Below are 55774 nucleotides of genomic sequence, written 5' to 3' on the forward strand. Positions count from 1 at the left end.
CTTGAACTCGCCGAAATACTTCGTGATCGCCGCCGTCAGCGTCGTCTTGCCATGGTCAACATGGCCAATCGTGCCAATGTTGACATGCGGTTTCGTCCGTTCAAACTTTGCCTTTGCCATCTGGGCCTCCTGATCGCGGGGCATGGCGAGACGGCCCCGAATTTTGACGTGCGCCGCGATGTAAAAGCCGGTGGGGGAAAAATCAAGTGCGGGCAGACGCCGCCGGCCGACACCCTCGGTCATTGCAGCGGCTGCCGGAACCAAGGGCCATATAGGGGTGTTCGACGTGCAGCCGGGGCAATCCCATGCCCTGTTCTTCGATTCACAGGAGGATCGTCATGAGTCTCATGAAAACCCTGGGCCGCGTTGCTGCCGGGGTCGTTCTGGCCAAGGGTATCGGCGCCGCCATGCAGCAGCACCAGCGCAATCAGCCCGGGGGGCAGGTATCTGACCGGAACCGTCCCAGCGGCGGGCTGCTGGGCGATCTGTTCGGCAGCAACACGGGCAGCGGATCGGGCGGAAACCTGAACGACATGCTGGGCCAGGTGCTGGGCGGTCGCACCGGGGGCGGGCGGCCTTATGGCGGTCCCACCTCGCGGGGGGCGTCGGGCGGGCTTGGCGGGCTTCTGGACAGCCTGACCAACAGGGCCGGTTCAGGCGGCGGCAGCGCGGGCGGGCTTGGCGATTTGCTGGGACAACTGACGGGCGGCACCAAGACCCGCAGCGCCGGAACCGGCGGCGGGCTTGGCGATCTTCTGGGCGGGCTTCTGGGGGGCGCCGCGGCAGGCGGCCTGGCGGGTCAGCTTGCGCGCAAGGATTCCCAGCCCACGAACGACGCGAGTTTTGGCGAACTGTTCAACGACGCCGTCGCCAAGCAGGACGAGCCCGATGTGGCCCCCACCCCTGAACAGAACGCCGTGGCGGGGCTTATGCTGCGCGCCATGATCCAGGCCGCCAAATCCGACGGCAAGATCGACGAGGCGGAAAAACAGCGGCTGCTGGGCAAGCTGGGCGACGATCTGGATGACGATGAACGGCAGTTCATCCGCGACCAGATGGCCGCCCCGGTGGATGCCGAGGCCTTGGCGCGCGATGTGCCCAAAGGACTGGAATCGCAGGTTTATCTGATGTCCCTTCTGGCCATTGACCTGGATCACGACGACGAGGCCCGATATCTGGACCGCCTTGCCCAGGCGCTGAAGCTGGACCGTCCTGCGGTCAACGACATCCATGACCAGTTGGGCACGACCCGTCTTTATACCTGAAGCGGAACAAGCCGGACGCGCGGCAGTTGATTCGCGCGTCCAGATTTGCCAACATTCCCCTGATTGACCCCTCAACCCCTCCCGGAGCCAGCCATGACCGCCGTCAAAGCCATTGCCCTTGCTGCAAGCCTTTTCGTACCGTCCCTCGCGGCGGCACAGGACACCGATGCCATCCTCGAGGCGCGCCAGGGATTCATGTCCTTGCTGAGCTTCAACATGGGAAAGCTGTCTGGCATGGCCAAGGGCGAGATCGAATACGACGCCGAGGCCGCCTCGGTTGCGGCCAGCAATATCGTGGCCCTAACGAATTACGACATATGGCCTTTGTTTGTCGAAGGAACCTCGTCCGAGGATCTGGACAATTCCGACGCCCTGCCCGCGATCTGGGAAAATCCCGATGATTTCCGCGCCAAGTTCGCGGCCCTGCGCGAAGCAGCCGCAGGGGCCCCCGCAACAGTAGGCGGCGGTCAGGAAGCCTTGGGACCGGCGTTGCAGCAACTGGGCGGCGCCTGCAAGTCCTGCCACGACGATTACCGCAAGGACGACTGATGGCGACACAGGACGCACGCCGGGAACGCATCTGGGACCCGGCGCTGCGTGCCTATCATTGGGCATTGGCGGTGCTGGTGATCGCCAACTGGCTGCTTGGAAAGCTGGGCCCTTCCGACATGACGCTGCATTTTTGGCTGGGCTATGGGGTGATCGGGCTGCTTGTGTTCCGGCTGGTCTGGGGCCTGGCCGGACCGGCCACGGCGCGGTTCACGCAGTTCGTTCGCGGTCCCCGCGCCGTGCTGGCCTATCTGCCCGAGATGGCACGGCCCCGGCCAAGTCAATGGCCCGGTCACAGCCCCGTGGGCGCATTGGCGGTTGTGGCCATGCTGGCCGTCCTGATCCTGCAGGTCACGACCGGGCTGTTCGCGGACCCCGACGATTACATCAACGTGGGACCGCTAGCCTCGACAGTCAGTTCGGAAACATCGCGCAGCGCCCTGCGCTGGCACAACCGGGGTGCGGACCTGATCCTGATCCTGGTCCTGCTGCACTGGGCAGCGATTCTCTTTTATCGGCTGTGGAAGCACGAAGATCTGGTGCGGCCGATGATCACCGGCTGGAAATGGGTACGTCGCCGCTAGTGGCCGGGAACCCCCGCCCGCGCGGCATGTTGGGCAAGGCAATCCAAAAGGAACACCCATGTCCACCGACCAGCCTTTTCGCAGCGGCGCGATCCGCGACCCTCGTCTGCCCGAACCCGATTTTCCCAAACAGGAGCAACCCTTTCCCGGTCTGGCCAGCCGCATGGACCCTCTGCCCGACCATGGCGAAACCAGCTATCGCGGCAGCGGGCGCCTGGCAGGCAAGCGTGCGCTGATCACCGGCGGTGACAGTGGCATCGGCGCGGCCGCTGCCATCGCCTACGCGCGCGAAGGCGCCGACATCGCCATCAACTACCTGCCGGAAGAACAGGAAGACGCAGACAGGATCATTGCGTTGATCAAGGCCGAAGGCCGCAAGGCCATCGCCATTCCCGGCGACCTGCAGGACGAGGACTTCTGCAAATCGCTGGTCGCCCAAACGGTCGAGGCGCTTGGCGGGCTGGATATCCTGGTCAACAATGCCGGTCGCCAGCAGTTCTGCGAAAAGCTCGAGGATCTCACGACCGAGGATTTCGACGCGACCATGAAGACCAATGTCTATGCCCCGTTCTGGATCACCCGCGCAGCCCTGCCGCACATGGAGGCGGGCGCGTCGATCATCATCACCTCGTCGGTGCAGGCCTTCTCGGCTTCGGAACTGCTGTTCGACTATGCCCAGACCAAAGCCGCCAATGTCGCCTTTGCGCAGTCCCTGGCCAAGCAACTTGCCCCGCGCGGCATCCGGGTGAACGCCGTCTGCCCCGGCCCCTACTGGACCGCGCTGCAGGTCTCGGGCGGCCAGCCGCCTAAGAAGGCCGCCGAACACGGCAAGAACCAGCCTCTTGGCCGCCCCGGCCAGCCGGTCGAGATCGCACCCATATATGTGCTGCTGGCCTCGGACGAGGCGAGTTATATCACCGGGGAATACTTCGGATCGGTCGGCGGCGGGGGTCTGTGAAGCCTTTCGCCTCGATGGGCCATCCCGGGGAGACGGAGGGCGCGGGGCGCAACCCCCGCACCTGACGGTGCCAAGGGCGCCAACCCTTCCGTCAGGTAAACCTGTTGTTGCGGGGAAAGCCGCGCGGGGCCATGCGCCCGGCGCTGGCGCGCTTGCCCAGCCATTCGGTCAGATCCGGTTCGGTCCGGGTGCGGCCACCGCTTTCCTGCCAGCGCAACCCTTCGGCCAGGGTGACAAAGGCTGCGTCAGACAGCGTGTCCCCCGCCACCAGGCCGCCTCCGCTGCCGTATTTCTGAAGCTTGACCCCCTTGCCGCGCGACATTTCTGGCAGTTCGGCCAGGGAAAAAACCAGCATCTTGCGGTTTGTGCCGACCACGGCGACATGATCGCCGCTGACCGGACGGCACAACATTGCGTCACCGTTCAGCACCTGCTTGCCGGCCTTGGTCTGGGCCAGGATATCGCCCGCCCCGACGATGAAGCCATCCCCGGATTTCGATGCCACCAGATATTTCTGGTCTGCGCGCCAGGGAAACATGGCGATCACTTCGGCCTCGTTCGGCAAGTCGATCATCAGCCGCAGCGGCTCGCCCATGCCGCGCCCGCCGGGCAGGGCGTTGGCGGGCAGCGTGTAGAACCGGCCGTTCGAGGCAAAGACCACCAGCTTGTCGGTCGTCTCGGCATGGAGGGCAAGACCAGGGCCGTCGCCGTCCTTGAACTTGATCTCGGCCTCCAGCGGCTGATGGCCCCTGAGGGCGCGAATCCAGCCCATCCTGGACAGGATCACCGTCAGCGGCTCGCGCTCGATCATCGAATCCAGATCGATGGGGGCGATCTCCTGCGCCTCGGCGATCTGGGTGCGGCGCTGGCCCTGCGGCTTGGACTTGCCGAACAGGTTGCGGACTTCCTTCAACTGACCGGCGATGCGGGACCATTGCGCGCCTTCGTCGGCCAGCATGGCCTGCAAGCCCTGCCGTTCCTCCAGCAGCGCATCGCGTTCGGTGCGCAGTTCGATTTCCTCTAGCTTGCGCAGGGCGCGCAGGCGCATGTTCAGGATCGCCTCGACCTGCACGTCGGTCAGCGCGAATTCGGCGATCATCACCGCCTTGGGGTCGTCTTCGTGACGGATGATGGCGATCACGCGATCCAGGTTCAGATAGGCGATCAGATAGCCTTCCAGAACCTCGAGCCGGGTGGCGATGCGATCCAGACGATAGGTCGCGCGGCGCAACAGCACGTCGCGACGGTGGTCCAGAAAGGCGCGCAGCACCTCCTTGAGCGAACAGACCCTGGGCACGCGCCCGTCGATCAGCACGTTCATGTTCATGCTGAAACGGATTTCCAGATCGCTGGCGCGGAACAGCGCGCCCATCAACTGATCGGGATCGACAGTGCGCGCCTTGGGCTCCAGCACGATGCGGATGTCCTCGGCGGATTCGTCGCGCACATCGGCCAGGATCGGGATCTTGCGGGTCTGGATCAGGTCGGCCAGCCGCTCGATCAGTTTGGATTTCTGGACCTGATAGGGGATCTCGGTCACGACGATCTGCCACAGGCCCCGGCCCAGATCCTCGACGGCCCAGCGGGCGCGCACGCGAAAGGCACCGCGTCCGGTGCGATAGGCCTCGGCGATGGCGTCGCGGTTTTCCACGATCACGCCGCCGGTGGGAAAATCCGGACCCCCGATGATGCCGGCCAGCGTATCGTCGCGGGCATCCGGCGTCTTGATCAGGTGCAGGCAGGCGTCGATCACCTCGTGCAGGTTGTGGGGCGGAATATTGGTGGCCATGCCCACGGCGATGCCCGACGCGCCATTGGCCAGCAGGTTCGGAAAGGCCGCCGGCAGAACGATCGGTTCCTGCAAGGTGCCGTCATAGTTCGGGCGGAAATCCACTGCATCCTCGGCCAGCCCTTCCATCAGGCTTTCCGAGGCCTGCGCCAGCCGCGCCTCGGTGTATCGGGCCGCGGCCGGGTTGTCGCCGTCGATATTGCCGAAGTTCCCCTGACCGTCCACCAGCGGATAGCGCATGGCGAAATCCTGCGCCAGGCGCGCCATCGCGTCATAAATCGCCGCATCCCCATGAGGGTGATAGTTGCCCATCACGTCGCCGGTGATCTTGGCCGACTTGCGGAACGCCCCGTTCGGCGCCAGCCGCAGTTCGCGCATTGCATAAAGAATGCGCCGATGCACCGGCTTCAGCCCGTCGCGCGCGTCCGGCAAGGCCCGGTGCATGATCGTGGACAGTGCATAGGTCAGATACCGTTCGCCGATCGCGCGGCTCAGCGGTTCAGTCTGGGTGGCGTCGCCGGGGTCGATGGGCAGGCTGGACATGCGCATCAGATAGGATGTGGCGGGCACGCGGTCCAGCAGGAATCGCGGAACGGCCGCCGGGCCGTTGGCGTTGCGCCCATACGACAGATAAACAAGACCCGAAAGGGTCTGCTGGGGGCATGGATGATCAGACTGGGCGCGCTTGTTCTTGGCACGCTTGCCGGACTGTTCCTGCTCCTTGGCGTGCTGGGCGATAAAGACCTGCGCGCCGAACGCCGGCCCATGCCGCAGGTTCAGCCCGCGGCCGAGGAAGCCGAGGCGCCCGAGGCCGCGCCAGATCAGATTGTGCAGCCATCGCCCCCTGCGGTGGTCCAGGCCGCAGCGCAGACCCCCGCGCAGGTGCAGCGCTTTCCCGGCCCGGCTCTCAGGCCGTCCCCCGAACATGCGGATGCCGATCGGGCCGATGCCCCGGCCTCGAACGGGCCGGTCCTGTATGTCACCGGCAACCGGGTGAACGTCCGGGCCGGCCCCTCGACCGGCGACGGGGTGGTGACAGCGCTGGATCGCGGCGCCGCCGTTCAGCCCCTGGGGCCCACGGATGGGGAATGGGTCAATATCCGCGTCGCGAACGGCAACGCCGGCTATGTGGCGGGCCGGTTCCTGTCGGCCACCGCTCCGTGAGCCGGCGCGTCCTGATCACCGGCTGCTCGTCGGGCATCGGGCTGGATGCCGCGTGGCGGATGCAGTCGCTGGGCTGGCGGGTGGTGGCCACCTGCCGCAAGGACAGCGACATCGCCGCCCGCCGGGCCGAGGGGATGGAGTGTCATCATCTGGATCTGGCGGACGAAAACAGCGTGGCCCAACTGACCGACCGGGTTCTGTCGGGCGGCCCGCTGGACGCGCTTGTCAACAATGCGGCCTTTGCCCTGCCCGGCGCGGTCGAGGACATGCCGCGCGGCGCCCTGCGCGCGATCTTCGAGACCAATCTTTTCGGCGCCCACGACCTGACCGTCAGGCTGATCCCGCATTTCCGCAGGAACGGCGGGAGGATCGTCAACATCAGTTCGGTCCTGGGTCTGATCGGCATCCGCTGGCGCGGCCCCTATGTGGCAACAAAGTTCGCGATGGAGGGGCTGACCGACGTTCTGCGGCTGGAAATGGCGGGCACGCCCGTGCGGGTGATCCTGATCGAACCCGGTCCCATCACCAGCCGCATCCGCGAAAATGCCATCCCCCATTTCGAACGATGGGTCGATTGGCAGAACAGCGCCCGCGCCGACGAATACCGTGACAGCCTGCTGAAACGCCTCTACCGGCCTTCGGGCAAGGACCGGTTCGAACTTCCGCCCTCGGCCGTCAGCGACCGGATCGTCCATGCGCTGACTGCGGCGCGGCCCCAGGCGCGCTATTATGTCACAACGCCCACATGGATCTCGGGGACGGCGCGCAGGCTTTTACCCACGCGTGCACTGGACTGGTTCGCGCGCCACGGCTAGGGTCCGGCAGCGAAGGCGCCGGGGAAAGGCAGCATCCATGACCGACGAACCCCTGTTTTACGTGATCGTTCTGGCGATGCTGGCCGTTCTGGCGGTGCTGGCGACCGGCATCGGCGGCTTTGCCAAGGGCGGCGAATTCAATCGCAAGCACGGCAACCGGATGATGCGCTGGCGGCTGATCGCCCAGGCGGTGGCGGTGGCGCTGATTATGCTGTTCGTCTGGCTGGGGGGACGGTGATGGTTGTCCTGAGCCGCATCTATACGCGCACCGGTGACGGGGGCGACACCGCCCTGTCCGATGGAACCCGCGTTCCCAAGCACGACCCGCGGGTCGAGGCTTATGGCACGGTGGACGAACTGAACGCCACGCTGGGCCTGTGCAGGCTTCACGCAGCGGGCGAACTGGCGGACTGGCTGGCCGTGATCCAGAATGACTTGTTCGACTTGGGGGCCGATCTGTCGCGCCCGGACATGACGGCGGACGACCGGGCGGGTTATCCGGTCCTGCGCATGATCGACGGGCAGGTCGAGCGTCTAGAATCCGAGATCAATGCGATGAACGCCCGTCTTGCCCCGCTGCGCAGCTTTGTGTTGCCGGGCGGATCGGCGCTGGCTGCGCATCTTCATCTGGCACGTACCGTGGCCCGCCGGGCGGAACGCCGCACGACCGATCTGGCGGCGGGGGGCGATGTGAACGGGGCCGCTGTAAGGTATCTGAACCGGCTGTCCGACTGGCTGTTCGTGGCCAGCCGCATTGCCAATGACAACGGGGCAGACGACATCCTGTGGGTGCCGGGAGCCGGCCGCTAGCCGCGACGGTCCGACGCAAACGCAACGTCGCAGGACGCTTTTGTGTTGGAAACCGCGACTATCCGCCGGTAACACTGCGCCAGAATTCGAGATAAAGGGGAGCACGACCCATGAAGATACTTGTGCCCGTGAAGCGGGTTATTGACTACAACGTGAAGGTCCGGGTTCGGGCGGACGGGTCGGGTGTGGATCTGTCGAACGTAAAGATGTCGATGAACCCCTTTGACGAGATCGCGGTCGAGGAGGCGATCCGCCTGAAGGAGAAGGGGCAGGCCGAGGAGGTCGTCGTTGTCAGCATCGGCGTGCGTCAGGCGCAGGAAACGCTGCGCACCGCGCTGGCGATGGGGGCGGACCGGGCGATCCTGGTGGTGGCGGCCGAGGACGTGCACCAGGACATCGAGCCTCTGGCGGTGGCCAGGATTCTCAAGGCGGTGGTCGATGCCGAACAGCCCAGGCTGGTGATCGCCGGCAAGCAGGCCATCGACAACGACATGAACGCCACCGGCCAGATGCTGGCGGCGCTCCTGGGCTGGGGCCAGGCGGCCTTTGCCAGCCGGATCGAGATCGCGGGCGACAGCGCGCGCGTCACGCGCGAGGTGGACGGCGGGTTGCAGACGATCAGCGTGGCGCTGCCTGCGATCGTGACCGCCGACCTGCGGCTGAACGAGCCGCGCTATGCGAGCCTGCCCAACATCATGAAGGCCAAGAAGAAGCCGCTCGAGGAAAAGACGGCGGCCGACTACGGCGTGGACGTGACGCCGCGGCTGGAGGTGGTTTCGACCCGCGAGCCCGAGGGGCGTCAGGCGGGGATCAAGGTCGGCTCGGTGGACGAGCTGGTCGGCAAGCTGAAAGAAGCGGGGGTGATCTGATGGCTGTTCTGTTGCTGGGCGAGGTCAACCACGGCGCGCTGAACCGCGACGCCACCGCCAAGGCGGTCCAGGCGCTGCAGTCCCTGGGCGCGGTAACGGTGCTCTGCGCCGGCGCCAGGGCGCGCGATGCGGCCACGGATGCCGCGGCCATCGCCGGGGTGGCCCGCGTGCTGGTGGCCGAGGATGCGCGCTATGGCCACCGGCTGGCCGAGCCCACGGCGGCGCTGATCGTGTCGCTGGCCGGGGACTATGACCACATCGCCGCCCCCGCCACCACCGACGCCAAGAACGTCATGCCGCGGGTGGCGGCGCTGCTGGACGTGATGGTGATCCCCGACGTGTCCAAGGTCATCGACGCCTCGACCTTCGAGCGTCCGGTCTATGCCGGCAACGCCATTCAGACGGTGCGCTCGCGCGATGCGAAAAAGGTGATGACGATCCGCGTGGCCAGCTTCGAGGCAGCGGGCACGGGCAGCGGTGCGCCCATCGCGGACGCCACGCCGGCCGACGATCCCGGCCTGTCGTCCTGGGTGGGCGACGAGGTCGCGGCCAGCGACCGGCCCGAACTGACCTCGGCGGGGCGGGTGGTCTCGGGCGGGCGGGCGGTCGGCTCGAAGGAGAATTTCGCCATGATCGAGGCCCTGGCCGACAAGCTGGGCGCGGCGGTGGGCGCCAGCCGGGCGGCGGTCGATTCCGGCTATGCCCCGAACGACTGGCAGGTCGGCCAGACCGGCAAGGTGGTCGCCCCCGACCTTTATGTGGCGGTGGGCATCTCGGGCGCGATCCAGCACCTTGCGGGCATGAAGGACAGCAAGGTCATCGTCGCCATCAACAAGGACGAGGAAGCCCCCATCTTCCAGATCGCCGACTACGGCCTCGTCGGAGACCTGTTCCAGATCGTCCCGGAACTCACAGAAAAACTGTGACCGGGAAAGGGGGGGCGAATATCCCATAGGCAGGAGGGGGACAAAACGCCCCGTCTGAACCAGAAGAACCGCCCCGAAAGGGGCGGTTTTCGCATTGCGGCAACCGCCCGCCCGCCCTATCGTCCCGACCGTCAGATAGGGGGGCAATATGGCAGTCCAGTCGGTTGGAATCGTGGGCGCGGGTCAGATGGGCAACGGCATCGCCCATGTCTTTGCCCTGGCGGGATACGATGTGCTGATGACCGATATCAGCCAGGACGCCCTGGACAAGGCGCTGTCGCTGATCGACCGCAACCTTGAACGCCAGGCCAGCAAGAACAGGATCGCCGAGGATGACCGCAGGGCCGCGATGGGCCGGATCCGCACCACGCTGCGGCTGGCCGACCTGGGCCAGACCGACCTGGTGATCGAAGCCGCGACCGAGCGCGAGACCGTCAAGCAGGCGATCTTCGAGGATCTGGTGCCGCATCTCAAGCCCGACACCATCCTGACCTCAAACACGTCCTCGATCTCGATCACCCGGCTGGCCAGCCGCACCGACCGGCCGGAAAAGTTCATGGGCTTTCACTTCATGAACCCGGTCCCGGTGATGCAACTGGTCGAGCTGATCCGCGGCATCGCGACTGATCAGCCCACCTATGACACGCTGCTCGCGGTGGTGGAAAAGCTGGGCAAGACGGCAGCCACGGCCGAGGATTTCCCGGCCTTTATCGTCAACCGGATCCTCATGCCGATGATCAACGAGGCGGTCTATACGCTTTATGAAGGCGTCGGGAATGTCCGGTCCATCGACGAATCGCTCAAGCTGGGTGCCAATCATCCGATGGGGCCGCTGGAACTGGCCGATTTCATCGGGCTGGACACCTGCCTGGCGATCATGAACGTGCTGCATGACGGATTGGCCGATACGAAATACCGCCCCTGCCCCTTGCTGACCAAGTATGTCGAGGCCGGCTGGCTGGGACGCAAGACCGGACGCGGCTTTTACGACTATCGCGGCGGCACCCCCGTGCCGACGCGGTGACACCCCCGGCCCTGCCCGACGGACCCGCGGTCCGGGGCAAGCCCTGACAGGAGGATGACCATGAAGGCCCTTACAACCCTGACGGCCCTGATGCTGGCGGCATCGGCTCTGCCCGCCTTGGCCGAGGATGCGGCGGCCTGTGGCACGGTGCGCCTTTCCGATCCCGGCTGGACGGACATCACCGCCACAAACGGCGTGGCGGCGGTTCTGCTGGAAGCCCTGGGCTATGAGCCCGACATCGCCACCCTGTCGGTTCCGGTCGGATACGAGGCGCTGAAGAACGGGCAGACGGACGTGTTCCTGGGCAACTGGATGCCCGCGCAGCAGACGTTCCGCGACGATCTGGACGCTTCCGGCACGGTGGTCGAACTGGTGCAGAACCTGGAAGGCGCCAAGTTCACCCTGGCGGTCAACAAGGCCGGCGCCGACGCCGGGGTCAAGGATTTCGGCGATCTGGACGCGCAAAAGGATGCCTTCGGCGGCAAGATCTATGGGATCGAGCCGGGCGCCCCCGCAAACCAGTCGATTCAGGCGATGATCGAGGCGGACGAATTCGGCCTGGGTGATTGGGAACTGGTGGAATCGGGCGAACAGGCGATGCTGGCACAGGTCGGGCGCAGCGGCGACACACCGGTCGTCTTTCTTGCCTGGGCGCCTCATCCCATGAACGAGGCGATCGACATCACCTATCTGTCGGGCGGCGACGCCCAGTTCGGCCCCGATTATGGCGGCGCGACGGTGCATACGCTGGCCCGGAAGGAATGGGTCGCCGCCTGCCCGAATGCGGCCCGGCTGTTCAGCCAACTGGTCTTCGACGTGCCAATGGAAAACGTCCTGATGGGCAAGATCCTAGACGATGGCGCCGATCCCAAGGAGGCCGCGGTGGAATGGCTGGCCGAAAATCCGCAGGCCATCGATGCCTGGCTGGACGGCGTCACCACGCTGGACGGCCAGCCGGGCACCGAGGCGGTCAAGGCTGCGGTGGCCGGGTAATCCCTTGCAGCCGAACGTCCTGATCCTGATGGTGGACCAACTGTCGGGGGTGCTTTTCCCCGACGGCCCCGCCCCGTTCCTGCACGCGCCCCACCTGAAACGACTGGCGGAACGGTCCACGCGGTTCGCCAACACCTATACCGGCAGCCCGCTCTGCGCGCCCGCACGGGCCAGCTTCATGTCGGGCCAATTGCCGCACCGGACGCGGGTTTACGACAATGCGGCGGAATTCGCGTCCGACATCCCGACCTATGCCCATCACCTGAGGCGCGCGGGATACCAGACCAGCCTGTCGGGCAAGATGCATTTCGTCGGTCCCGACCAGTTGCACGGGTTCGAGGAACGTCTGACTACCGACATCTATCCCGCCGATTTCGGCTGGACCCCGGATTACCGCCGCCCCGGCGAACGGATCGACTGGTGGTATCACAACCTGGGTTCGGTCACTGGCGCCGGCGTGGCCGAGATCACCAACCAGTACGACTACGACGACGAGGTGGCCTTCAACGCCTGCCGCAAGCTGTATGACCTGGCCCGCGCCAAGGACGACCGGCCCTGGTGCCTGACGGTCAGCTTTACCCATCCGCACGACCCGTTCGTGGCCCGCCGCAAGTATTGGGATCTGTACACCGGCATCCCAGAACTGGAACCGCCCGAGGCCATTTCCTATGATGACATGGACCCCCATTCCCGGCGACTGATGGACGCCTGCGACTGGCGGGCCTTCGACATCACGCCCGACCAGATCCGCCGGGCGCGGCAGGGATATTTTGCCAACATCACCTATGTGGACGACAAGATCGGTGAAATCCTGGACGTGCTGGACCGCACGCGGCAGGCCGCCATCGTCCTGTTCCTGTCAGACCACGGTGAAATGCTGGGCGAGAGAGGTCTGTGGTTCAAGATGAACTTCTTTGAACCCTCGGCCCGCGTGCCCCTGATGATCGCGGCGCCCGGCATGGCGCCGGGGCGGGTGGACCAGCCGGTCAGCACCATCGACGTGCTGCCGACGCTGTGCGAACTGGCAGGCCTGCCGATGGACGAGATCGCGCCCTGGACCGATGGCCGGTCGTTGGCCGGCGGAGCGGCGCGCGGCCCTGTGCCCATGGAATATGCAGCCGAAGGCACGGTGACGCCGATGGTCGCCCTGCGCGACGGGCACTGGAAATACATCGCCTGCAAGGCCGACCCGGACATGCTGTTCGATCTGGACCGAGACCCGGGCGAACGGGTGAACCTGGCAGGCGATCCCGACCATGCCGTAGTGATGGGCCACTTGCGGGCGATGGCGATGGAATGCTGGGATCTGGACATCTATGACGCCGAGGTGCGGCAGTCCCAGGCCCGCCGCTGGATCGTCTATGAGGCGCTGCGCAACGGTGCCTATTATCCGTGGGACTATCAGCCGCTGCAACAGGCGTCCGAGCGGTACATGCGCAATCACATGGACCTGAACGTGCTGGAGGAGAACCAGCGGTTCCCGCGCGGCGAATAGGAAAAGGGCCGGTGATGCCGGCCCTTGGGTCTTATGCGCTTGGGTAGGCAGGGGTATCGCTCTTGTCACCGCGCTGTTCCATGAACTGGTCGAACTCGGCCTTGTCCTTGGCTTCGCGCAGCTTCTGCAGGAAATCCACGAACTCGCGATGCTCATCCTCCAGCCGCTTCAGCGTTTCCTCGCGATAGGCATCAAAGGCGCTGTTGCCGGTTGATGACGCGTAATACCGCACTTGCGTGCCGCGTTTGCTGCAACTGAACATGCGTTTGCTCCAGATCATGTAGGCCAGAAGGGCCAGGCCCACGGGCCAGAAAACCACAAAACCCAGGATCATGGCGATGATCCAGGCAGCCCTGCCGCGCGCATCCAGCCAGTCCCGAGCGCGCATCAGCGGACCTTGGACTTGAGAGGGCAAGGAATAGGCAGGCATTCGGTACGATTCACCATACATAAGGGAAACCTCCCATGTTAATGTTAATAACATTTACATATGTAGAGGCCGCGGATCGCTCGTCAAGCGGGTGGGACAAATTATTCGCCGATCAGGCCAAGCCCGCGCAGATAGATGATGACCGCGCTTTCCAGCATCTCGGTCGGCTCGACCGGACTGCGGCTGCCCGGCTTGCCCCGCGAAAACAATTCGACCACCCCATGGCTCATGGCCCAGACATGGTTGGCAACCATGCGGGCCGGCGGACGGCGGTCGGACGGCAGGCGTTCCGCCAAGCGTTCGGCCGCGTCGATCAACACATGCTGCGCCCTGTCGGACGCCGCAGCCAGATCGGCATTGCTGGCGATGGATACCCCAGATTCGAACATCGCCATGTAGTGACCCGGACGTTCCGCGGCGAAATCCAGATAGGCTTGGCCCATCCGCATGAAGGCCGTCAGTGGTCGGGGCGAACCGTTGTCGAAAGCCTGTTCCAGACGATCGGTGAAATCCACGAAGCCTTGCCGGGCGACCTCCTCCAGCAGATCGTCGCGGCCCTTGAAATGGCGATAGGGGGCCGCAGGGGACACGCCCGCGCGACGCGCGGCCTCGGTCAGGGTAAAGGCCAGTGGCCCGGTTTCCTGGATCAGGGTCGCAGTCGCGTCCACCAGGGCCTGACGCAGGTTTCCGTGGTGATAGGTCCTGCGATCAGGCACCTACATGCCTTCGCCAAAGTAATCCGACACCAAGGCTTCCAAGGCATCGGCCAGGGCGGCGGCGTCGGGACCGCTGGTCGTGACGGTGATCTGGCTGCCGCGCGGGGCTGTCAGCATCAGAAGACCCATGATGGAATCCCCCGACACCGAGATGCCGTCCTTTTCCACCTGCGCCTGGGCGTCGAAGCGTTCGACCAAATCGACGAACTTGGCGCTTGCCCGGGCGTGAAGGCCCTTTTCGTTGATGATCGCCAGACGGCGCGTGACCTGCCCCGTCATCAGAACCGTGACCCGGTGTTCAATGCAGCTTCGGCCGGGACGTTATAGGAGTTGATGTATTTCCGCCCCGCCTCCTTGGCAAAGGCCACCGCGTCCGTCACCGGCAGATGGCGCGACTTGGCCAGCTTGACCAGCATGGGCAAATTGGCGCCATACAGGATCACGCGGTCGCGCATCGCGCAGGCCGGCAGCGACAGGTTGGACGGCGACCCGCCGAACAGGTCGGTGACAACCACCACACCGTCGCCCCGATCCACCGCATTGGCGGCCGCCTGGATTTCGGCCGTCTTGGCGGTCCGGTCGTGATCGTCCTCGATCGCGACGGCAACGATGCCCAGTTGCGGACCAACCACATGTTCGACCGCCAGAAGATATTCCCTGGCCAGTCCGCCATGCGCCACGATCACAATTCCAATCAACGCGTTCCACCACGTTCAACGGCCTGCAGCCGGCCAGCCTGCCAAGGAGCGACGGAAAGATCGCCCGCAACAGGTGGCGCCGGTGCGCGACGCTCGAGTTCCCTGTGCCTTATTGACACCGGCCAGCCTGCCTTCGCAAGCACATGGCCCACCTTTTCGGTCATTGTGACGGAACGATGTTGTCCGCCGGTGCATCCAAACCCGACCGCCAGATGCGACTTGCCCTCTTGGACATAGGCTGGAAGCAGAAAAAGGATCATCCCGCACACGCGGTCCATGAATTCCGCAAAGCGCGGATCGCCTTCCACATGGTTCTGAACCGCCTGATCACGTCCGGTCAACGGTCGCAGGTCGGACTCCCAATGCGGATTCGTCAGGAATCGGCAATCGAACATGATGTCGATGCCCCGCGGTACCCCGCGCTTGTAGCTGAAGGAATGCAGCGACAGGCTGAGCATCCGATTGGGCCGGGTATCGAACCATCGCGACAGTTCGGCCTTGAGGTCATGGGGCGACAGGTCCGAGGTATCGACCAACACGTCGGCCCGCACGCGAATCGGCGCCAGAAGGTCCAGTTCTGCCATCACTCCGGCCGCCGGTGCGCTGTCGGGCGACAGGGGGTGGCGGCGGCGGGTTTCGTTGTAACGCCGTTCCAACACCTCGGGCGCGCAGTCCAGAAACAGCACTTCGGGGGCATAGCGGGGATCGCGCGTCAGCCGGTCGATCAATTCGATCACGTTGCTGGCAGAAAAATCGCGGTTGCGGACATCCAGTCCCAAGGCCAACGGTTCGGGCCGCGTCGGACCGTCCAGAAGGCGGGGGATCAGCGACAGGGGCAGATTGTCGATCGCTTCGAACCCCAGATCCTCCAGCACGTTGATCGCAGTTGACCGGCCAGCACCCGACGGACCCGTAACAAGAACAAGCCGCTGCACCCCCTCATCCGTTGATCGGGGATCGGCAGCAGAAACCGAGGTGGAATCGTCGGTCGTGTTGACCATCTTTCCTGCCGATGAAACATGCTGTTTCCGTGTCATGCGATGCGGCCGTTCAGCACAAGCTGCCGCAGCGCAGCATAAAGATGCGGGCGATAGGGGGTCGTGACAAGGGGCAAGGCGATTCCCAGCACATCAAGGCTTTGCGACTGTGGCAATCGGCCTGCACACCCCGCCCCCAGATCGACAACCTGGACGATCCTGACCGGCCTGGCGGGATCGGCCGCCAGAATGCCGATGCCTCGCGCCTCGATCCGTCCCAGCAAGGGCGGTGGGCAGCTTGCCATGATCGCCGGTCCTTCACGATGCAGATCGGTCCGGTCATCGGCCACCAGCAAGGCCCCGGCTGCCATCAATTGGAGGGCGAGTGTCGATTTTCCGGTCCCCGAAGGACCAAGAATCAACAATCCCGCATCTTCGAAGGAAATTGACGTAGCATGAAGCTGCATCTGCGAATCACCTCTCGCCTTTGATGCTGGGCTAAAATGGATAACAACGGGTTGAAATCGGATCGCCGAGCAGGCCGTTTGCGATAACATCTACTGTTTACGCTAACTGTTCGCGCCAACGTCTTTTTTGTACTTCGGCCCATGCTATAGGCGCCACATACTTCCGCAGGAAGCCTTCAAGTCATTCATCAGGAGCGTCGATACCATGACCACACGCGTGAACCCGAACTGCATGCTCGAGGATCAGGGAATCGAGGGGCTTGGACAGGTTTACTACAATCTGCTGGAACCGGCCCTGATGACCGAGGCGGTTGCGCGCGGTGAAGGCAGAATGGGTCTGGGGGGGACGTTCCTGGCAACCACCGGCGCCCATACCGGCCGTTCCCCCAAGGACAAGTTCGTGGTCCGCACTCCCGAGGTCGAAAACGCGATCTGGTGGGATAACAACAAGCCCATGGCACCCGAGGCCTTTGACCGTCTGCATTCGGACATGCTGGCCCATATGAAGGGCCGCGACTATTTCGTGCAGGATCTGTTCGGCGGCGCGGATGCCGAAAATCGTCTGGATGTGCGCGTGATTACCGAACTGGCGTGGCACGGCCTGTTCATCCGCCATCTGCTCCGCCGCCCCAAGGCCGAGGAACTGGCGACTTTTACCCCGGAATTCACTATCATCAACTGCCCCGGCTTCAAGGCCGATCCGGAACGCCATGGCTGCCGCAGCGAGACGGTGATCGCCCTGAATTTCGCCAAGAAGCTGATCCTGATCGCCAACACGGCCTATGCGGGGGAAAACAAGAAGTCGGTCTTTACGTTGCTGAACTATTTGCTGCCTGAAAAGGGCATCATGCCGATGCATTGCAGCGCCAACCACGCGATCGGCAATCCGGATGACAGCGCGGTATTCTTTGGTCTGTCGGGCACCGGCAAGACCACGCTGTCGGCGGACCCTTCGCGCGTGCTGATCGGCGACGATGAACACGGCTGGTCAGACAAGGGCATCTTCAACTTTGAGGGCGGCTGTTACGCCAAGACCATCAACCTGTCGCCCAAGGCCGAGCCCGAAATCTATGCGACCTGCTCGCGCTTCGGCACCGTGATCGAGAACATGGTCTTCGATCCCGACACGCTGGAGCTGGATTTCGACGACAATTCGATCACCGACAACATGCGCTGCGCCTATCCGCTGGAGGCGATCGGCAACGCGTCGCCGACTAGCCTGGGCGGACATCCCAAGAATGTGATCATGCTGACCTGCGATGCCTTCGGCGTGCTGCCGCCGATCGCGCGGCTGACGCCCGCGCAGGCAATGTACCATTTTCTGTCGGGCTTCACGTCAAAGACGCCGGGAACCGAGGTCGGCGTGACCGAGCCGACCCCGACCTTCTCGACCTGCTTCGGCGCGCCTTTCATGCCGCGCCGCCCCGAGGTTTATGGCAAGCTGCTGCAGGAAAAAATCGCCCAGCATGGGGCAAGCTGTTGGTTGGTAAACACTGGCTGGACAGGCGGCGCCTTCGGCACCGGTCGGCGGATGCCCATTGCAGCAACTCGCGCCCTGCTGGCAGCGGCCCTTGACGGCAGCCTGAACGACGTTCAGTTCCGCCGCGACTCGAACTTCGGATTCGAGGTTCCGGTCACGGTGCCGGGGGTCGATGACATTCTGCTGGACCCGCGCCGGACCTGGAACGATCCCGCCGCCTATGACCGGCAGGCCGCCAAGCTGGTGCAGATGTTCAGCGACAATTTCGCGCAATATCTGGAGGCGATCGACGACGAGGTGCGCGCGGCCGCCATCGGCTGATGCTGGCTGAGACGAACGAAAAAGGCCGCGCACCCTGCGCGGCCTTTCTTTTTGATGATGACGGGATCAGCCGATCCGGCCGCCGTCCTGCTTGGTAATCGCCACGACGGCGGGGCGCACCGGCATCGCATCGTCGAAATCCGGCCAGCGGGTTGACAGATCCTCGTAATAGGACGGACGGCCATGGCCTTCCCAGTCATCGCCGCCATCGGCGGGGTGCTGGACCGCGACAAAGAAGGTGGTCATGTCATCGGTCATGCAGGGGCCGCAAAGTTCCGCGCCCACCGGCACGCGATAGAACAGGCGCGAGGTGCCGCGCGCCGACCCCTCGGTATCGACCGCCCACAAACCATCGGTGCGGCCGGTATCAGACGGCGAATTGCCGTCGGTCGAAACCCACAGCCGGCCATCGGTATCGACCGCGCAGTTGTCGGGCATCCCGAACCAGCCGTTCGCGGTTGTTTCCGTAGAAAACGTGGCCCCGACCTCGGCGATGCTGGGATCGCCGCACTTCACCAGGATTTCCCAGGTGCCGGTGGTGGCGGTGAAATCGCCCTCGCCTTCGATGATCTCGATGATGTGGCCGAAGGCATTGTCCACGCGAGGATTGGCGGCGTTGGCTTCCTCGCGGCGGGTGTTGTTCGTCAGCATGACATAGGCACGCCCGGTGGTGGGGTTCGGCTGAATGTCTTCGGGCCGGTCCATGGGCGTCGCCTCCAGAAGATCGGCGGCGCGGCGGGTTTCGATCAGCACGTCGGCCTGGGATTGGAACCCGTTCTCGGCGGTCAACGGGCCTTCGCCATGGACCAGCGGCAGCCATTCGATGCGGCCATCGTCATGGAAGCGGGCGACATACAGGGTGCCCTCGTCCAGCAGGTCCATGTTGGCGGCGCGGTCATCGGGGTTATAGGCGCCGGCCGTCACGAACTTGTAGACGTAATCGAAGCGTTCGTCGTCCCCCAGATAAAAGACCACGCGGCCATCCTTGGCGACCACGCTTTCGGCCCCCTCATGCTTGAAACGGCCAAGGGCAGTGCGCTTCCGGGGCGCCGAGGCGGGATCCATCACGTCCACCTCGACGATCCAGCCAAAGCGGTTCGGCTCGTTCGGGTCTTTCGAGACATCGAAACGGTCATGAAAGTTGCCCCAGGCATAGGTCGCATCGGGAACGCCCAGGCGTTCGTAATTTGCGGCCTCGGCGTGGCCTTCGGGCAGGGTGCCGATGAAATACCCGTGGAAATTTTCCTCGGCCATGATGTAGGTGCCCCAGGGGGTCACACCGCCCGCGCAGTTGTTGACGGTGCCCAGCACCTTGCGGCCCGAGGGATCGGCCACGGTTTGCAGGCGCGCATGACCTGCGGCGGGGCCGGTGATTTCCATTTCCGTCTTTGCCGTGATGCGGCGGTTCAGCGCGCCGTCCAGCACCGGCTGCCATTTGCCGTCCACCTTGCGGATTTCGATGACGGTGCCGCCATGGGCCGCCATCTCGATGTTCACGCGCGATTCATCGGCCTCGGAAACCTCGATTTCCTGTGTCGATGTGACGGTGCCGTCTTCGGCGGTTTCTTCCACCGTGCGAATGGTGACGATCCCGGGGAACATCAGATGTTCGTTGGTGTATTCGTGGTTCACGACCAGCAGGCCCCGGTCGTCGGCGCCGTCCAGCGGGATGAAGCCCACGAAGTCGTTGTTATAGCCGAACTGGCGTTCCTGCGCGGACTCGGACTGGTTCAGCGGATCGAAGTCGGGCGCATCGGCGAACACCTTGTCGCCCCAACGCAGCAGCACGTCGGCGTCGTATCCCTCGGCAACATGGTGATCGGCGTCCACGCCTGCCGTAACCTCGGGAAAATCGAAGGCCGAGCCATCGACCCCCTGGGCCCGCGCCGCGTCTGCCGACAGCAGCGCGATGGGGCTGACCGTGGCCGAGATCGCCGCCACCGCCATCGAGCCCCGCAGAAAGCCGCGGCGCGAAAAGCGGGCGGCGATGATTTCGCCCATCGTCGGATTCCGGGTCGGGTTCAGGCCCGGACCCTCCGCATCTTCCAGCCGGCTGGTGCGAAAGACATGGTTGTTCTGCTGGTCACGCATGGCGCTCTCCTGGCTGTTCTGGGCCGTTCTGGCCATCACCGCAGCGATTAGGATGACAATGCGACAAAGATGCGTCAAACAGGAAACAGTTTCTTGAAACCTGTCCGCCGGCTGCCCGCTGGAATCTCGCTCAGACGTCCAGGCACCAGCGCATGATCGCCTTTTGCGCATGAAGGCGGTTCTCGGCCTCGTCCCAGACGACGGAATGGGGGCCGTCCATCACGGCGCTTGTCACCTCATCCTCGCGATGGGCGGGCAGGCAGTGCATGAACAGCGAATCCGGCTTGGCACGGGCCATCAGCGCCTCGTTCACCTGATAGCCGCGCAACTGGTTGTGGCGGCGCTCCTTGGCAGATTGGGGATCGTGCATGCTGACCCAGGTATCGGCCAGAACCAGATCCGCCCCTTCCAGGGCGCGGGCCGGATCACGCTCGATGATGGCATCGACGCCCTGGCCGCGGGCAAAATCCAGCGCCTCGCGTTCCGGGTCCAGCGGCGGGGGTCCGCTGAAGGTGAAATTGTAGCCGAACTGACCCGCGCCATGGATCACGCTGGCGCAGACGTTGTTGCCGTCGCCCACCCAGACCACCTTGCGGCCCGTGATCGGGCCGCGATGTTCCTCAAAGGTCATCACGTCGGCCATGATCTGGCAGGGATGGGTGCGGTTGGTCAGGCCGTTGATGACCGGCACCGTTGCGTATTCCGCCATTTCCAGCAGGGTCGCCTCCTCGAAAGTGCGGATCATGATCAGATCGACATAGCGCGACAGCACGCGGGCGGTATCGGCGATCGTTTCGCCATGGCCCAACTGCATTTCCGACCCCGACAGGACCATGGTCTGCCCGCCCATCTGGCGCACGCCGACGTCAAAGCTGACGCGTGTGCGGGTCGAGGGCTTTTCGAAGATCAGCGCGACCATGCGGCCCGCCAGCGGCTGGTCGTCGTCGGGCGCGCCCTTGGGGCGATGGTTGCGGGCGGTCTTCATGGCAAGCGCCTGGTCGATGATCGACCGCAGATCCGCCTTGCCGGTGGTATGAATGTCCAGAAAATGCTTCATCTTTGTAGCTCTCGCGGTTTGAGCAAGGAAGCCCGGTCGGGCAGCCAGGGTCAAGAGGGGGGCCTGCCCCGTCGCGCGGGGCGATACCCCGATGTGTTCCCAAGAAGAAGCTGTCGTCGGCACGTGCCCCGGCAACGCAACGCATCCGCGCCGCCGTTGCCGTTCCGGTGCCTTGTCCGCTCAGGCAAGGCTTGCCGCCGCCCGGTCAAGCCGGTCCACGGCCTCGGCGATCTCGGCGTCGGTGATGTTCAGCGGCGGCAGCAGGCGCAGGGTATTGTCGGCAGCAGGCACGGTCAGCAGGTGCTGAGCATAGCTGGCCGTGACCAGATCGGTCGGCGCGACCTTGCACTTCAGCCCCAGCATCAGGCCCTGCCCCCGGACACTCTCAAAAACATCTGGATGCGCGGCGACCAGGCCCTCCAGCCTTTGCCGGAACAGGGCCGCCTTGCGGTTCACCTCGGCCAGGAAGGCGTCGTCGGCCACGATCTCCATCACTCGCGCCCCTACCGCACAGGCCAGCGGGTTGCCGCCATAGGTGGACCCGTGCGTGCCTGCGACCATGCCGGCGGCGGCCTTTTCGGTCGCCAGCACCGCGCCCAGCGGAAAGCCGCCGCCGATACCCTTGGCGATCATCATGATATCAGGCGCGATGCCCGCATATTCATGCGCGAACAGACGGCCTGTCCGGCCCATGCCGCACTGGACCTCGTCCAGCACCAGCAGCGCGCCGGACTGGTCGCACATGTCGCGCAGGCCGCGCAGGCATGTGTCGGGCAACGGACGGATGCCCCCCTCGCCCTGGACGGGCTCGATCATGACAGCGGCGGTATGGTCGCCAAGGGCGGCGCGAAGGGCATCGTGATCGCCCCAGGGCAGTTGGCGGAAGCCGGGCATCAGGGGACCAAAGCCCTTGGTCATCTTTTCCGACCCCGCCGCCGCGATGGCGCCGGTAGAGCGGCCATGGAACGCCCCCTCGAAGGTCAGGATCTCGGTGCGGCCCTCGCCCTTGTCATGCCAGTATTTGCGAACCATCTTGATCGCCAGTTCGGCGGCCTCGGTCCCGGAATTGGTCAGAAACACCGTGTCGGCAAAGGTATGTTCCACCAACAGGTCGGCCAGCCGTTCCTGCTGGGGGATCTGGTACAGGTTCGAGACATGCCAGATCTTGCCCGCCTGTTCGGTCAGCGCAGCCACCAGATCCGGGTTCGCATGGCCCAGCACATTCACCGCGATCCCCGATCCCAGATCCAGATATCGGCTGCCGTCCGTGGCGATGGCCCAGGTTCCCTCGCCCCGCTCAAAGGAAATGGGCGCGCGGTTATAGGTCGGCAGGACGTGCGAAATCATAGGGGGCTCCCCGATTGGCAAAGACGGATTGTAAGGACAGACGGAATCGGACGGTGACGAGGCGTCAACGTCGCGGACGGGCGAGGATTGCGGTCCGGGCGATCATGGTCCGGCCATAGCGCCGAATCGGCGTCCATGCAATCACGCTTTCATCCGATAGCCGGTTTTCAGCCAGCGCCAGGCCAGCCACAGCACCGCGGCCACGCAAGCCGTGCAGACGACCGCCCCGCGCCAGACCGGTGCATCGCTGGTGCCGGTCACGCCATAGCGGGCGCCGTCGATCAGGTAGAAAACCGGGTTCCAGTGCGACAGGGTGCGGAACGGTTCCGGCAGGGCCTCGACGGAATAGAAGGTGCCCGACAGAAACGACAGCGGCGTGATGACGAAATTGGTGATCGCGGCCATCTGATCGAACTTCTGCGCCAGAATGCCGGCCAGCACCCCCAGGCCCCCCAGCAGCAACGCGGCCAGCAGGATGAACAGACCCGTCCAGGCGGGGTGGGCGATTCCCTGCCCCGTCACCAGCACCATGCCCGTTCCGATCACGGCAGCCACCAGCCCGGCGCGCGCCACCGACCCCGCCAGATACCCTGCCAGCAGCTCGCCCGCCGACAAGGGCGGCATGAGCGTATCGACGATGTTGCCCTGCACCTTTGCCGATGTGATCGAGCTTGAGGTATTGGCGAAGGCGTTCTGGATGACCGTCATCATCAGGATGCCCGGCCCCAGAAAGACCAGATAGGGCAGGCCCATCACCTGCCCCCGCCCCTGCCCCAGGGCCAGCGCGAAGACCAGAACGAACAACGCCGCCGTCATCAGCGGGGCAAAGACCGTCTGCTGCCAGACGGCCATGAAGCGCATCACCTCGCGCCGGGCAAGGGTCCACAGCCCCAGCCAGTTCACGCGGCCGAAACGGCGGACGCCCATTTGGGCGCCTTCGGGAACGATCCGGCGGGGTGACGAAAATGGGGGCATCCGGCGGTCCTTGAATTCTTGCACACTGGCCGCTAAATCTCGGCATCCCGTTTCTGACGGGGGCAATCGCAGGTTTCAAGATGGGGCGGCCGACGGACCCGCCCGGAAAGGCAGTCATGTCCTGGACGGATGAACGGGTCGAAACGCTGAAGCGGATGTGGTCCGACGGCCAGTCGGCCAGCGCCATCGCCAAGGAACTGGGCGGCGTGACCCGGAACGCGGTCATCGGCAAGGTCCACCGCCTTGGCCTGTCGAACCGCAATGACGAACCCGAAGCCCCCGCGCCCGCCCCCGAGCCCGTTTCCGAAAAACCCGCGGATCGCAAGCCTGCCGCCGCCGCGCCACAGGCCGTCCGCCCCGAACCGCAGCCGGAGCAGGCCGTGGAACCTGCCGGCCCCGCCGAGGAACAGCCGTTGAGCCAGCCCAGCTTTTCCCCCGTCCCCCGCCGCCCCATCGTGCCTGCGGGTCAGCCCCTGCCGCCCCAGCCTTCGGCCAACGAGATCAGCCCGGAAACGCTGGCCTCGGTCCGCGAAGTCGAAAAGCGCGCCCGCAAGCTGACCCTGATGGAATTGACGGAACGGACCTGCAAATGGCCGATCGGCGATCCCGCGACCGACAGGTTCTGGTTCTGCGGCCTGCCCAGCCAGGCTGGCAAACCCTATTGCGAGGCCCATGTCAGCGTGGCCTTTCAGCCGATGAGCTCACGCCGCGACCGGAGACGCTGAGCAGGCGCGCCCGACACAGGCAGTCCGGCCGCCGAACGGGTCGTTCCGGTCCGGATCAACCTGCTTTTAGCGAATGCAGAAAGGCATTGACCCGGCTGACATAGGCTTGGTGATCGTCGGTCCGGTTGCCCCAGTCGGCCAGCCAGTCGAACAGCGACGCGGCCTTGGGGTCCGAAAAGTGCATCTCCCACCCCTCGAACAGGCGCTCTGTGAGTGTTCCCTGATCGAGGATGGTCATGTTGAGATGCCGGTCATCGTCGCGGAGGATGTCAAGAAGCTGGAACACCTGTTGCCACGGTCCTTCCAGCCATTGAAAGAACATGCCGTTTTCATAGTGCAGGCACCCTGTCAGACCCCGCGTCCGGTTGCGATGCCGGGCCTTTTCCAGAATCTTGTCGATCCCTGCGGAATCCAGGTCCGGCTGTGCCATGCTGCGATAAAGGCAGTATCCCAGCTTGTTGTCGGTCGCAGGGCTCCAAAGGCGGTCTGCTGGCGAATGATCTTGCACCGGCGGGCTTTCGTTTGGTGATTAGACACGGAAAGATTATGCGTTTTATGCACGAACTGCAACTGTAAGGATATTCAACATTGATCAATTCGCCTTTTATGAAAAGGCGAACGGATTGGGGGCAAACCGGGCGCCCGCGTCCCGGTTCCGGTTCCGGCATCAGTCTGCCGCTACTGCGCCAGTTGCCCGTAATCCAGCATCATATAGCGGGCGGGTTCGTTCTTGTCCGCGCTGCCTTCGTCGCTCATGATCAACAGCCGGGCCTCGCCTCCCAGGATGATCGAATCGATCGATTCCACATTGTTGAGATTGATCATGTCGGGCAGCGCGATCGGTTCGGGCTGCATGACGGGATTGCCGCTCCAGCGCCACATCTGGGAAAAACGGTTTCCTTCGTAACCCTCAAGCTCATTCACGATCAGGAACGAATCCAGAACTGGATCATAGCTGAGCGCGCGGATCCCGCCGCCCTGCAATTCCAGCATGATCGGCGCACCGAACCGGGGCGCGGCCTGCTGGTCGAACATCTCGTCCGGGTTTTCGATGACAGCGATCAGGCCGCGGCTGCCCGCCATCGGCGCGCGCAGGCCGACATACAGGTGTCCCGTCTCGGCCACATAGGCAAGGCCTTCGACATTTAACTGCGCCATGTCCAGATGTTCGCCCGTTTGCTCCAGCACCATTTCCCGCAACGCACGGTCGCCTGCCAGCGCGTCGCGCAATCCGCCATAGGACGCGATCTCGCCCACGCTGCTGCCGGAAATGCGAAACCGCAGCATCTGTTCGCGGTCGGCCTTGCGGTCGCCATCCTTGGTCAGCGAATGCGAGGTGGTGGCGTAAATCCTGCCCGACTGGTCGATAGACAACCCCTCCAGATCGGTAAGCTTGCGGCCGAACGCACGCATCATCCGCACGTCCAGGCCGTTGTCCTCGACCAACATACCGCTTTCGTCGATGGTCAGCAGGTTCAAGGCCCGCGATGCCTCGTCCTCGACCACCAGCAGCCGCCCGTCGGGAAGCTGCTGCACGGCCGAGGGCTCATAGATGTCATCGAAGGCGCCGATGCCCATGTTGCGCAGCCTCAGGCCGGTATCGGCGGCAACCGGAACCACCGTCAGCCACAGCTTGAGCGCCAGAAAGGACAGGATCGTCGCCAGCAGGCCCCAGCGAAACACAGTATAGGACATGTTCAGCAGCCGGAACTTGCGATCAGCCGTCTGTCCCAGCCAATAGAGCTGATCGCTCATGCTGTGATAAATGCGGCCGCGATCCCGGATCAGCGCCTGCATCTCGGCCCAGTATTCATCGCGGCTCAGCCGTACGCGCTGCTCATAAATCAGCACGTTGCCGGGGCCTTCGCCGTTGTTGCCCTGACGGGCGCGCATCACATAGGCGCGCAGATCGCGCAGCCGCGCCTGTCGGCGCCGCACGGCACCCGCCCAGTCGCGCAGTCCGGAAAACAGGTCGCTGCGTTCGGGCGAGGCCGACAGCAGGGCAAAGGCAATGGACGCCGCAGCAGTGATCAGGAACACCCCGGCCGGAAACAGAAACGCAGGCGATGACGCGAAAATGAAGGCCCCCGAGATCATCAGCGCCGAGATGATGAACCCGTTCAGCGAGATCATGATGTTGGCCTTGGTGGCCGCCAGGGCGATGGTGTCCAATTCCGCGCGATAGCTGTTGCGGAACATCGTCTCGACCGCCTTTTCACTGCCGGGCTGCTTGAGCTTCTTTGCTTTCTTTTCCGTCCCGGCTGTTTCGATCAAAGGGTCAACCTCGGTAGCGGCCTGTTCCGCTGCCGCCCCGTTGTCACTGTCGATCGCGGCAGGAACTGCCCCGACCTCCTCTGCCCCGGGCGGCGAGGATTGTGGCGAGGGCTCGTCTTGCAGCGGCAGGGCCGGACCCGCCTCGGCCGCCGCGTCGTCGCGTTTCGACTTTTTGACCTTTGGCATTCCCTGTTCCCCACGCCCCTTGAGACACCGTGCCACAAATTCGTCATGAATATGTCATGGACATGCTTATGCAAGGTCTGCCGATCGTTCTTGCGCGAAAGAAAGCTGACGGTGGATGGCGGTCCGCCCCGAAAGGCCCGGATGCGCGGGACTTCCCCTTGTGTCCCATCGCGGCTACACAGGCGCCGACCCAAAGGACGCGACCATGGCCCGCCATCTGATTACCTCTGCCCTGCCCTATATCAATGGCATCAAGCATCTGGGGAACCTCGTGGGATCGCAACTGCCCGCCGATCTTTATGCCCGCTATCTTCGGGCGCGAGGGCATGAGGTGATGTTCATCTGCGCCACCGACGAACACGGAACCCCCGCCGAACTGGCCGCCGCCAAGACCGGCGAACCGGTCGCTGACTACTGCGCGCGGATGCATGGGGTGCAGGCAGAGCTGGCGCGGGGCTTCGGCCTGTCTTTTGACCATTACGGCCGGTCGTCCAGCCCGCAGAACCGCGCGCTGACCCAGCATTTCGCCGGCAAGCTGGCCGATAACGGCTATATCGCCGAGGTCAGCGAGAAGCAGGTCTATTCCATCGACGACGGTCGCTTCCTGCCCGACCGCTATATCGAGGGCACCTGCCCCAACTGCGGCTATGACAAGGCGCGCGGCGACCAGTGCGAGAACTGCACCAAACAGCTTGATCCAACCGACCTGATCGACCCGCGCAGCGCCATCAGCGGCAGCACCAACCTGGAAGTGCGCGAGACCAAGCATCTGTATCTGCGCCAGTCCGCGCTGAAGAACCAGATCGCCGCCTGGATCGACAGCAAGACCGACTGGCCGATCCTGACCACGTCCATCGCGAAGAAGTGGCTGAACGACGGCGAGGGCCTGCAGGACCGGGGCATCACCCGCGACCTGCACTGGGGCGTGCCCGTCCGGCGCGGCGACCAGCCCTGGCCGGGGATGGAGGGCAAGGTCTTCTATGTCTGGTTCGACGCCCCCATCGAATACATCGCCGCCACCGCCGAATGGGCCGACGCGCATGGCCAGCCCGACAGCGCATGGCGCCGCTGGTGGCGCCGCGACGAGGGGGCCGAGGACGTGACCTATACCCAGTTCATGGGCAAGGATAACGTCCCCTTCCACACCCTGTCCTTCCCGGCCACCCTGATCGGGTCGGGCGAGCCGTGGCGGATGGTCGATTACATCAAGTCCTTCAACTATCTGACCTATGACGGCGGTCAGTTTTCCACCAGCCAGGGGCGCGGCGTCTTCATGGACCATGCGCTGGAAATCCTGCCGGCCGATTACTGGCGGTGGTGGCTGCTGTCCCACGCGCCGGAATCGGGGGACAGCGAATTCACGTGGGAGAATTTCCAGCAATCTGTGAACAAGGATCTGGCCGACGTGCTGGGCAACTTCGTCAGCCGCATCACCAAGTTCTGCCGCTCGAAATTCGGCGAGGCCGTCCCCGAGGGCGGCAGCTACGGGCCGGAGGAAACCGCACTGATCGACGCCCTGACGGCCCGCATCCGCGCCTATGAGGGTTTCATGGCCGCGACCGAGGTGCGCAAGGCCGCCTCCGAACTGCGCGCCATCTGGGTGCTGGGCAACGAATACCTGCAATCCGCCGCGCCCTGGTCCACCGTCAAGACCGACCCCGACCGCGCCGCGATGCAGGTGCGCCTGGGCCTGAACCTGATCCGGCTTTATGCGGTGCTGTCGGCGCCCTTCATTCCCTTCGCCGCACAGGCAATGCTCGAGGCGATGAGGACGGACGACACCACATGGCCCGACAATGTGGATACCGCAATGATCGCCCTGCCCGCTGGCCACGCGTTCCTGGTTCCCGATGTGCTGTTTGCCAAGATCACCGACGACCAGCGCGCCGAATGGGAAGGCCGTTTCAAGGGCGTGCGCCAGTGACCCATTGCATCCTGATCGGCGCGCCCATGGATGAGGGCCAGCGCCGCCCGGGCTGCCTGATGGGTCCGGCGGCCTATCGCGTGGCCGGGCTGGCACAGACGCTGGCCACCCTGAACCATTCGGTCGAGGATCGGGGCGACCTGTCCCCGCCCCCGGTGCCCGAAGCGGTCTGCGCCAACCCGGCCGTCCACCACCTGCCCGAGATGCTGGCCTGGACCCGGGCGCTGCGCGAGGCGATGGCCGATGCCCTGCCGAACGGCCTGCCCATTGTCATGGGCGGAGATCATGCCCTGGCGCTTGGCACCGTGGCCGGGGCTGCGGTTCATGCCCACCGGCAAAAGCGCCCGCTGTTCATCCTGTGGCTGGATGCCCACAGCGACATCCATACCGTCGAAACCACCACCTCGGGCAACCTGCACGGCACGCCCATCGCCTATGCGCTGGGGCTGCCGGGCTTCGATCCGTTTCCGCCCTTTCCCCATCCGGTGCCGGGACAGAACATCTGCATGTTCGGCATCCGCAGCGTCGATCCGGCGGAACATGCCGCGATGCTGGACATCGACATCACCGTCAACGACATGCGCGTTCTGGACGAACAGGGGATCGTCGCCCCCCTGCGGGCCTTTCTGGACCGGGTGCGGGCGGCGGACGGGATGCTGCACGTCTCGCTGGACGTGGACTTTCTGGACCCGTCCATCGCCCCTGCCGTGGGAACCACCGTTCCCGGCGGCACAACCTTCCGCGAGGCGCATCTGGTCATGGAGCTTCTGCACGAGTCCGGCCTGGTGACATCGCTCGATCTGGTCGAGTTGAACCCCTTCCTGGACGAACGCGGCCGCACCGCCAAACTGATGGTGGATCTGGTGGGCAGCCTCATGGGCCGCAAGGTCTTCGACCGCCCGACCCGCAGCTTCTAGACTGCAGCGCCCGCCCCTTGCCAATCCCCGCCCCGCCCGTTAGCGAAATCCGGGTGCGGGCGTGGCGGAATGGTAGACGCATGGGACTTAAACTCCCTGGAGCCTGGCTCGTGCGGGTTCAAGTCCCGCCGCCCGTACCAAGATCACGGCCCATATGCCGACCGCCAGCCCGATCGGGACTGGCCGTTTCTGGACTGGCCGTTCGGGACTGGCACTGGTGCCGGTGAAGGGACTCGAACCCCCGACCCCATCATTACGAATGACGTGCTCTACCAGCTGAGCTACACCGGCATCTGGTGAGGCGCCCGATAGCAGGTTCGCCAGCAGGGGAAAAGGGGGCGCGACCTATTTTCTGCGCGCCCCTCGCATTATCGCCGCTTTGCCGCCGGGGCGGTTGACTCGGTCCAGCCGGCATCCTCGGGCGGAAGGACATCGGGGCGGACCATCTCGGGTTCCAGCCTGGTTGCCGATACCGGCCGTGCGATGCCGTCGGGCTGCGGTGCCGGGGGTGCGGCCTGGGGGATTTCCGAGGCGGACACCGGATCGGCCTTCCGAAGATCGGGTTCAGGCGTGGTGATCGTGCTGACAGGTTCAACCGTCACATAATCCGTTTCCCGCGGCACCATGCCGGGGGCGACATCCGCGATCTCGACCCGGTGGGGCGGCGAGGCTGGCGCCGCCGGCTGGCCGACAGACCGTCGAGGGGCATCAACGCGGCCTGAATCCGACCTGACCACCGGCGGTTCGGGCATGATTACGGTGGCCTCGGTGGCCTCGGTCGGTGCCGGAGCGTGCGGCAGTGGCCCGATCAGCAGGGGCAGCATCTCGGCCCCCGAAGTCGCCATGATGGCAGGACCGCGCTGGTCGGGCTCGCGCCAGCTCAGCGTATCAAAGCCGCCGCAACTGTCGCAGGTGGGCGACCATTCGGCCATGACGTTATGGCACTTGTCGCAGACCCATTGCGGGCCGCGCGATGCCGTCAGCGCCCGCGCCAGATAGCCGCGGACAACGCTGTCGTCCGCACCCTCGCCGCGTTCCACCGCCGCCATGATCGACAGCGTGCGCACCGTGGGATGGGTTTCGGCCAGATTGCCCAAGGCGCGGCGTGCGCCAGGGAAATCCTCGGCCGCCAACAGCAGTTCGGCCCGCAGCAGGCGCGATTCCTCGTTGTCGGGATTTTTCGCGATAAGGCGCTCGAATCGGGACAGGCGGGCCGAGGGCGTCTCGTCGGGCACGATCTCGGCATAGGCCGCGGCGATGTCGGGATGGGGGCGCACCGACCAGGTCTTTTCCAGCACCCGCGACGCGTTGCGGAAATCCTTTTGCGCGACATAGCTGCGCGCGGCCAGGACCGCGGCCGGGATCAGGTCGGGCGAGGCCTTGGCCGCCGAAATGGCCGCCTCGCGCGCGCTGATGGAATTGCCTTGGGCCAGAACCTCGCTGGCCTCCTTCAACGCCAGCACCGCGTCGCGGCGGATATGCACGTCCTTGGGCAGCTCGCCCTGGCGGCGCTTTTCCCTGAGCAACTGCCGCGCGCCCTTCCAGTCGCCCTGCTTCATTTCCAGCGCCAGAAGCGTGTCCTGCAACTCGCGGTGGCGGGGCTTGAGGGCATAGGCCTTTTGCGCCAGCAGCAGCGCGGTCTGGGTATCGCCCGCATCCATACGCTGACGCATCAGCCCCCGGATGCCGACGAACCGGGTCCGGTCATCGTCCAGCAGCCTGCGATATACCTGTTCGGCCCGCGCCGCGTCGCCCGCCGTTTCTGCGGCCTGCGCGGACAGAAGGTTAGTGATATGCGGCATGTTCAGGTATTTTTCGGCCTTGGCCGCCTTGTCCTGCGCGAGCTTCCCCTCGCCCGAGGCGACGGCCAGCATCCCCTCGCCCAAAGCGGTATAGCCCTTGCGTTCGCGCGATCGGGCGAAATAGCGGTCGATGGCCGTTTCATCGCCTGCCAGAAAGCGGACAAAGGCCAGAAACAGGCCCAGCAGCTTGAAGACCAGCCAGGCCAGCACCATCAGCACCACGAGCGCCACGACCGCCTTGACGGGGCTGAGGACGTATTCGACCCCCCCGTATTCCAGGCGCAACACCTGTCCGGTTTCGGACAGCCGCATGGCGCCCAGCGAGATCACCAGAACGACGGCAAAGAAGAACAGGATTTTAAGCAGGGACAGAAACATCGCCGGACCTCAGTTCGAAGGGACCGACAGGTCGGACAACGCCGCCTGCGCATCACGATAGGCCGTTGCATCGGCCAGCCAGTCCGCCATGACGGGGGCAGCCCGCGCCGGTTCCGGCAAGACTTCCAGTTCGGCCACGGCATCGCCGATCCGGCCTGCCTCGACCGCCACGCCGGCCCGCGACAGGATTGCATCAGGGTCGCTGCCCTCGCGCGGGGCGACCGACCGGGCGCCGGTCTGGGCGCGCAGGAAATTGGTGAAAAGGTTGCCGTTGCCCGCCGTGCTGTCCTGCCGCAGCGAGGCGCGCAGCGCGGCACGGGCAGCCTCGGGAAAACGGGCTTGCAGACTGTCCAGGCTGGGCACCTCTCGGGCCAGGGCCTCGGGGGTTTCCAGCCCGGCGCCTTCCAGCGTCTCGCGGGCCTCGTCGGGGGTCACGCCCCGGTCCAGCGCGGATTGCAGCGCGGTGACGGCGGCAACCGCCTCGGCGCGGCGGGTGCTTTCGGCGGCGGCCTGCTGCAACCGCTCGGCCTCGGCCTGGGCCTCGTTGATCTGCGCCTGCGCGGCCTGGGCGGCGGTCTGGATCTGCTGTTCCAGCGTGTCGGCCTGGCCGGCCAGGGTTTCGACCCGTTCGGCCAGGGCGGGGTCGATCTGGGGACGGTCCAGCAATTCCTGAATCCGTGCCGCCTGCTGTTCCACCTGCTCGCGCAGGGCGGCGACCTCCTCGACCGAGACGGCGGGGGCCTCGGGGGCGGCGGTCACGGGTTCCGCCGGTACGGCCTCTCCGACCGGGGCCTCTCCGACCGGGGCGTCGGCAGTCGCGGCTTCGGCGGGTTCCGCCGGCATGGTCAATTCCTCGCGCAGCGCGGCGATCTGCTGGGCCACGACGGATTCGGCAGTGGATTGTGCCGTGGATTGGGCCGTGGCCTGGGCCGCTTCCTCGGCGACGCTGACGGCCTCGGCGCGAATCGCGTCGATATCCACCTCGGGCGCGGGGGCTACGGCTTCGGTCTCCTCCTGCGGCAGCCAGCCTGCGGGCAAGTTCGGCAGCGCCCAGATCGTGGCGGCCGATCCCAGCCCGGCCGCGACCACGCCACCCAAGAACACCGGCCAGAATCCGGTCTTGCGCACTGCGGGAACAGCCGCCCCGGAGGGAGCAGGCGGCGCGGACGAGGGACGCGTTTCCGGCGTGTCGCGATCAACCGTCGCGGCCTGGACATCCTGCGCCATTTCATCCTGCGCCCTGTCATCGGCGCGGGCATCGGAGACAGAAGCTCCAATCTTGCGGCGTGCCGGCGGGTTCTGCCCTGTTCCATCGCCCAGCAAGGTGGACTTGACGGGCGCGATCTCGCCCCCGGTCGCGGCTGCCGCGCGGCCATCGCCCGGCGGGATCGGCGCCGACGCGATCACACCCGGATCGGCCGCAGCCTTTCGGGCGGGCGAGGGTTGGGTCGGCTGGTCGGCGGTTTCGGCTTTTTCCGGGCTTTTGGTCTTGTCTGGCTTTTTCACGTCATGTCCCCGTCATCGCGGCCCGGTTCCGGCCGCGTCTTGGCCCCGCAGCCTAATCAGACGGGGGCCGCTTCTCAACCCGCCCTGCGCATCATTGTTCCGCCACGGGCAGGCGGTTGATCGCCACAGCCATGGCGGCGACATCGGGGGCATCCGCGACCCCCTGCCCCGCCTTCGGCCCATGCCAGGCAGCCATGGCGGCGGGGCTGATCGCGACAGGCCACAGGGGTGCGCGCGCACCCGCCACCGCGTCCGCCACCAGCCTTGCGCTGCGGGGCGAGAACAGCGGCAGCACCACCGGGGCCCGGCCCACCAGAGTGCCCCGCGCTGCGGCGTTCAACGGTTGGGCCTGCTGGTCATAGACCACCATTCCCGGCACGGGCAGTGTGCGCGCCAGATGCCGCCCATGGGGATGGACCAGGGGAACCGGCGCCGCTGCGATCAACGGCAGCAGGCTTTCGGCACATCCGTCGCCCGTGCGCACGTCAAACCCTGCGGCCCGGGCGACCTCGGCCGTCCGCCGGCCCACGCAGATCGCCAGCCGGCCCCGCCCAGGCCCCGCCGCGGCGACCGCATGGGCCGAAGTGAAGACCAGCCCGGCCGCCCTGTGCAAGGCCGCGCCGTCGTGATCCACCGCCACGATCCGCAGGATGGGCGAGATCACCGCCCGCCAGTCCGGCAAAAGCGCCGCGAACCGGCGCGAATCCGCAGCGGGGCGGGTCAGCAGCAGAATCGGGCGCTTGGCGCTGGACATTGGCAATTCCCCTGGCCGATGCTAAGGGCCACAAGGCGTAAGCGCCAATTCCTCGCCCGGCAAGACCATGGACGACCAGCAGATTTTCCTTGGCATCGAGAGCAGTTGCGACGATACCGCCGCCGCCCTGGTGACGGGCGACCGGCAGATACTCTCCTCGGTGGTCAGCGGCCAGACGGCGCTTCATGCCGATTTCGGGGGCGTGGTGCCGGAAATCGCCGCCCGCGCCCATGCCGAACGGCTGGATTTGGCCGTAGAACAGGCGCTGTCTCAGGCGGGTATCACCCTGCGCGATGTCACGGCGGTGGCGGTGACGGCAGGACCGGGGTTGATCGGCGGGGTGATGGCGGGCGTGATGTGCGCCAAGGGCATCGCCGCCGGGGCGGGCCTGCCGCTGATCGGTGTGAACCATCTGGCGGGCCACGCGCTGACACCGCGCCTGACCGATGGGATCGGCTTTCCCTATCTGATGCTGCTGGTGTCGGGGGGACATTGCCAGTTTCTGCGCGTGGACGGGCCGCAGGACTTCACCCGCCTGGGCGGCACCATCGACGACGCGCCGGGCGAAGCCTTCGACAAGCTGGCCAAGCTCTTGGCCCTGCCCCAGCCCGGCGGACCATCCGTAGAGGCCGAGGCCGCAACCGGCGACCCCGACCGTTTTGCCTTGCCCCGCCCGCTGCTGGACCGGCCCGGCTGCGACATGTCGTTTTCGGGCCTCAAGACCGCCGCGCTGCGGTTGCGCGACGGCTTGATCGCGGATCAGGGCGGGCTGCGGCAAGGCGACCGCGCCGATCTCTGCGCCGCGTTCCAGCAGGCCGTGGCCGAGGTCCTGGCCGAGAAATCCCGCCGCGCCCTGGCCGCAAGCCCTGCCCCGGTTCTGGCCGTCGCCGGAGGCGTGGCCGCCAACGGCGCCATCCGCGCGGCGGTGGAGCAGGTGGCGCGGGATGCGGGGGTGCGGTTTCTGGCGCCCCCGCTGGCGCTGTGCACCGACAACGGCGCAATGATCGCCTGGGCGGGGGCGGAACGGTTCGCCCTGGGCCAATGGGACGGCCTGGATCTGGCCGCGCGGCCGCGCTGGCCGCTGGACCGCGTCGCCGCGCCGATGCTGGGCGGCGGCAAGAAGGGGGCCAAGGCATGAGCGTGGCGATCCTGGGCGCGGGCGCCTTTGGCACCGCCTTGGCCGTTGCGCTGTCGGCCAACGGGCCGGTGACGCTGTGGGCGCGCGATGCGGCCTGGGGGCGCGACAATCCCCGTCTGCCGGGCGTCACCCTGCCCGATGCGATCCGCGTCACCGACGACCTGGGCAGCGCCACGCAGGCCGGGACGCTGCTGCTGGCCCTGCCCGCCCAGGCTCTGGGGGGGTTCCTGGCCGATCACGCCGCGCTTCTGGATGGCAAGCGGCTGGTCAGCACCGCCAAGGGCATCGACCTGACCCGGCTGACCGGACCCTCGACCCTGCTGTCCGAGGCCTGCCCGCAGGCCACCATCGCGGTTCTTACAGGCCCATCCTTTGCTGCGGACATCGCGCGGGGCCTGCCGACCGCCCTGACGCTGGCCTGCGCCGACCGCAAGGCCGGGCTGACCTTGCAGCACCAGCTTTCGACCCCGGTGCTGCGGCTTTACCTGTCGGGCGACATCATCGGTGCGGAACTGGGCGGTGCGCTGAAAAACGTCATCGCCATCGCGGCAGGAGTGGTCATCGGCGCAGGCCTGGGCGACAGCGCCCGGGCCGCGATCATCACCCGCGGCTTTGCGGAAATGACCCGACTTGCCATCCGCCTGGGTGCGCGATCCGGGACGCTTGCCGGACTGTCGGGACTGGGCGATCTGACCCTGACCTGCACATCCGCCCAGTCGCGCAACTTCCGGTTTGGCCAGGCGATCGGCGCCCGCCAGCCCTTCGACGCCGCCATCACGGTCGAGGGGGCGGCGACGGCCCGCGCCGTCGCCGCCCTGTCCCGCAAACGCGGAGAGGACATGCCCATCGCCGCCATGGTCGCCCGGCTTGCCGAAAGCAGCATAAGCGTCGATGACGCGATCCAGCACCTGATGACACGACCCCTGAAGGAGGAATGATGCCCCTGTTCGCCGTGATCTGCCGGGATAAGCCCGGCTTTCTGCAAACCCGCCTGGACACCCGCGAGGCCCATCTGGGCTTCATCCGCGATACCGGCATCGTCCGCATGGCCGGTCCCCTAATCGAGAATGGCCAGATGTGCGGATCGCTGCTGATCCTCGAGGCCGGGGATCTTGCCGCCGCGCAGGAATGGGCAGCCAACGATCCTTACAAGTCGGCGGGCCTGTTCGACAGCGTCGAGGTCATCGAATGGAAAAAGGTGGTCGGCTGATGGCCTTCTGGCTGTTCAAGTCCGAACCCGACGTCTTCGGCTGGGACGACCTGGTTGCCCGCGGCGACGCGGGCGAGGAATGGGACGGGGTGCGCAACTATCAGGCCCGCAACGTCATGCGCGCGATGAAGCGGGGCGACCGGGGCCTGTTCTATCATTCCAACATCGGCAAGGAGGCCGTCGGCATCGTCGAGGTCATCGCCGAGGCCCATCCCGACAGCACGGCCGACGATCCGAAATGGGAATGCGTGAACATCAGGGCGGTCAAGCCGCTGCCCCGGCCGGTGTCACTGGACCGGGCCAAGGCGGAACCGGCCTTGCAGAACATGGTTCTGGTCAACAACTCGCGCCTGTCGGTTCAGCCGGTGAGCGAGGCCGAATGGGCCGCCATCATGGCGATGGCCGGGCTGTGAAGACCGGCCCGGTCTCATTCCCGGCCCCGGATCGCGGCGCGAATGCAAGGTGCCCCGGCATACCGCTTCATCTTGGCACGCCTCCGGGCTAGGGTCCGGGCCATATCAACCAGGGGATCTTGTTCATGACCCAACGTCTGCATCTTGTCTTTGGCGGCGAACTGGTGGACCCGCAGGGCACCCAGTTCCGCGATACCAGGGCGATCCACATCGTCGGCATCTTTCCCGACTACCGGTCTGCCCACGACGCCTGGAAGGCCGAGGCCCAGCGCACCGTGGACAGCGCCCATACCCGCTATTTCATCGCCCATCTGCACCGCCTGCGCGACGAGGAAACAGCCGCCAGCCCGACCGAGGAACTGGGCCTGGGGGGCTGACCGGCGGGACAGGGGCATGATGGCCGTGCGGGGTCTGGGAATAGGGCGGCTGGGGCTGTGGCTGCAAGGGCGACAGCCTGCCGCCCAGAACATGGCTCCGGACATTCCGCCGGGGCGGGGACCGCTGCTTGTCGTTCAGGCGTCGGCCGATGCGCGCCTGGCCTTTTCCCAGGTCCAGCGCCGACTGGCGCGGCTGCGACCGGATCTGCGCATCCTCGAGGTGGGCCATCTGTCCCCGCCCGCCGCCCAGGCGCTGATGGCGGCCCGCCCCGCCGCGCTGCTGCTTCTGGGCGCCGATCTGCCTGCCGTGCTGGTGACGGCGGCGGGCCGCGCGGGCCTGCCCGTCGTCCTGGCCGAAGCGCGGCTGGTTGCCGACGACGCGGCCTGGAGGCTGCGGGCCCTGGGCCGGCGGGAACTGCTGCGTCACATGCGGGCGGTGCTTGTCACCGATCCTGCGGCGCAGGCCACGGCGCTGCGCATGGGCGCGGAACGCGGGCGGGTCGCCCTGACCGGCCCCGTGACCGAGATCCGCGACCCCCTGCCCTGTTCCGAGGCCGAGCGCAGCGTCATGGCCCAGTTCCTGCGCGGACGCCACGCCTGGCTGGCGGCTTCGGTCCCCGCATCCGAGGAGGACGCCGTTCTGGCCGCGCATCGGGCGGCGCTTGCCCAGTCCCATCGCGCGCTGCTGTTCCTGGCCCCGGCCGATCCGGCCCGGATCGACCCGCTGGCCGAGCGGATCGAGGCAGAGGGTCTGGTGGTGGCGCGCCGGACCCTGGACGAAGATCCCGCCGATGAGGTGCAGATCATGCTGACGGACGGACCGACCGAAATGGGGCTGTGGTATCGTCTGGCCCCCGTGACCTATCTGGGCGGCACGCTGTCGGGCGACGACGCAGCGGCGCGCCATCCCTTTGAGCCCGCGGCCTTGGGATCGGCCATTGTCCATGGTCCCCGGACCGACCGGCACGCGACCGAATGGCAGCAGTTGGGCGGCGCCGGCGCCGCGCGGCAGGTCGCCGATGCCGATGCCCTGGCCGCCGCCATCGCCGAACTGTCCCAGCCAGACCTGATCGCCACCCTGGCCAGCAATGCCTGGCGGGTCAGCACGGGCGGAGCGCAGGTCACGATGCGGATCTGCGCCGAGGTGCTGGACGCCATCGCCGCAGGGCAACCCTGATGCGGCCCCCTGCCTTCTGGTATCGCCGCCCGGCCGGGCCTGCCGCGCATCTGCTGCGGCCCCTGGGCATGGCCTATGCCCGCGCCACCGCCAGACGGCTGGCGGGCGGCGCCCGCGCCGGCGTCGGGGTGCCGGTGATCTGCGTCGGCAACCTGAACGCCGGGGGCACCGGAAAGACCCCCACCGTCATCCATCTGCAACAGATGCTGCAATCGCGCGGGATCGCGGCGCATGTCGTCTCGCGCGGTTATGGGGGCCGGGCGCAGGGGCCGCTGCGGGTCGATGAGGCGCGTCACGACGCCAGCCTGACCGGGGACGAGCCGCTGCTGATGGCGGCCTTCGGCCCGGTCTGGGTGTCGCGCGACCGGCTGGCCGGGGCACGGGCCGCGGTGGCGGGGGGCGCTGGCGCCATCATCCTGGACGACGGGTTCCAGGACGCCGCCCTGGCCCATGACCTGTCGGTGGTGGTGGTCGATGCCGCCAAGGGGTTCGGCAACGGGCTGTGCATTCCTGCCGGACCCTTGCGGGAACCCGTGGCCGCCGGGCTGGCGCGCGCCGACCTGCTGCTGTCCATCGGCCCCCCCGAGGCACAGGCCCGCTTTGCCCCGCCCCCCGGGGCGCCGCCCCATCTGCGCGGGCGGCTGGAGCCGTTGCAGACGGGATTCGACTGGCAGGGCCACCGGGTTCTGGCCTTTGCGGGGATCGGTCACCCCGAGAAATTCTTTGCCACGCTGTCCGCCCTGGGCGCCGAGGTGGTCCGGGCCGAGGCGCTGGACGACCACCAGCCCTTTACCCCCGCGCTGCTGACGCGGCTGGAAACCGAGGCGCGGCTGACGGGCGCCCAGCTTGTCACCACCGAAAAGGATGCGGCCCGCCTGCCGCGATCGTTCCGCCGCAAGGTCATGTCGCTGCCCGTGCGGCTGGTGCTGGACGACCCTGCACCCCTGGTTCGGGCAATCGACCGGCTGTTTCCGCCGGCCTGATCTTTGCAAAGGGCGCCGCAATTCCGATATAGGACCGGATGACAGGGCCGGATGGCGGCCCCAGCGAAAGGACGGGCATGTCGCAAAAGGCAATCCAGCGGCTCAGCTTCTATCTGCTGATCCTTGTGACGCTGTATGCTTCGCTGGGGGCGGGCTGATGGCGGCCAAGCGATACGGCGGGCGCTTTTCGCCCGGAATAGGGCCGCAGGATGGCGGGACGAACCCGACGCCGCCCGCGCCGATCCGGCACCGATTGGCCTCGCGGCCCAAATACATCACCATGGCCGCCGTGCCGTTCTTGTTCGGGGCCTTCTTTCAGGATCCGGCGGGGATGGCAGCCAGCCTCGCGGCCTTTGGCACCCTTGCCAGCGCGATGTGGATGACGGGCCAGGGCCTTGCGGCGGAAGCCGCCTATGAGGTGCGCCGCGTGGCCCGCCGGCCGGCCATCCCGCGCAAGCTGTTCGGCAGCGTACTGACCGGCCTTGGCCTTGGGCTGGGTGTGGCCGAACCCGGCAGCCTGGCGGGCGCGGGCCTGGTCGGGGCCACGGGCATGGTGCTGCACTGGCTGGCCTTCGGCGCCGATCCGATGCGCGACAAGGGCACGGCAGGGACCGATGAATTTCAGCAGGGCCGCGCCGACCGCATGATCGAAGAGGGCGAAGCCCATCTGGCCCAGATCCGCGAGGCGATCCGCACCACCGGCGACCGCTGGCTTGCGGCACGGGTGGATCGCTTTGCCGCGACGGTCGAAGATCTGTTCGACCGCGTGCGCAGCAATCCGGGCGATCTGTCGGCGGCGCGGCGATATATGACAGTCTATCTGTCGGGCACCCGCGACGCGACGGTCAAGTTCGCCGACCTGTATCGCCGCACGGGCGATCCCGCGACGCGCCAGTCCTTCGAGGCGTTCCTGGACGATCTGGAAGGCGATTTCAGTGCCAAGTCCCGGCACCTGCTGGAGGGCGACAAGGCGGATCTGGACATCGAGATCGGCGTGTTGCGCGACCGTCTGGCACGCGAGGGCGTGCGATCCGACGAACCGGCCGCGCTCGAGCCGCCGCGTACCGAGACGGCCCGGTTCCTCGACAGCGTTCTGACCCCCGGACGGGACAAGGCGCGCTGACGCCCTTATCATGCCGCGCTTTGCCCTGAAGATCGAATATGACGGCCGCCCCTTTTCCGGCTGGCAGGCCCAGGCAGATCGGCCATCGGTGCAGTCCGCCATCGAATCGGCGCTGGGGCGTCTGGACGCGGGCTTTGCCGCAGGCGCCCGGATCACCGCCGCCGGGCGCACCGATGCGGGGGTCCATGCGACGGCGCAGGTGGCCCATGCCGATCTGGCACGGGACTGGGACGGCTTCCGGCTGGCCGAGGCGCTGAACTTTCACCTCAGGCCCCTGCCAGTGGCGATCCTGGCCGCGACGCGGGTGCCCGAGGATTTTCATGCCCGGTTTTCCGCGACCGAACGGCGCTATCTGTTTCGGCTTCAATTCCGCCGGGCGCCTGCGACCCATGACCGGGGTCTGATCTGGCAGGTGCTGCAGTCCCTGGACGCGGGGGCCATGCGGCAGGCAGCGGCGCATCTGGTCGGGCGCCACGATTTCACCACCTTCCGGTCGGCGATGTGCCAGGCGGCCAGTCCGGTCAAGACCCTGGACGAGATCGCCATCGAGGAGGCCGCTATTCCCCATGGCCGGGAATACCGTTTTCACCTGCGGGCGCGGTCGTTCCTGCACAACCAGGTCCGGTCGATCGTGGGCACGCTCGAACGGGTTGGCGCGGGGGCATGGTCGCCAGATCGGGTAGCCCAGGCACTTGCCGCCCGTGACCGCGCCGCCTGCGGCCCGGTCTGCCCGCCGCATGGGTTGTACCTGTGCGGGGTGGGTTATCCCTGCGACCCGTTCGCGGATTAAAGCCGGCCCCGGCGACGCGGGCGTTCATCCTTGCCGCCCAGCGCGATCTTGAGGGTGTTCCACATGATCCAAAGGTCCAGCCGGATATCGCGGTGGCGCTGATAGATGAGGTCGATCTTCAGCTTGGCGGGCAAACAGCGGCGGTAATAGGCAAGCTCTGTCGCCTCGGCGCTGGTGCAGCGGGCCAGAATGCGGTCTTCGTGGCGGTGATAGATCAGGGTCGCAAGCCCGGTCACCCCGGGGCGGCTTTTCAGAACCTGCGAATACACCGCCGGGAACCGCTCGACATATTCGCGCAGGGGGGGACGCGGTCCGACAAAGCTCATGTCGCCCCTCAGGATATTGAAGAGCTGCGGCAGCTCGTCGATGCGGGTGCGGCGCAGGAAATGGCCCAGCGGCGTGATTCGCCAATGCTTGTGCGCCCCGGTTGCCCCGAAATCCTCGTTCTCGGGGATCATGGTGCGGAACTTGAGCTGTTGGAAGGGCTGGCCCGGCGCCCGCATCCGTTCGGCTGAATAGACGATCGGGCGACCCTGCTGGATCAGCATCAGAACGGCCACAATTCCCATCACGATGGACAACGGAATCAGCAGGATCAGCGCCAGGGCCATGTCGAACAGCCTCTTGCGGCGGGGCGACGGCTTGGCGATGGCGGCGTGGCCGTCGTCCACGAACCAAGCCATCTTCGGCGCGGCGAGGCGTGCCGAGGCGGTCTTGTCCCAATCGTGGTGGATCGTCACGATGCCTGCCCCGCACGAATTCTGCTTTTGATGCCGGTAGCATATCGCCAAAGCCAAGAAAACTGCCCTTGCGGCAAACCGCCGATCGACTTGCACGACCATGGTATCTCGGCCACTGTCGCGCCGAACGGGGCTGCAGAAGGGTGGGGAATGCGCAAGTTTCTGGTGATGCTGGAAGACAGCCGGGAATGCCTGAACGCGATGCGGTTCGCAGCCATGCGCGCCGCCAATTCGGGGGGCGCGGTGACGGTTCTTGCCGTGATTCCCCCCGGCGAGATCCAGCATGGCTTCGGCGTGGCCGAGGTGATGCGCTCCGAGGCGTATGAGCGGATCGAAGCGCATTTCGAGGTTTTTGCGAAATGGATGCGCTCGCGCCCCAAGGTCGAACCCGAACTGGTCATCCGCGAGGGCGACCCGGCCGAGGAACTGCTTGCCTATCTGGCCCAGGACCCTGCGGTGGGCATTGTCGCCATCGGCCTGACCTCGGACAAGACGGTGCAGAACCCGGTGCTGGCGCGGCTGTTGCGCGACGCGTCGTCCCTGCCCTGCCCCATCACCATCGTGCCCGCCGACATTTCCAAGGAACGGCTGGAAGCCATCACCTGATCGCGCCATGCTTGACCCGCAGGCCGGTCATCGCCATATCCGGTGCAAAGGAGTCCCCGCCATGTTCATCCAGACCGAAACCACACCGAACCCCGCGACGTTGAAGTTTCTTCCGGGCGAAATCGTGCTGGACACCGGCACGGCCGATTTCCCTGCTGCGGAAACCGCGGCGAAATCCCCCCTGGCCCGACGCATCTTCGGAGTCGAAGGCGTGACGGGCGTCTTTCTGGGCCGCGATTTCGTGACCGTGACCAAGGCCGAGAACCAGCCCTGGGATCATCTCAAGCCATCCATCCTCGGCGCGATCATGGAGCATTTCCAGTCGGGCGCCCCGGCCATCGAATCCCAGGCGGAAAAGGCCGGCGGACATGCCAGTCATGACGGCCCGGATTCGGAGATCGTGGTGCAGATCAAGGAACTGCTCGACACCCGCGTGCGCCCGGCGGTGGCCCAGGACGGCGGCGACATCACCTTTCACGGGTTCGACCGGGGCGTGGTCTATCTGCACATGCAGGGCGCCTGCGCGGGCTGCCCGTCATCGACCCTGACGCTGAAGATGGGGATCGAGAACCTGCTGCGCCATTATATCCCCGAGGTGGTCGAGGTCCGTCCGGTTGCCTGATCCCGTCGTTCTGGGATTCGACACGTCGGCCGCGCATTGCGCGGCCGCTTTGCTGCAGGGAGACGCCGTTCTGGGCGCAATGCAGGAGGAGATGGCCAAGGGCCAGGTCGAGCGCCTGTTTCCCCTGATCGAGGATCTTCTGGCCCGCGCGGGGCTTGGATGGGGGGATCTGGACGTGATCGGCGTGGGCATCGGTCCCGGAAACTTCACCGGCATCCGCATCGCCGTCGCCGCGGCACGCGGGCTGGCCCTGTCGCTGGGCATCCCCGCCGTGGGGGTCACGGCAACCGAGGCGGCGGCGCACGGCCTGTCGCGCCCCTGCCGGGTCGTCCTGCCCCTACGCGGCGGACAGGTGGTCTGGCAGGATTTCGGCGCGGACAGCCATGGCCCGCAACAGGCAGCGGCCGAGATGCTGCCGCCCGGTCCCGTGCCCGCCGAACCGGCGATGCCGCCCGCCCTGGCCATTGCCCGGATCGCGCTGTCGCGCCGGGCCGATCCGGGGCCGCGTCCGGCGCCCCTGTATCTCTGCCCTGCCGATGCCGCCCCGGCACGCGACAGGCCGCCCCTGATCCTGCCGTGACGCCCGAACGGCTGGCCTGCCTGCATGGTGCCTGCTTTGTTCGCCCCCGCCCCTGGTCGGCGGTGGAATTCGCCGACCTGCTGGATGGCCCGCATGTCTTTCTGCTGACCCGCCCCAAGGCCTTTCTGCTGGGCCGCGTCATCGCGGACGAGGCCGAGTTGCTGACCCTGGCGGTCGCCCCGGCTGCCCGGCGGCAAGGCATCGCCCGCGCGCTGATGGACGAATTTGCCGCAACGTCACGCGCGCGCGGCGCGGCCCGCGCGTTTCTGGAGGTCGCCGCCGACAATGCCCCCGCGCAGGCGCTGTATCGCGGCGGTGGCTGGCGCGACGCGGGACGCAGACGGGCCTATTACGCCCCGGATCTGGACGGGGTGGTGATGGTGCTGAACCTTCGGGATGTCCAACAAGGCGGTTGACCGCCCGGGGGCGATGCGCCCTAATCCATCCATCGTCCGGGCGGCTTGAATCGCCCGGCACAACAGGATGAGGTTTCCTTATGTCACCCACGAAATCGCTTATGGCAGGCGTGGCGCTGGCGGGTCTGACGGGCACGGCGGCCCTGGCGGAACCTGCGCTGATCTTCGACCTTGGCGGCAAGTTCGACAAGTCCTTCAACGAGGCCGCCTTCATGGGCGCGCAGCGTTGGGCCGAGGAAACCGGCGGCACCTACAAGGAACTGGAGATGCAGTCCGAGGCGCAGCGCGAACAGGCGCTGCGGCGGCTGGCCGAAACCGGCGCCAATCCCATCGTCATGACCGGCTTTGCCTTTGGCGACGTGCTGAACCAGGTGGCCCCCGACTATCCCGACACCCAGTTCGCCATCATCGACATGGTTGTGGAACAGCCCAATGTTCAATCGGTCGTCTTTACCGAGGAACAGGGCAGCTATCTGGCCGGGATCATGGCGGCGATGGCATCCCAGTCGGGGACCGCAGGCTTTATCGGCGGCATGGACATTCCGCTGATCCACAAGTTCGAATGCGGATTTTCGCAAGGCTTCAAGGCCGTGAAGCCCGATGGAGCGGTTCTGATCAACTATACCGGCACGACCCCCGCCGCCTGGAACGATCCCGTCAAGGGGGGCGAGCTTGCCAAGGCACAGATCAGCCAGGGCGCCGACGTGATCTATGCCGCCGCGGGCGGCACCGGGATCGGAGTGCTTCAGGCCGCGGCGGACGCGGGCATCCTGTCGGTGGGCGTGGACAGCAACCAGAATCACCTGCATCCCGGCAAGGTGCTGACATCGATGGTCAAGCGCGTGGACAATGCCGTGTACGACGCCTTCACGAATGGCGTGCAGCCCGGCGTCAAGGTCATGGACCTCAAGGCGGGCGGGGTCGATGTCGCCATTGACGACAACAACCAGCCGCTGATCACCCCCGAAATGCAGGCCGCCATCGATGATGCCCGCGCCAAGATCGCCTCGGGCGAGATCGTTGTCCACGATTACATGACCGACAACACCTGCCCGGTCCAGTAATGGACGCGACGGTGCAGAACGGGGGGCGGCCGGCAGCGGCCGCCCCCGCGGCGATCGAACTGCGCGGCATTTCCAAGTCCTTCGGACCGGTGCAGGCCAACCGCGACATCGACCTGCGCGTCGAAAAAGGCACCATCCACGGCATCATCGGCGAAAACGGCGCGGGAAAATCGACGCTGATGTCGATCCTCTACGGCTTTTACAAACCCGACGCGGGCGAGATTCGGTTGGGTGGCCGGCCCATGACCATCACCGACAGTCAGGCCGCGATCCGCGCGGGCATCGGCATGGTGTTCCAGCACTTCAAGCTGGTCCAGAACTTCACCGTTCTGGAAAACATCATCCTGGGAGCCGAGGACGGTCGCCTGCTGCGCCCGTCTTTGTCCAGGGCGCGCGGCGTCTTGCGGCAACTGGCGCGGGATTACGAACTGAACGTCGATCCCGACGAAACGATCGAGGAGCTGTCGGTCGGCCACCAGCAGCGGGTCGAGATCCTCAAGGCCCTGTATCGGCGGGCCGACATCCTGATCCTGGACGAACCGACCGGCGTGCTGACCCCGGCCGAGGCCGATCACCTGTTCCGCATCCTGCGGGGCCTCCGCGACGAGGGCAAGACCATCGTCCTGATCACCCACAAGCTGCGCGAGATCATGGAGATCACCGACACCGTGTCCGTGATGCGCCGGGGCGAGATGGTGGCATCGGTCAAAACCGCCGAAACCAGCCCCGAGGGGCTGGCCGAACTGATGGTGGGCCGCAAGGTCCTGCTGAACGTTCACAAGGCCCCTGCCCGGCCCGGCCAGGCCGTGCTGGAGGTCTGCAACCTGAAGATCGTCGATGACACCGGCGTCGAGCGCCTGCGGGGCATCGACCTGACCATTCGTGCGGGCGAGATCCTGGGCATCGCGGGGGTGTCTGGCAACGGCCAGACGCAACTGCTGGAGGTTCTGGGCGGCTATCCCGAAAAGGGCAGCACCCTCTCGGGCGAGATCCGCGTGAACGGCACGCTCTTGTCCTTGTCGGGCCGCACCTGCAACGCCGCCGAACGCCGGCGCCGGGGCATCGGCCACATCCCCGAGGATCGGCAGGTCGAGGGTCTGATCCTGGATTTCGCCGCCTGGGAAAACGTGGCCTTCGGGTATCACGACGCGCCTGAATATTCGCGCGGGCCGCTGATGGATCACGATGCGATCCGCCGGGATGCAGCGGCCAAGATCCAACGGTTCGATGTGCGTCCGCCGAACTGCTATCTCGCCGCGCGCAATTTCTCGGGCGGGAACCAGCAAAAGATCGTCGTCGCGCGCGAGATCGAGCGCAACCCCGACCTGCTGCTGATCGGCCAGCCGACGCGGGGCGTGGACATCGGCGCCATCGAATTCATCCACAAGCGCATCGTGGACCTGCGCGACGCCGGCAAGGCGATCCTGCTGGTCTCGGTCGAACTGGACGAGATCATGTCCCTGTCGGACCGTATCGCGGTGATGTTCGACGGCCGCATCATGGGCGAGCGTCTGCCGGCCGATACGACGGCGAGCGAGCTTGGCCTGCTGATGGCGGGTGTCGATCCGACCTTCCGACAACCCGAGCCTTTGACACAAGATCCATAAATGACCCCTGCCCGAACGATCCTGCTGTTCTCGCTTCTGCTGGCCGCCGGTTGCAGCGCCGTTCCCATGCCCAGAATGCCCAGGATAAACATCTGGCCCGGCGGCGAAGCCCCAGACCGTCTGGTCATGGCGGCCGAGGCCCGGGCCCAGACCCGCGCCCGCAACCCCGACGGCAGTTGGGCCGTTGCCGATCCGGTCGCGGGGTCCGATTACCGGCGGGATTTCGCGTCAAGCTGCGTGACCGATCCGCGCGGCACCGCCTGTGCCGACCAGGCCCCGGTCCAGATGCCCTCGGGGGCGCAAACCGCGCCCCAGGTGACGGGTCGCGTCGCCATCGCCTTTGCCGCCCTGACCGATGGCAGCCGCTGCACCGGAGAGGCCCGGCAGGGCCAGGCGCGGGCCGATGAAAACCTGCTGGTCGTGCGCGGCTTTCCGGGGGCGAACGGCGCCGTGCCGCGTGCCCGCAACCTGGCGCGCATGGCGGGCACTGGCGACCCGATCGCCTGGGACCAGATCGCCGATGCCCGCAGCTTCCTGGCGCTGTGTTCCGGCATGGAAGGCTGAGGCGATGGACACGATGCCGAAATGGGCCGACGTGATCCTGACGCCGCTGATTTCGCTGGTGCTGGCCATGGCGATTTCGGCCCTGGTGATCCTGGCCATCGGCGAAAGCCCGGTGGTCGCGCTGACCACGATGATCGACGGGGCGCTGGGGTCCAGCTATGGCTGGGGCTTCACGCTGTATTACGCCACGAACTTCATCTTCACGGGGCTTGCGGTGATGGTGGCCTATCACGCCAGCCTGTTCAACATCGGCGGCGAGGGGCAGGCGGCGATGGGCGGCCTGGGCGTGGCCCTGGTGCTGCTGTATCTGCCCCTGCCCCACTGGGCGCTGGCGCTGCCCGCGGCGATGATCGGCGCGGCAGCATTCGGGGCGGCCTGGGCGCTGGTTCCCGCATGGCTTCAGGCGAAACGGGGCAGCCATATCGTCATCACCACGATCATGTTCAACTTCATCGCCGCCGCCGCGCTGAACTATGTCCTGGTGAACCTGCTGCGCCCTGTGGGCAGCATGGACCCCGCATCCGGCCGCTTTCCGGAGTCCACGCACCTGCCCAAGCTGTCGGACATGGCGCTGGCCCTGGGCTTTGAATGGGGCAGGAACACCCCCGTCAACATCAGCTTTTTCGTCGCCGTGATCGCCTGCATCCTGGTCTGGCTGCTGATCTGGCGGTCCCGCCTGGGGTTCGAAATCAGGGCATTCGGCAAATCCGAACCCGCCGCGCTGTATGCGGGCATCAACCCGGTCCGCATCACGGTGATCGCCATGCTGATTTCCGGCGGCCTGGCCGGGCTGATGGCCATCAACAGCGTCATGGGCGAGGCCGAGCGCCTGGTCCTGAACGCGGTCGAGGGGGCGGGCTTCATCGGCATCGCCGTGGCCCTCATGGGTCGCAACCATCCGCTGGGCATCGTTCTGGCGGCATTGCTGTTCGGGTTCCTGTATCAGGGCGGGGGCGAACTGGCGCTGTGGACCAGCATTCCGCGCGAACTGATCATCGTCATCCAGGCGCTGGTGATCCTGTTCACCGGCGCCCTGGACAACATGGTGCGGATGCCGCTGGAACGGATTTTCCTGGCGATGCGCAACCGGGGGTCGTGATGGATCTGAACACGGTCATCCAGATCCTCGACAGCGCGGTGCGGCTGATGACGCCCCTGCTGCTGGCCTGCCTGGCCGGGCTTTATTCCGAACGCGCCGGGGTCTTCGACATCGGCCTGGAAGGCAAGATGCTGATGGCGGCGTTTTCCGCGGCGGCGGTCGCGGCATTGACCGGCAATGTCTGGCTGGGCCTGATGGCGGGGCTCTTGGGGTCGCTGATGCTGTCGGCGATCCATGGCCTGGCATCGATCACCTTTCGGGGCAACCAGTTGATTTCTGGGGTTGCGATGAACTTTCTGGCCTCAGGGCTGACGGTGCTGCTGGGGCAAAAGATCTTTGGCCTGGGCGGACGGACCCCCACCCTGACGCCGGGGGCCGAGCTTGAGGCGCAGGTCACGCCCTTTCGCATCTGGCTGTCGGGGATCACGGGACCCGATGCGGCGGGCTGGCTGACGGCGACCCCGCGCCTGTCCGACATCACCCTGCCGCTGGCCGAAACCCTGCGCCCCGTTCCCGTCATCGGCCCCCTCTATGCCGAGGTGATCTCGGGGCATTCGATCCTGGTCTATGTGGCCTTCCTGATGGTGCCGCTGACCTGGTGGGTGCTCTATCGCACACGGTTCGGGCTGCGGCTGCGGGCGGTGGGGGAAAACCCGGCCTCGGTCGATACGGCGGGCGTGTCGGTGACGCGGCTGCGCTTTGCCGCCGTCGCGATCGCCGGGCTGCTGTGCGGTTTGGCCGGGGCCTATCTGGCGACGGGCCTGTCGGCGGGCTTTGTCAAGGAAATGACCGCCGGGCGCGGCTTTATCGCGCTGGCCGCGCTGATCTTTGCCAAATGGCGGCCCTGGGGGGCGCTTGGCGCGACCTTCCTGTTCGGCCTGCTAGAGGCTGTCGCCAACCGCTATCCGAACCTGGATCTGGGCATCGTCACCGTGCCGTCGATGTTCATGAACGCCCTGCCCTATATCCTGACGGTGATCATCCTGGCGGGCTTCGTGGGCCGCGCCATCCCCCCGCGCGCCGGAGGAGAGCCTTATGTCAAAGAGCGGTGATCTGGTCCGCCTGATCCGCGACCGCGCGGGCGACCGGCCGCCCGAATACGGGCTGATCCTGGGGTCGGGCCTGGGGCATCTGTCGCAAACTGTGGACGGCGTGGCGATCCCCTATCACGACCTGCCGGGCTTTCCCCATGCGGGCGTGTCGGGCCATGTGCCGCAACTGGTGATTGGCCAGTTGGAAGGCCGTCGCGTCGCCGTTTTCGGGGGCCGGTCGCATTACTACGAATCGGGCCGCGCCGACGCCATGCGGCTGCCGTTGGAAACATTGGCCGGGCTGGGCTGCGACCGGCTGATCCTGACCAACGCCGCCGGATCGCTGCGTCCCGACATCCCGCCGGGCGGGCTGATGCTGCTGGATGACCACATCGCCTTGGCCGGTGCCAACCCCCTGATCGGAGAGCCGACCGACGCCCGTTTCGTCCCCATGACCGATGCCCATGACGCCGCCATGCGCGCGGCCCTGTCGGCTGCCGCGGCGGACGAGGGGATCGACCTGCCGGGTGGGGTCTACTGCTGGTTCTCCGGCCCCAGCTTCGAAACGCCCGCCGAAATCCGCGCGGCCAAAATCCTGGGCGCCGATGCCGTGGGCATGTCCACCGTGCCGGAAATCATCCTGGCCCGGTTCCTGGGAATCCGCTGCTCCGCCATCTCGGTCATCACCAACATGGGCGCGGGGCTGTCGGACGAATCGATCAGCCACGACCACACCAAGGCCATGGCCCCGCTGGGCGCTGCAAAGCTGGAGCGAATCCTGCGCCGGTTCCTGCGCAACCCTTGAGCCTTCTTCGTTGTTCAAATACCCCCGCCCGAGGCTCATGCCCCCACCACCGGCCGAAGGTTTCCGGTCAAGCGCGCCAAAGCCGCCTCGACCCGTGCCGCCGCCGCGTCCAGGTCGCGCAGGTCATCCAAGGCCACGACAGCCTGCTCACGCCCGGCATAGCGCAGCCGGTGCTTCAGATAGCGCGGATCGTAATGATCCTGCAAAAGCCCCTGGGAAAGCGCCCGCCAGTCGCGCGCCGCCAACAGGGCCTGCCAATCCGCGATACGGTCCGCCGGATGCATCGGCGCCAGGGCTGCGACAATGGCTGCGACCCGCGCGGGATCGTCCACCATGTCGCCATAGGTCGCGGCGGTATAGGCCGCCCGCGCCGCGACCGGCACCTCCAGCCGCAGCCGGGGCGCGGCGCCGATCGCCCGCCACACCGCCTTGGGCAGCATCAGCGCGCCGATGCGGCTGCTTTCGGCCTCTATCACGACAGGACGGTCAGGATCCAAGGCTTCCAGGGCGATCGCCAGCCGCCCCTCGAACAGCTTCTGGCCGGGCTGGCCGTCGGGGCGGCCGCCGAACAGGCTGCCACGGTGGTTGGCCAGCCCTTCAAGGTCGATCACCTGCCAGCCGCGCGCGGCCAGCCGGGACAGGATCGCGGTCTTGGCGCTGCCGGTATTGCCGTCCAGCACGATCACCGGGGCGGGCACGGGCCGGTTCTGTATCCGGTCCACCACAAGCGCGCGCCACGCCTTGTAGCCGCCATCGATCCGGTCCACCCGCCAGCCGATCTGCGACAGGATGGTCGTAAAGCTGCCCGACCGCTGCCCGCCGCGCCAGCAATAGATCAGCCCCCGCCAGCCGCCATCCCGGTCCGCCAGCGGTCCGGCGATGTGGCGCGCGGCGTTGGCCGCAACCAGGGCGCCGCCGATCTTGCGCGCATCAAATGGGGAAACCTGCTTGTAGATGGTCCCGACGCGGGCCCGTTCGGCATCGTCCAGCACCGGCAGGTTGATCGCGCCGGGCAGGTGATCTTCGGCATATTCGGACGGGGACCGCACGTCGATGATCTCGTCGAACCCCGCCAGGGCGGGGTCCGCGACGCCGCTCAGCGTCAGCGCCAAGTCAGTAGACGTAGACGGGCGTTCCGATCGGAACTTGATCGAACAGGGCCATCACCGCCTCGTTGCGCATCCGCAGGCAGCCGTTCGACACGGCACGCCCGATCGAATTCGGCTCGGTGGTGCCGTGGATGCGGATCGCGGTGTCCTGGCCCTTGTCGTTATAGAGATACAGCGCCCGTGCGCCCAACGGGTTCTGCGGCCCGCCGGGCATCCCGTTGGACCATTTCGCATATTGGCCGGGATTGCGCTTGATCATGTCGGGCGTGGGCGTCCAGGACGGCCATTCGACCTTGCGGCCCACGGTGGCACGGCCCCTCCACACCAGTTCGTCGGTGCCCACGGCCACTCCGTAACGAACCGCGCGACCCGGTGCCACGACGTGATACAGGAAGAAATCCTTGCTGACGACGACGATGCTGCCCACCTCGAAATCCTCGCGGATGGACACCTCGGTCGGGGCATAGGGATCGCGCCCTGCCTCTTGCGCAAGCACCAGCGAGGGGGCGAAACAGGCGGCGGCCATCAGCGGCACGGCCAGCGACATCATTTCACGGCGATTCATGGCGATCCTGTCAATCCTTGGTCTGCTGCTTTGCACCGCCATAACAAGGGACGGCCCTGAATTGCAACTCACGACCCTGTTGCGGATGAAGACCGTCACTTGACCCGAGAGGAGAAGCAACACATCTAGACCCTATGGTCCCTGTCCTGCATCCTTGCTGTCACGAACCGCGCCGTCCCCTGCGACGAGCCGCGCATCTGTGCCGGGGCCGGGGCGACCGCGCCTGCCGTTGTCATCAGGATGCCCGGCCGGCCGTGGCCCGTCCCATCGCCGCCCGCCCCTGCGGCGACCTGCGCATCGACCCACGGGCCATGGGTGCGATCCGCTTTCCCCGTCAGGCCCCCCGGCGCCCCCAGGCGCCGCCTTGTTTCCTGAACCCGTCCCGTAGCCTTGGCACGATTTCAGGAAACCATCATGACTGCTATCTCCCTTGAACTTCCCCTTCCCGGCATAAGCTGCGCCGCCTGCGCGGGCCGTGTGGAAAGGGCATTGTCCGGCCTGCCCGGCCTGTCGGACATCGCGGTGAATCCGATCACCAAGCGTGCCACCCTGCACAGCGACGGCACGCCCCTGACCCAGATCGACGCCGCCCTGACCAAGGCGGGCTATCCGCCCGACCTGACGACAACTCAGCTTGCCATCGAAGGCATGAGCTGCGCGTCCTGTTCCGGCCGGATCGAGCGGGTTTTGAAGGCCCGCCCGGATGTTGCCGAGGCACAGGTGAACCTGATCGCCGGAACGGCCCTTGTGCGCCATGCCCCCAGCCTGTCGCCCGACGATCTGGCCGCGGTCGTGACGGCCCTGGGCTATCCTGCCGCCGTTCCGGCAGGCACCGCCCCGGTGGCCCGCGACGACGAGGCCGCCGCCCTGAAGCGGTCCTTCCTCATCGCCCTTGCCTTGACCCTGCCGGTTTTCGTGGCCGAGATGGGCGCCCATCTGGTGCCCGGCTTTCATCACTGGCTGCGTGGTCTGGTCGGGACGGCGCCGCTGCTGTGGATGCAGATGCTGCTGACCGCGCTTGTTCTGGCCGGGCCGGGGCGGCGGTTCTTTGCCGCCGGCATCCCCGCCCTGCTGCGCGGTGGACCCGAGATGAACAGCCTTGTCGCGCTGGGTTCGGGGGCGGCGTTCCTGTATTCTGCAGTTGTGGTCCTGGCCCCCGGGCTGATCCCGCCCGCCTCGCGTTTCGTGTATTTCGAGGCCGCGGCGGTCATCGTCACGCTGATCCTGATGGGCCGCTGGCTCGAGGCGCGGGCCAAGGGTCAGGCAGGCGCCGCGATCCGCGCGCTGATCGAACTGGCGCCAGACCGGGCCACGCTCTTGCGCAACGGCCAGCCCGTGCAGGTGGCCGTCGCTGACCTGCATCCCGAAGATCTGGTTCTGCTGGCGCCGGGCGAACGTGTCGCGGTGGATGGCGTCGTGACCGAGGGGCGGGGTCATGTCGACGAATCCATGCTGACGGGCGAACCGGTGCCCGCCGAAAAGGCCGCAGGCGACGCGGTCACGGGCGGCACCGTGAACGGCACCGCCGCCCTGACCTATCGCGTCACGGCGACGGGGGCCGACACCACCCTGTCGCGCATCGTCCGCATGGTCGAGGGGGCCCAGAACGCCCGCCTGCCGGTGCAGGATCTGGTGGACCGCATCACCCGCGTCTTCGTGCCCGTGGTGATCGGGCTTGCGGCGCTGACATTCCTGCTGTGGCTGGCCTTTGGCCCCGATCTGGCCCATGCCGTCGTGGCGGGGGTGGCCGTGCTGATCATCGCCTGTCCCTGCGCCATGGGGCTGGCCGTGCCGGTGTCGATCATGGTCGGCACCGGACGGGGGGCGCAACTGGGCGTCCTGTTTCGGCGGGGCGAGGCGCTGCAACGCCTGTCCGACGCCCGGAGCATCGCCTTTGACAAGACCGGCACCCTGACGCGTGGGCGCCCCGAACTGGCCGCCATCCATGTGGACGGCATCGCCGAAGCCGAGGCCCTGCGCCTTGCCGCCGCGGCCGAGGCGCGGTCGGAACACCCCCTTGGCGCGGCCATCGTGGCGGGCGCGCGGGCACAAGGCCTTGACCTGCCGCCGGCAACCCATGTGCAGGCCGCCGTGGGGCGCGGGCTGTCGGCCACGGTCGAGGGCCGGTCATTGCTGATCGGCAACCCTCAGGCCCTGGCCGAGGCCGGGATCGACCTTCATCCCGGCTTGCGACAGGCCGCCGAGGCGGCGGCGTCCCAGGGCGCGACCCCGGTCCATCTGGCGGTGGACGGACGCCATGTGGCAAGCCTGTCCCTGGCCGATCCGGTCCGCAATGAGGCAAAGGCCACCATTGCCGCGCTGCATCGGATGGGCCTGCAAACCACCATGCTGTCAGGCGACATTCCCGCCACGGCGCAGGCAGTCGGGGCGCGCCTGGGGATCGACCGGGTAAAGGGGGGGCTGATGCCCGGCGACAAGCTGGCGGTGATCGACGGCATGGGTGCGGGATCGGTCTTTGTGGGCGATGGCATCAACGACGCCCCCGCGCTTGCGGCGGCGCAGACCGGCATTGCCATCGGCACGGGCACCAGCATCGCCATCGAATCGGCTGACCTGGTGCTGATGTCGGGCGATCTGTCGGGGGTGACCCGCGCGATCCGCCTGTCGCGGGCGGTGATGCGCAACATCCGGCAGAACCTGTTCTGGGCCTTCGCCTATAACACGGCGCTGATCCCGATCGCGATGGGCGTTCTGGTGCCCTTCGGCGGTCCGCAACTGTCACCCATGCTGGCGGCGGGGGCCATGGCGCTGTCGTCGGTCTTTGTGGTGGGCAACGCCTTGCGGTTGCGACGGGTGCAGTGACCTGCGGCCCTGCCACGGGTCCGGCACCGGTGCCCGCGAAGGGCCGATCCAGCGTCGGGGGCGCGGTCGTTGTCGACCACGGCCTCGAACCGCCGGGAACCGCAGTCGTTCCCCGCGCGGTGCCCAGGGCGATGCGGTCAGGACAAGACACAGGATAACGTAAAGCGGCCTGCGCATGGGGGCGCAGACCGTCCCAAATCCTGTCGGTAGGGCATCGCCATGCAAAAGCCCCGCCGCAGGAACGACGGGGCGCATTGCCACTAGCGAAGGTCGGATCAGGCCTGCACGTCGGCCTTGGCGATCTCGCGCTTGATCTTCAGGGCGCGATCCGACAACTCGCCGTCCTTGGCCTTGGCCAGAAAGGCGTCCAGTCCGCCGCGATGATCGACCGACCGCAGCGCGGCGGCCGAGATGCGCAGCGAATAGCCGCGGTTCAGCTTTTCCGACAGCAGCGTGACATCGTTCAGGTTCGGCAGGAACCGGCGACGAGTCTTGTTGTTGGCGTGGCTGACATTGTTGCCGGTCATCGGGCCTTTGCCGGTCAGTTCGCAGACGCGCGACATGGTGTTGTTCCTTCGTCTCAGCTATGCGGGAGGACCGGCAGGTCCATCCCAATGTGAAAGGGCGCCGCGAGGCAGCGCCCGGAATTCCGTTTGCGCGTCCGTA

At 66.5% G+C, this 55774-nt stretch carries 58 protein-coding genes and 2 tRNA genes; 38 read left to right on the forward strand and 22 right to left on the reverse strand.

Translation table 11 applies throughout. The features are described 5' to 3' along the window. On the reverse strand, positions 1-243 hold a 243-nt coding region (locus tag EYE42_RS16330; RefSeq protein WP_246020707.1), incomplete at its 3' end, for a GTP-binding protein. A 95-nt stretch (positions 244-338) separates the two neighbouring features. On the opposite strand from EYE42_RS16330, the gene EYE42_RS10065 reads away from it, so the two are divergent. From EYE42_RS10065 to EYE42_RS10080, 4 genes are all read left to right on the forward strand, one after another. Continuing rightward, positions 339-1265 (forward strand): DUF533 domain-containing protein, encoded by a 927-nt coding sequence (locus EYE42_RS10065; RefSeq protein WP_130991205.1) that lies wholly within the window; start codon positions 339-341, stop codon positions 1263-1265. 93 nt (positions 1266-1358) lie between these two features. Beyond that, on the forward strand, positions 1359-1814 hold the full coding sequence (locus tag EYE42_RS10070; protein WP_130991206.1) for a c-type cytochrome: 456 nt from the start codon (positions 1359-1361) through the stop codon (positions 1812-1814). Continuing rightward, positions 1814-2398: a cytochrome b/b6 domain-containing protein gene (locus tag EYE42_RS10075; RefSeq protein ID WP_130991207.1), complete on the forward strand. Its 585-nt coding sequence runs from the start codon at positions 1814-1816 to the stop codon at positions 2396-2398. Before EYE42_RS10070 ends, EYE42_RS10075 begins: the two co-directional genes overlap by 1 nt. A 58-nt stretch (positions 2399-2456) precedes the next feature. Further along, positions 2457-3356 carry an SDR family oxidoreductase gene (locus tag EYE42_RS10080; protein WP_130991208.1) on the forward strand — a complete coding sequence of 300 codons (900 nt, stop codon included), beginning with the start codon at positions 2457-2459 and terminating at the stop codon, positions 3354-3356. Between the two features lie 91 nt (positions 3357-3447). Here EYE42_RS10080 and parC read toward each other — a convergent pair whose 3' ends face one another. Further along, complete coding sequence (gene parC / locus EYE42_RS10085; protein ID WP_246020745.1) at positions 3448-5688, reverse strand: DNA topoisomerase IV subunit A; 2241 nt, start codon at positions 5686-5688, stop codon at positions 3448-3450. 123 nt (positions 5689-5811) lie between these two features. On the opposite strand from parC, the gene EYE42_RS10090 reads away from it, so the two are divergent. The 9 genes from EYE42_RS10090 (at position 5812) to betC (ending at position 13241) form a co-directional block, all read left to right on the forward strand. Next, positions 5812-6309: an SH3 domain-containing protein gene (locus tag EYE42_RS10090; RefSeq protein WP_130991209.1), complete on the forward strand. Its 498-nt coding sequence runs from the start codon at positions 5812-5814 to the stop codon at positions 6307-6309. Further along, complete coding sequence (locus EYE42_RS10095) at positions 6306-7124, forward strand: SDR family NAD(P)-dependent oxidoreductase (protein ID WP_281277814.1); 819 nt, start codon at positions 6306-6308, stop codon at positions 7122-7124. Before EYE42_RS10090 ends, EYE42_RS10095 begins: the two co-directional genes overlap by 4 nt. Positions 7125-7161: 37 nt before the next feature. Then, positions 7162-7362 carry a twin transmembrane helix small protein gene (locus tag EYE42_RS10100; RefSeq protein WP_130991211.1) on the forward strand — a complete coding sequence of 67 codons (201 nt, stop codon included), beginning with the start codon at positions 7162-7164 and terminating at the stop codon, positions 7360-7362. Further along, the gene (locus EYE42_RS10105; RefSeq protein ID WP_130991212.1) at positions 7362-7934 is read left to right on the forward strand and encodes a cob(I)yrinic acid a,c-diamide adenosyltransferase; all 573 of its coding nucleotides are present in this window, start codon (positions 7362-7364) and stop codon (positions 7932-7934) included. The genes EYE42_RS10100 and EYE42_RS10105 overlap by 1 nt, the downstream gene beginning before the upstream one ends. A 110-nt stretch (positions 7935-8044) precedes the next feature. Beyond that, the gene (locus EYE42_RS10110; protein ID WP_130991213.1) at positions 8045-8803 is read left to right on the forward strand and encodes an electron transfer flavoprotein subunit beta/FixA family protein; all 759 of its coding nucleotides are present in this window, start codon (positions 8045-8047) and stop codon (positions 8801-8803) included. Next, a complete protein-coding gene (locus EYE42_RS10115; RefSeq protein WP_130991214.1) occupies positions 8803-9729 on the forward strand; it encodes an electron transfer flavoprotein subunit alpha/FixB family protein in 927 nt (308 codons plus the stop codon). The genes EYE42_RS10110 and EYE42_RS10115 overlap by 1 nt, the downstream gene beginning before the upstream one ends. A gap of 148 nt (positions 9730-9877) precedes the next feature. Then, positions 9878-10753, forward strand: coding sequence for a 3-hydroxybutyryl-CoA dehydrogenase (locus EYE42_RS10120; RefSeq protein WP_130991215.1), 876 nt, complete (start codon positions 9878-9880; stop codon positions 10751-10753). 60 nt (positions 10754-10813) lie between these two features. After that, positions 10814-11746 (forward strand): choline ABC transporter substrate-binding protein, encoded by a 933-nt coding sequence (gene choX / locus EYE42_RS10125; RefSeq protein WP_130991216.1) that lies wholly within the window; start codon positions 10814-10816, stop codon positions 11744-11746. A gap of 4 nt (positions 11747-11750) precedes the next feature. Continuing rightward, positions 11751-13241 carry a choline-sulfatase gene (gene betC / locus EYE42_RS10130; RefSeq protein WP_281277815.1) on the forward strand — a complete coding sequence of 497 codons (1491 nt, stop codon included), beginning with the start codon at positions 11751-11753 and terminating at the stop codon, positions 13239-13241. Between the two features lie 31 nt (positions 13242-13272). On the opposite strand, the gene EYE42_RS10135 is transcribed toward betC, so the two are convergent. The 6 genes from EYE42_RS10135 to EYE42_RS10160 all read right to left on the reverse strand — a co-directional run bounded on the left by EYE42_RS10135 (position 13273) and on the right by EYE42_RS10160 (position 16619). Further along, complete coding sequence (locus EYE42_RS10135; RefSeq protein ID WP_246020708.1) at positions 13273-13629, reverse strand: DUF2852 domain-containing protein; 357 nt, start codon at positions 13627-13629, stop codon at positions 13273-13275. A gap of 143 nt (positions 13630-13772) precedes the next feature. After that, positions 13773-14387 carry a TetR/AcrR family transcriptional regulator gene (locus tag EYE42_RS10140; RefSeq protein WP_130991218.1) on the reverse strand — a complete coding sequence of 205 codons (615 nt, stop codon included), beginning with the start codon at positions 14385-14387 and terminating at the stop codon, positions 13773-13775. Then, the gene (locus tag EYE42_RS10145) at positions 14388-14666 is read right to left on the reverse strand and encodes an HPr family phosphocarrier protein (RefSeq protein ID WP_130991219.1); all 279 of its coding nucleotides are present in this window, start codon (positions 14664-14666) and stop codon (positions 14388-14390) included. Further along, a complete protein-coding gene (locus tag EYE42_RS10150) occupies positions 14666-15085 on the reverse strand; it encodes a PTS sugar transporter subunit IIA (protein ID WP_130991220.1) in 420 nt (139 codons plus the stop codon). Before EYE42_RS10150 ends, EYE42_RS10145 begins: the two co-directional genes overlap by 1 nt. Next, positions 15082-16086, reverse strand: a complete 1005-nt coding sequence (gene rapZ / locus EYE42_RS10155) for an RNase adapter RapZ (RefSeq protein WP_130991376.1) — start codon at positions 16084-16086, stop codon at positions 15082-15084. The genes EYE42_RS10150 and rapZ overlap by 4 nt, the downstream gene beginning before the upstream one ends. Before the next feature lie 32 nt (positions 16087-16118). Then, the gene (locus EYE42_RS10160; protein ID WP_342772708.1) at positions 16119-16619 is read right to left on the reverse strand and encodes an HPr kinase/phosphorylase; all 501 of its coding nucleotides are present in this window, start codon (positions 16617-16619) and stop codon (positions 16119-16121) included. A 115-nt stretch (positions 16620-16734) separates the two neighbouring features. Here EYE42_RS10160 and EYE42_RS10165 point away from each other — a divergent pair, with 115 nt between their 5' ends. Further along, entirely contained in the window at positions 16735-18330 is a 1596-nt protein-coding gene (locus EYE42_RS10165) for a phosphoenolpyruvate carboxykinase (RefSeq protein ID WP_130991222.1), read from the forward strand. Positions 18331-18396: 66 nt separating this feature from the next. Here the strand turns inward: EYE42_RS10165 and EYE42_RS10170 are convergent, their stop codons facing one another. From EYE42_RS10170 to EYE42_RS10185, 4 genes are all read right to left on the reverse strand, one after another. Next, entirely contained in the window at positions 18397-20421 is a 2025-nt protein-coding gene (locus EYE42_RS10170) for a PhoX family protein (RefSeq protein ID WP_130991223.1), read from the reverse strand. 130 nt (positions 20422-20551) lie between these two features. Continuing rightward, positions 20552-21478: an ornithine carbamoyltransferase gene (gene argF, locus EYE42_RS10175; protein WP_130991224.1), complete on the reverse strand. Its 927-nt coding sequence runs from the start codon at positions 21476-21478 to the stop codon at positions 20552-20554. A gap of 180 nt (positions 21479-21658) precedes the next feature. Next, complete coding sequence (locus EYE42_RS10180) at positions 21659-22825, reverse strand: aspartate aminotransferase family protein (protein WP_130991225.1); 1167 nt, start codon at positions 22823-22825, stop codon at positions 21659-21661. 141 nt (positions 22826-22966) lie between these two features. After that, positions 22967-23800, reverse strand: a complete 834-nt coding sequence (locus EYE42_RS10185; protein WP_246020710.1) for an ABC transporter permease — start codon at positions 23798-23800, stop codon at positions 22967-22969. Between the two features lie 116 nt (positions 23801-23916). On the opposite strand from EYE42_RS10185, the gene EYE42_RS10190 reads away from it, so the two are divergent. Continuing rightward, positions 23917-24525, forward strand: a complete 609-nt coding sequence (locus EYE42_RS10190; RefSeq protein ID WP_130991226.1) for a GcrA family cell cycle regulator — start codon at positions 23917-23919, stop codon at positions 24523-24525. A gap of 55 nt (positions 24526-24580) precedes the next feature. Here the strand turns inward: EYE42_RS10190 and EYE42_RS10195 are convergent, their stop codons facing one another. Next, positions 24581-25033 carry a BLUF domain-containing protein gene (locus EYE42_RS10195; RefSeq protein WP_130991227.1) on the reverse strand — a complete coding sequence of 151 codons (453 nt, stop codon included), beginning with the start codon at positions 25031-25033 and terminating at the stop codon, positions 24581-24583. Positions 25034-25203: 170 nt separating this feature from the next. After that, positions 25204-26985, reverse strand: a complete 1782-nt coding sequence (locus tag EYE42_RS10200) for a Pycsar system effector family protein (RefSeq protein WP_130991228.1) — start codon at positions 26983-26985, stop codon at positions 25204-25206. A gap of 205 nt (positions 26986-27190) precedes the next feature. On the opposite strand from EYE42_RS10200, the gene metG reads away from it, so the two are divergent. The 3 genes from metG (at position 27191) to EYE42_RS10215 (ending at position 29966) form a co-directional block, all read left to right on the forward strand. Beyond that, positions 27191-28909 (forward strand): methionine--tRNA ligase, encoded by a 1719-nt coding sequence (gene metG, locus EYE42_RS10205; protein WP_130991229.1) that lies wholly within the window; start codon positions 27191-27193, stop codon positions 28907-28909. Continuing rightward, positions 28876-29826, forward strand: coding sequence for an arginase (gene rocF, locus EYE42_RS10210; RefSeq protein WP_130991230.1), 951 nt, complete (start codon positions 28876-28878; stop codon positions 29824-29826). Before metG ends, rocF begins: the two co-directional genes overlap by 34 nt. A gap of 55 nt (positions 29827-29881) precedes the next feature. After that, a tRNA-Leu gene (locus tag EYE42_RS10215) sits at positions 29882-29966 on the forward strand. Between the two features lie 75 nt (positions 29967-30041). Here EYE42_RS10215 and EYE42_RS10220 read toward each other — a convergent pair. From EYE42_RS10220 to EYE42_RS10235, 4 genes are all read right to left on the reverse strand, one after another. Continuing rightward, positions 30042-30117: transfer RNA gene (locus EYE42_RS10220), tRNA-Thr, on the reverse strand. A 77-nt stretch (positions 30118-30194) separates the two neighbouring features. Continuing rightward, positions 30195-32006, reverse strand: a complete 1812-nt coding sequence (locus EYE42_RS10225; RefSeq protein WP_130991231.1) for a heme biosynthesis protein HemY — start codon at positions 32004-32006, stop codon at positions 30195-30197. 9 nt (positions 32007-32015) lie between these two features. Beyond that, a complete protein-coding gene (locus tag EYE42_RS10230; RefSeq protein ID WP_130991232.1) occupies positions 32016-33512 on the reverse strand; it encodes a COG4223 family protein in 1497 nt (498 codons plus the stop codon). Between the two features lie 91 nt (positions 33513-33603). After that, positions 33604-34266 (reverse strand): uroporphyrinogen-III synthase, encoded by a 663-nt coding sequence (locus tag EYE42_RS10235; protein WP_130991233.1) that lies wholly within the window; start codon positions 34264-34266, stop codon positions 33604-33606. 67 nt (positions 34267-34333) lie between these two features. On the opposite strand from EYE42_RS10235, the gene tsaD reads away from it, so the two are divergent. The 9 genes from tsaD (at position 34334) to truA (ending at position 41477) form a co-directional block, all read left to right on the forward strand. After that, positions 34334-35404 carry a tRNA (adenosine(37)-N6)-threonylcarbamoyltransferase complex transferase subunit TsaD gene (gene tsaD / locus EYE42_RS10240; protein ID WP_130991234.1) on the forward strand — a complete coding sequence of 357 codons (1071 nt, stop codon included), beginning with the start codon at positions 34334-34336 and terminating at the stop codon, positions 35402-35404. Then, complete coding sequence (locus EYE42_RS10245; protein WP_130991235.1) at positions 35401-36342, forward strand: NAD(P)H-dependent glycerol-3-phosphate dehydrogenase; 942 nt, start codon at positions 35401-35403, stop codon at positions 36340-36342. The genes tsaD and EYE42_RS10245 overlap by 4 nt, the downstream gene beginning before the upstream one ends. Beyond that, positions 36339-36614, forward strand: a complete 276-nt coding sequence (locus EYE42_RS10250; RefSeq protein WP_170309504.1) for a YciI family protein — start codon at positions 36339-36341, stop codon at positions 36612-36614. The genes EYE42_RS10245 and EYE42_RS10250 overlap by 4 nt, the downstream gene beginning before the upstream one ends. Beyond that, positions 36614-37027 (forward strand): EVE domain-containing protein, encoded by a 414-nt coding sequence (locus tag EYE42_RS10255; protein WP_130991378.1) that lies wholly within the window; start codon positions 36614-36616, stop codon positions 37025-37027. Before EYE42_RS10250 ends, EYE42_RS10255 begins: the two co-directional genes overlap by 1 nt. 125 nt (positions 37028-37152) lie before the next feature. Further along, the gene (locus EYE42_RS10260; RefSeq protein ID WP_130991237.1) at positions 37153-37404 is read left to right on the forward strand and encodes a DUF4170 domain-containing protein; all 252 of its coding nucleotides are present in this window, start codon (positions 37153-37155) and stop codon (positions 37402-37404) included. Positions 37405-37420: 16 nt separating this feature from the next. After that, the gene (locus EYE42_RS10265) at positions 37421-38581 is read left to right on the forward strand and encodes a 3-deoxy-D-manno-octulosonic acid transferase (RefSeq protein ID WP_130991238.1); all 1161 of its coding nucleotides are present in this window, start codon (positions 37421-37423) and stop codon (positions 38579-38581) included. Next, complete coding sequence (gene lpxK, locus EYE42_RS10270; RefSeq protein ID WP_130991239.1) at positions 38581-39564, forward strand: tetraacyldisaccharide 4'-kinase; 984 nt, start codon at positions 38581-38583, stop codon at positions 39562-39564. The genes EYE42_RS10265 and lpxK overlap by 1 nt, the downstream gene beginning before the upstream one ends. 157 nt (positions 39565-39721) lie before the next feature. Next, positions 39722-40687, forward strand: a complete 966-nt coding sequence (locus tag EYE42_RS10275; protein ID WP_130991240.1) for a 5-bromo-4-chloroindolyl phosphate hydrolysis family protein — start codon at positions 39722-39724, stop codon at positions 40685-40687. Positions 40688-40697: 10 nt separating this feature from the next. After that, positions 40698-41477, forward strand: coding sequence for a tRNA pseudouridine(38-40) synthase TruA (gene truA, locus EYE42_RS10280; RefSeq protein WP_130991241.1), 780 nt, complete (start codon positions 40698-40700; stop codon positions 41475-41477). Here truA and EYE42_RS10285 read toward each other — a convergent pair. Then, a complete protein-coding gene (locus EYE42_RS10285) occupies positions 41474-42217 on the reverse strand; it encodes a sugar transferase (protein WP_246020713.1) in 744 nt (247 codons plus the stop codon). The two genes, truA and EYE42_RS10285, sit on opposite strands and share 4 nt — an antisense overlap. Before the next feature lie 150 nt (positions 42218-42367). Between EYE42_RS10285 and EYE42_RS10290 the strand changes: the two genes are divergently transcribed. The 10 genes from EYE42_RS10290 (at position 42368) to EYE42_RS10330 (ending at position 50611) form a co-directional block, all read left to right on the forward strand. Further along, a complete protein-coding gene (locus tag EYE42_RS10290; protein ID WP_130991242.1) occupies positions 42368-42823 on the forward strand; it encodes a universal stress protein in 456 nt (151 codons plus the stop codon). 61 nt (positions 42824-42884) lie between these two features. Next, positions 42885-43445, forward strand: coding sequence for a NifU family protein (locus EYE42_RS10295; protein WP_130991243.1), 561 nt, complete (start codon positions 42885-42887; stop codon positions 43443-43445). After that, on the forward strand, positions 43438-44025 hold the full coding sequence (gene tsaB, locus EYE42_RS16335) for a tRNA (adenosine(37)-N6)-threonylcarbamoyltransferase complex dimerization subunit type 1 TsaB (protein ID WP_246020719.1): 588 nt from the start codon (positions 43438-43440) through the stop codon (positions 44023-44025). Before EYE42_RS10295 ends, tsaB begins: the two co-directional genes overlap by 8 nt. Next, positions 44022-44441 carry a GNAT family N-acetyltransferase gene (locus EYE42_RS16340; protein ID WP_246020721.1) on the forward strand — a complete coding sequence of 140 codons (420 nt, stop codon included), beginning with the start codon at positions 44022-44024 and terminating at the stop codon, positions 44439-44441. Before tsaB ends, EYE42_RS16340 begins: the two co-directional genes overlap by 4 nt. An 80-nt stretch (positions 44442-44521) precedes the next feature. Next, positions 44522-45505, forward strand: coding sequence for a BMP family lipoprotein (locus EYE42_RS10305; RefSeq protein ID WP_130991245.1), 984 nt, complete (start codon positions 44522-44524; stop codon positions 45503-45505). Beyond that, a complete protein-coding gene (locus tag EYE42_RS10310) occupies positions 45505-47112 on the forward strand; it encodes an ABC transporter ATP-binding protein (protein WP_130991246.1) in 1608 nt (535 codons plus the stop codon). Before EYE42_RS10305 ends, EYE42_RS10310 begins: the two co-directional genes overlap by 1 nt. Next, positions 47113-47676: a hypothetical protein gene (locus EYE42_RS10315; RefSeq protein ID WP_130991247.1), complete on the forward strand. Its 564-nt coding sequence runs from the start codon at positions 47113-47115 to the stop codon at positions 47674-47676. It begins immediately after the preceding gene. Between the two features lie 4 nt (positions 47677-47680). Then, entirely contained in the window at positions 47681-48775 is a 1095-nt protein-coding gene (locus EYE42_RS10320) for an ABC transporter permease (protein ID WP_130991248.1), read from the forward strand. After that, positions 48775-49827 carry an ABC transporter permease gene (locus EYE42_RS10325; RefSeq protein ID WP_130991249.1) on the forward strand — a complete coding sequence of 351 codons (1053 nt, stop codon included), beginning with the start codon at positions 48775-48777 and terminating at the stop codon, positions 49825-49827. Before EYE42_RS10320 ends, EYE42_RS10325 begins: the two co-directional genes overlap by 1 nt. Further along, positions 49811-50611, forward strand: coding sequence for a purine-nucleoside phosphorylase (locus EYE42_RS10330; protein ID WP_130991250.1), 801 nt, complete (start codon positions 49811-49813; stop codon positions 50609-50611). Before EYE42_RS10325 ends, EYE42_RS10330 begins: the two co-directional genes overlap by 17 nt. Before the next feature lie 35 nt (positions 50612-50646). Here EYE42_RS10330 and mnmH read toward each other — a convergent pair whose 3' ends face one another. Together mnmH and EYE42_RS10340 are read right to left on the reverse strand one after the other, a co-directional pair. Continuing rightward, positions 50647-51723, reverse strand: a complete 1077-nt coding sequence (gene mnmH, locus EYE42_RS10335) for a tRNA 2-selenouridine(34) synthase MnmH (protein WP_130991251.1) — start codon at positions 51721-51723, stop codon at positions 50647-50649. A 1-nt stretch (position 51724) separates the two neighbouring features. After that, a complete protein-coding gene (locus EYE42_RS10340; protein ID WP_130991252.1) occupies positions 51725-52285 on the reverse strand; it encodes a L,D-transpeptidase in 561 nt (186 codons plus the stop codon). Positions 52286-52699: 414 nt separating this feature from the next. Here EYE42_RS10340 and EYE42_RS10345 point away from each other — a divergent pair, with 414 nt between their 5' ends. Next, entirely contained in the window at positions 52700-55108 is a 2409-nt protein-coding gene (locus tag EYE42_RS10345; protein ID WP_130991253.1) for a heavy metal translocating P-type ATPase, read from the forward strand. A 275-nt stretch (positions 55109-55383) separates the two neighbouring features. Here the strand turns inward: EYE42_RS10345 and rpmB are convergent, their stop codons facing one another. After that, entirely contained in the window at positions 55384-55671 is a 288-nt protein-coding gene (gene rpmB, locus EYE42_RS10350; RefSeq protein ID WP_130991254.1) for a 50S ribosomal protein L28, read from the reverse strand. Positions 55672-55774 lie beyond the last annotated feature (103 nt).

The sequence above is a fragment of the Paracoccus subflavus genome (genome assembly GCF_004310345.1).
GTDB classification, from domain to species: Bacteria; Pseudomonadota; Alphaproteobacteria; order Rhodobacterales; family Rhodobacteraceae; genus Paracoccus; species Paracoccus subflavus.

Coding starts and splice junctions, on each gene's coding strand:
- EYE42_RS10245 (WP_130991235.1), top strand. CDS start 35,401: ATGAGCGTGGCGATCCTGGGCGCGGGCGCCTTTGGCACCGCCTTGGCC.
- EYE42_RS10090 (WP_130991209.1), top strand. CDS start 5,812: ATGATCAGACTGGGCGCGCTTGTTCTTGGCACGCTTGCCGGACTGTTC.
- EYE42_RS10075 (WP_130991207.1), top strand. CDS start 1,814: ATGGCGACACAGGACGCACGCCGGGAACGCATCTGGGACCCGGCGCTG.
- EYE42_RS10185 (WP_246020710.1), bottom strand. CDS start 23,800: ATGCCCCCATTTTCGTCACCCCGCCGGATCGTTCCCGAAGGCGCCCAA.
- metG (WP_130991229.1), top strand. CDS start 27,191: ATGGCCCGCCATCTGATTACCTCTGCCCTGCCCTATATCAATGGCATC.
- EYE42_RS10340 (WP_130991252.1), bottom strand. CDS start 52,285: ATGAATCGCCGTGAAATGATGTCGCTGGCCGTGCCGCTGATGGCCGCC.
- EYE42_RS10325 (WP_130991249.1), top strand. CDS start 48,775: ATGGATCTGAACACGGTCATCCAGATCCTCGACAGCGCGGTGCGGCTG.
- EYE42_RS10315 (WP_130991247.1), top strand. CDS start 47,113: ATGACCCCTGCCCGAACGATCCTGCTGTTCTCGCTTCTGCTGGCCGCC.
- rpmB (WP_130991254.1), bottom strand. CDS start 55,671: ATGTCGCGCGTCTGCGAACTGACCGGCAAAGGCCCGATGACCGGCAAC.
- EYE42_RS10305 (WP_130991245.1), top strand. CDS start 44,522: ATGTCACCCACGAAATCGCTTATGGCAGGCGTGGCGCTGGCGGGTCTG.
- EYE42_RS10170 (WP_130991223.1), bottom strand. CDS start 20,421: ATGCGTGACCAGCAGAACAACCATGTCTTTCGCACCAGCCGGCTGGAA.
- EYE42_RS10320 (WP_130991248.1), top strand. CDS start 47,681: ATGGACACGATGCCGAAATGGGCCGACGTGATCCTGACGCCGCTGATT.
- EYE42_RS10100 (WP_130991211.1), top strand. CDS start 7,162: ATGACCGACGAACCCCTGTTTTACGTGATCGTTCTGGCGATGCTGGCC.
- EYE42_RS10080 (WP_130991208.1), top strand. CDS start 2,457: ATGTCCACCGACCAGCCTTTTCGCAGCGGCGCGATCCGCGACCCTCGT.
- EYE42_RS10160 (WP_342772708.1), bottom strand. CDS start 16,619: ATGTTATCGCAAACGGCCTGCTCGGCGATCCGATTTCAACCCGTTGTT.
- EYE42_RS10120 (WP_130991215.1), top strand. CDS start 9,878: ATGGCAGTCCAGTCGGTTGGAATCGTGGGCGCGGGTCAGATGGGCAAC.
- truA (WP_130991241.1), top strand. CDS start 40,698: ATGCCGCGCTTTGCCCTGAAGATCGAATATGACGGCCGCCCCTTTTCC.
- EYE42_RS10330 (WP_130991250.1), top strand. CDS start 49,811: ATGTCAAAGAGCGGTGATCTGGTCCGCCTGATCCGCGACCGCGCGGGC.
- EYE42_RS10110 (WP_130991213.1), top strand. CDS start 8,045: ATGAAGATACTTGTGCCCGTGAAGCGGGTTATTGACTACAACGTGAAG.
- rocF (WP_130991230.1), top strand. CDS start 28,876: ATGGGAAGGCCGTTTCAAGGGCGTGCGCCAGTGACCCATTGCATCCTG.
- EYE42_RS10115 (WP_130991214.1), top strand. CDS start 8,803: ATGGCTGTTCTGTTGCTGGGCGAGGTCAACCACGGCGCGCTGAACCGC.
- EYE42_RS10200 (WP_130991228.1), bottom strand. CDS start 26,985: ATGCCAAAGGTCAAAAAGTCGAAACGCGACGACGCGGCGGCCGAGGCG.
- rapZ (WP_130991376.1), bottom strand. CDS start 16,086: ATGGTCAACACGACCGACGATTCCACCTCGGTTTCTGCTGCCGATCCC.
- EYE42_RS10145 (WP_130991219.1), bottom strand. CDS start 14,666: ATGACGGGGCAGGTCACGCGCCGTCTGGCGATCATCAACGAAAAGGGC.
- EYE42_RS10105 (WP_130991212.1), top strand. CDS start 7,362: ATGGTTGTCCTGAGCCGCATCTATACGCGCACCGGTGACGGGGGCGAC.
- EYE42_RS10070 (WP_130991206.1), top strand. CDS start 1,359: ATGACCGCCGTCAAAGCCATTGCCCTTGCTGCAAGCCTTTTCGTACCG.
- EYE42_RS10225 (WP_130991231.1), bottom strand. CDS start 32,006: ATGTTTCTGTCCCTGCTTAAAATCCTGTTCTTCTTTGCCGTCGTTCTG.
- EYE42_RS10275 (WP_130991240.1), top strand. CDS start 39,722: ATGGCGGCCAAGCGATACGGCGGGCGCTTTTCGCCCGGAATAGGGCCG.
- EYE42_RS10345 (WP_130991253.1), top strand. CDS start 52,700: ATGACTGCTATCTCCCTTGAACTTCCCCTTCCCGGCATAAGCTGCGCC.
- EYE42_RS10250 (WP_170309504.1), top strand. CDS start 36,339: ATGATGCCCCTGTTCGCCGTGATCTGCCGGGATAAGCCCGGCTTTCTG.
- tsaD (WP_130991234.1), top strand. CDS start 34,334: ATGGACGACCAGCAGATTTTCCTTGGCATCGAGAGCAGTTGCGACGAT.
- EYE42_RS10135 (WP_246020708.1), bottom strand. CDS start 13,629: ATGCGCGCTCGGGACTGGCTGGATGCGCGCGGCAGGGCTGCCTGGATC.
- EYE42_RS10290 (WP_130991242.1), top strand. CDS start 42,368: ATGCGCAAGTTTCTGGTGATGCTGGAAGACAGCCGGGAATGCCTGAAC.
- EYE42_RS10295 (WP_130991243.1), top strand. CDS start 42,885: ATGTTCATCCAGACCGAAACCACACCGAACCCCGCGACGTTGAAGTTT.
- EYE42_RS10265 (WP_130991238.1), top strand. CDS start 37,421: ATGATGGCCGTGCGGGGTCTGGGAATAGGGCGGCTGGGGCTGTGGCTG.
- EYE42_RS10255 (WP_130991378.1), top strand. CDS start 36,614: ATGGCCTTCTGGCTGTTCAAGTCCGAACCCGACGTCTTCGGCTGGGAC.
- EYE42_RS10065 (WP_130991205.1), top strand. CDS start 339: ATGAGTCTCATGAAAACCCTGGGCCGCGTTGCTGCCGGGGTCGTTCTG.
- EYE42_RS10165 (WP_130991222.1), top strand. CDS start 16,735: ATGACCACACGCGTGAACCCGAACTGCATGCTCGAGGATCAGGGAATC.
- EYE42_RS10180 (WP_130991225.1), bottom strand. CDS start 22,825: ATGATTTCGCACGTCCTGCCGACCTATAACCGCGCGCCCATTTCCTTT.
- lpxK (WP_130991239.1), top strand. CDS start 38,581: ATGCGGCCCCCTGCCTTCTGGTATCGCCGCCCGGCCGGGCCTGCCGCG.
- parC (WP_246020745.1), bottom strand. CDS start 5,688: ATGTCCAGCCTGCCCATCGACCCCGGCGACGCCACCCAGACTGAACCG.
- EYE42_RS10260 (WP_130991237.1), top strand. CDS start 37,153: ATGACCCAACGTCTGCATCTTGTCTTTGGCGGCGAACTGGTGGACCCG.
- EYE42_RS10310 (WP_130991246.1), top strand. CDS start 45,505: ATGGACGCGACGGTGCAGAACGGGGGGCGGCCGGCAGCGGCCGCCCCC.
- EYE42_RS10190 (WP_130991226.1), top strand. CDS start 23,917: ATGTCCTGGACGGATGAACGGGTCGAAACGCTGAAGCGGATGTGGTCC.
- EYE42_RS10235 (WP_130991233.1), bottom strand. CDS start 34,266: ATGTCCAGCGCCAAGCGCCCGATTCTGCTGCTGACCCGCCCCGCTGCG.
- choX (WP_130991216.1), top strand. CDS start 10,814: ATGAAGGCCCTTACAACCCTGACGGCCCTGATGCTGGCGGCATCGGCT.
- argF (WP_130991224.1), bottom strand. CDS start 21,478: ATGAAGCATTTTCTGGACATTCATACCACCGGCAAGGCGGATCTGCGG.